The sequence below is a fragment of the Bacillus nakamurai genome, from assembly GCF_001584325.1.
Taxonomy (GTDB): domain Bacteria; phylum Bacillota; class Bacilli; order Bacillales; family Bacillaceae; genus Bacillus; species Bacillus nakamurai.
Map to the genome: position 1 here is coordinate 516,953 of NZ_LSAZ01000041.1, position 53,747 is coordinate 570,699.

Consider the following 53,747-nt stretch of genomic DNA (forward strand, 5'->3'; position numbering starts at 1 on the left):
GACCATTTCTCGCACCATCTGCTGTTCTTTTGTCAGTTGAAAATTCATTGACCTTCCTCCTTCTGCTGCTTTCTACATTTTATTAATGGGGGTCTTTATTCATTCCATCCAAATGAAGTCTGAATATTCGGTCTGGTCAAATAAAAAACTGACAGCGCGTGACTGTCAGTTTGAGAAAGGAGCTATTTTACGGATCGTTTGGCCGAGGGCTTGCTTTCATGATGAAGCCTGTCAACGGAGGTCACGATATAGGTGCAGGCGTTCCCTGCCTGTGTGTCAGTATCAGAAAATGTTTGCTTTCGTGAAGCCTTTTTTCTTACCGTCTCCACCAAATAAGGCGGTTTCCCTTTTTCCACACGATAAATGGCGTAATACGCAGTTTTTTTGCCATTTGATTTGGAGTCTTCAATATAGATCGTATGTCCTGAAGCGCTTTTTGACACCCGTTTGATCGCCGGCTGCTTTAAGGCAGAATGACCGAGCCAGGGCATCTCGGGAATTAACGCGGGACGGCTGTAAAAATCGCTGATCAAGCGGCTTTTCACTTCGAGCGGATTGCGGTTCAGATCTTTTAAGCTGAAGTGCATGCTGCCTTTAATCAGTTCAGATTGCCGGTTCAATCGGATTTGTCTTCCGTATTCTTCAGCATCTGACCAGGCTGGATCGGCATTGTTATTGATTTTATAAGTTGCCTGCCCGATATATAAATGTACTTGGCGATTCTTCACTTCCCTGCTCCACCAATCAGCCAGGACGTCGTATGCCGCTGCCTTAAATCCGATGCTCCAGTATATTTGCGGTGTAATGTAGTCGATATACCCCTTTTGAATCCATTCTCTTGTGTCCGCGTATAAGTCATCGTAATTTCGGACACCTGCGGAAGTGTTGGAGCCTGTCGGGTCATCAGCCGCGTTTCTCCATACGCCGAAAGGGCTGATCCCGAATTTGACATATGATTTTTCTTTTTTTATGGTTTGGTTTATTTGCTTGACGAGCCGGTTGACGTTGTCTCTCCGCCAATCATCAATGCTGGAAAAATGAGCTTTTCCGTATTGCTCGTACGCGGCACGATCGGGAAATTCCTGTCCGGCGATCTTATAAGGATAAAAATAATCATCCATGTGAACGGCGTCAATGTCATAACGGCTGACTACTTCTTTGATCCCATCGACTATAAACTGTCTCACTTCGGGAAGTCCCGGATTATAATACAGCTGTTTTCCGTAGGCAGCGACCCAGTCAGGGTGAGCCCGTGCCGGATGATCAGATGAAAGCGCATCCAAATTTGTGTGATTCATTGTGATCCGGTAAGGGTTAAACCAGGCGTGGAATTCCAGATTGCGTTTGTGGGTTTCTTCGACTAAAAAAGCGAGCGGATCATACCCGGGATTTTTCCCTTGTGTTCCTGTCAAGTATTCGGACCAAGGCCCGTAATCTGATGGATAAAATGCGTCGGCGGTGGGCTTAATTTGCACAACGACGGCATTCATCCCCATCGCTTGCACGTCATCAAGCAACTTCAGAAATTCCTTTTTTTGCTCATCTGGGGACAGCCCTTTTTTAGAAGGCCAATCGATATTGGTTACTGAGGCAATCCATACCGCCCTCATTTCCCTGTCTGGCTGAGTTTCGTTTAATGATTTTGCGGATGCTGAAGCGCTGAAGATGCCGGCTGTCAGTAAAACGGTGAAAAACCATATGATGATCGGACGGCAGCCTTTCATTTTTCTCCCCCTCCCTGCTTTACGGTATTCTAAAGCGGGCGGAGCGGTGAATAAGGAGGACTTCTTTGCTCCTCTCGGCCTATAGAAAGAGGAAAAAGTCCTAAAGAAATACAAACTGCTTTAGGACTTTTTATGTTTCATGGCAGCCAACACGTCTATCACTTTCGTTCCGACGCCGACAAACGTTTCGAGAATCGCCTGCGCACCGGCAATTGACAGAATAAAAATTACCGGAACGGCATAGCTTGGCCATACCAGATAGCAGATGCCGATCAATATGGCGCACCAGACGCCGGCACACCAATAGCACTGCAGCATGTAACCGAATGTAGAGGACGGTACGCGTTTTTGTCCGACATGCCCTGCTGTATCCATCGTTTTTTCTTGTTTTGTAAAGGGTTTTCGGATAAATTCTGTAATCTTATCGAACACAATTAAATGGGTCAGCCGGTAGCTCGCAAGGATAATCATCAAATACGTGAGCCAAGATAGGTTAGTCATGATAAGCCTCCAAAAACACTGGATTTTCCCTATCTTGCCCTCTGCCTCAGCGAACCATTCGGACGGATTTTACAGATGGCGCTCTAACCGTTTGCCGCTGTTTGCGGCGATATGCTGTATCACCTCTGCATTTTGCTGGACATAGGCCGCTTCAAACATATCCTTATGAGCGCCTGCCCCTTGATAGTAGGCGTCTGCGATAATGAGGTCACTGACCTCCAGTCCGCGGCTTTCCATCGCTTTTGCAGCCTCAAACGCCGTATTTCCGCCGGCCGAATACCCTAAAAGGATATAAGGGCCTTTTGGCTGGATTTCAATGATTTTATCAATGTATTGCTCCATTCTGCTGTCTTCTTCAATAAAGTTAAAGCCGTACACAGTGGATTGTCCATTTAATGCTGCCGCAAGCTCTTTGAAGAAAATGCCAAAACCTGAGATGGGCGGAAAACAGAAAAGATTCGGTCCCGCCGGCTGATTCAATCTGCTGATATGCTGTTCGGCTGCTGTGCTCAGCTGCCGGGAATACAGCTTTTCCGCTAATTGTTCGATTGTCGGAATTTCGAATAATAATTCGATCGGGACATCCAGCTGCTGGCTGCTCTTCAGCTGGTGGATGACTTGTAATGCTTTTAGCGAGTGGCCGCCAAGCTCGAAGAAGTCATCTTGAATGCCGAGCTCCGCTATACCGAGTACCGGCTTCCAGATCTCAATCAGCTCCCGTTCAACCCAGTTTCGCGGCGGAATGATATTTCTTACAGCTTCTTTCCGTTCAGGCTCAGGGAGAGCGCCGCGGTCGACTTTGCCGTTTGCGGTAAGCGGCATACGGTCAAGCTTTATCCAGTATTGCGGAATCATATAATCCGGAAGCGACCTTGCCAATATTGAACGTATGGTTCTTTCCTCCGTCTGGGCGCCTGTATAATACGCACAAAGGACCGCCTCTTCTCCTTCTGCTGAAATAGCAACCGCCGCTTCTTGAATCCCTTCAATCCCGTTCAGCCGCGCTTCGATTTCTGCCGGTTCAATTCGTTTGCCGCGAATCTTGAATTGACGGTCAAGCCGGCCGATATAGTCTATATTTCCATCAGGAAGACAGCGTGCCAGATCGCCGGTTTTGTACATTTTTTCTTCCGGATAAAAGGGATGCTCCACAAATACTTCGTTTGTTAATTCAGGCCTGTGTAAATAGCCTTTTGCACCCCCGTCACCGCCGACACAAAGCTCGCCGGGAACGCCGATCGGCGCAAGCCGTCCGTTCTTGTCAATGATAAAGGCGGTCGAATTACTAATCGGTTTGCCGATCGGGATCGGCTGTGAGAAATCCTGTTTGATTTCAAAAAAGGTTGAAAACGTCGTATTTTCCGTCGGCCCGTATATGTTATAAAGGCTGAGATTCGGGCATCGCTGTCTGACCGTATTCATGAGTGCGGGTGATAGAGCCTCTCCGCCGACATATAAGGTGTGCAAACCGGAAAACATGTCCGGCTCTGCTTGAGCGAAAAGTGTGAAAGAGTAAGTGTGTTTCTGGAAGCAGCTGTGCTTTGTCTTTGATGTGAGGCTTGTTCCGCCAGTGAAAAATGTTCCGGAACTGATTCATGATAGCGGGATAATAATTCGGATACTCCGCCCCGAAATATAAAAAAAGCCGCATCCTTTAGGGATCGGCCATTTTCACTTTCATCTTATTGATTCGCCAATAAAACGGCTATTTTATCTTCAATGTCTTTCCCATCATCTTCATCAAGCAGTCCGTTTTGAAGAACGGAAAAAATCAACATGTCTCCGGATTTTGTTTCTGCATAGCCTGCAATTGAACTGACACTCGTTAATGAACCGGTTTTCGCTTTAATTTTTCCTTCCGCCGGGGTATCTTTCAGCCGATTCCGCAGTGTGCCCCCCGTCATTCTGTCGCTTGATCCCGCCACAGGCAGCGAGTGAAGCAAAGCCGGGAACCATTTCTCTTTTTGAACCGCATATAAAAGCGCCCCGATTTGGTCCGCGGATACGCCGTCTATGTGGGATACGCCAGATCCGTCTCTCGCGATCAGCTCGTCTGGATTCAGTCCGAAAGCTGAAAGCTGGGAGGTCATAACCTCCAATCCTTTTTCCCAGCTGCCTTCCCCTTTTTTGACTTTCCCCATTTCCTTGATAAGGATTTCGGCGTGTCCGTTGTTGCTCAGTTTCATAAATGGAATCAGCAGTTTTGAAAGAGGCACGGATTTTCGGGATGTTATCAGATCTGTATGATGCGGCATTTTTCCGGATTTGACTTTTCCCTTTACGGTAATGCCTTGTTTTTTAAGTGCTTGTTTCCATAAATCTAAAGCATAGTTGGTCGGTCCCCACACAGCGGCCCATTCTTTTGTTTTTCCTGCGCCGGCCGGTATGGTTCCCTTTATGGTGATCAAATTGCCGCCGTGCTCACGCTCAATCGTCAAGTCTTTTTTCTCGCCGGCTGCAACGGTTTTTACTTCATTCTTAACATGCACGACACTCGTTTTTGGTGAAATCGTAACGCTTGCCTTTTTGCCGGGCTGTTCAGCCGGGCTGATTTCCGCAATAACGGTTCCGGCATCATAGTCCTCATTAGGGGAAGCGGTAAGGGCGGATACTTGTGCGCCATAATATTGACCTTCATCGCTCCATGGCAGGTCAGCGGAATACCGGATATGGTCATACCATGTGTCATCACCTACTACATCCCCTTTGATGACGTTTATTCCCGCTTTTTTTACCTGCTCTGCCATTTTGTCAAAATCAGATGTCAAAAGGGTCGGATCACCTTTTCCCGCAAGATAAAGATTTCCGTGTAATTGTTTTCCTTTGACTGCGCCGTCTGTCCGCACTTCTGTTTTAAATGTGTAGTCTTCACCGAGTACAGAAAGCGCCGCCGAAGCCGTCAGGAGCTTCATCAGGGACGCAGGTCTCAGCCGCACATCTTCCTGATGGCCGAACAGAACTTCCCCGGTTTTGGCAGAACGAATGCTGACTCCCGCTATGGCGCCTTTTAAGGCGGGTTCTTCCTCGAGAATTTTTGTAAGCTGCTCTGTTAAAGCGCCTTTTTTTTCAACCGCTTTGGCAGAATCATCAATATAAGGAACCGCGGCAATGACAAAAAGCAGCATCACGGCGGCCCAGCGTTTCACATGTTTTTTCACTTTCCATCCCGCCTCTCCCCTATTTTCCCTTGCGCTGAATAATGATATCACATGACGCCGATGCTTCCCCGCCAGGTTCCAGAATCTGCAGTCCGGTAAGCGATGACGGCAGATTAAGATTGAACGCATCTGTGACGGATGTATAAGGCTCAAGGCTCACAAATCCCTGCTTCCCGTCACCGTTGTAGACAACCCAATGTTTGAAAGCCCGGTCAGCCCGATACGTAACGGTTAATTGCTCACTCGGATGAAATATGACCGCCTCGTTTTTTTCGCCGTTTCGCCCAGAAGAAAGGAAAACATCATCAAACTGCTTGTTTTTTAAAGACATGCCTTCCTGAAACGCTTCTTTATCCGGCACATCCAACAAACTGCCCGTCGGCACGAAACGATCATTTAATTCCCACTTTCGGTCCGCCGTCAAAAAAAGCCGGGAGCTGTCTTCATGAAAGATAAAGGAGGTGTGATAGCCGAGTCCCCATGGGAGGGCTTCCGTTCCTTTATTGATAATCAGCGCCCGCTGAGAAAATACATTGTCTTTCAGTGTATACGACATTCGGACAATCACGTCATGCGGGAATTGCTCATACACATGGGGTATCTTTGAAAGATCGATTTCTGTTTCGGCCAGCAGATGGCCATCCTCTTCTTTCATCGTGACAACCTTCCAGTGCGCACTGTAAAGAAAACCGTGAATATGATTATGTTTATCCTTTTCGTTTATATCAAAATGATACGTGCGGCCGTGAAAATGAAATGTCCCATCCGTAATCCGGTTCGGCGGAAATAAAACAGGAATTCCGAAAAGCATCGGTGTATCGTGAAATTGCTCCGGCGTCTTCGGTTCTCTGAGAAGACGCATACCGGTTTTTTTATCCTGAAGAGAAATAACATTTGAGCCCCATTCCGGCACAATGATAAATTCAGCCTGATCATTGCCGGCTTTGATTGCGGGGACTCCTAAATAGGTCGTATGTTCAATCGTCATAAGCCACCTGCCCTTTCTTTGTTTTATAGCATGTATAGGAATTCCATTTTATAAACTCATTTTCCTTCTGCAAAAAACATCGCCTGCATGAACAGAGCGATGTATTGTAAAGCTTATTGAATCAGCCGGGTAATCTGTTTTTTCTTCCATACGAATCGGTAATAGCTGTATTGCAGCAGAAGGCTGATGACAAAGGCGGCCGGATAACCGACCCAAATGCCGAGAATGCCGAGATTCGTATAATGAGAAAGAATGAAGGCGACAGGCACTTCAACACCCCAAATTGTAAAAATACTGATGATTGTCGGCCATAATACGGTGCCGCTCGCCCGCATTGTCGCAGAGACGATCTGAGCATGGCCGAAAATCAAATAGCTCCATAATGTAATCATAATGAGGCTGTGGGCGATGTGCAGCGTATCTTGATCCGTTAAAAACAAAGCCAATATCTGCCGGGAAAAGGCATAAATCAAAATAATCAGCACGCCCCCGATCAGATAATTCAGACCGATGCCGACTTTGATCACTTGTTTCAAACGGCCGAATTGATTGGCCCCTATAGATTGGGCGGCAAAAATCGAAACGGCGATTCCGAGGCTGACGGCAGGCATCTGCACATAACTCGCGACTTGATTGACGACACCGTAAGCAGCCGTTGCGTTTGATCCGTAATGATTAACAAAGGAAATGACGGCTATTTCAGAAAGCGATACGAGAATCATGTTGATGCTTGACGGAATGCCGAGCCTAAGCAGCAGCGCAAGCAGCTTTCTATCCATTTTCAGGCTGCGGAGCGCTTCCCGGTCAAATGCGAGCGGGTGTTTCGTTTTCCGTAAATACACCATGAGGACGATAAATGTGATAATCGTTGAAATAACGGTTGCATACGCCGAGCCGTAAATGCCGAATTTCGGAAGCCCGAAAAGCCCGAGAATCAACAGCGGCAAAAGCCCGATGTTAATCACTGTACTTACTATTAATGTGTAAAACGGCGTCTTTGAATCTCCCGTTCCCCGTAAAAATGTCGTATAAGCAAAATATAAAAACATCAGCGGCATTGCGCAGAACAATATGCGTGCATATCGGACACTGACATCTATCACGTTTTCCGGCGTTCCCATCAGCCGCAAAATATCAAGCGTAAAAACACTTCCAATGACGGCCAGAACGACACCGAGCAAAAAGGTAAATGTCAGCGTTGTGCCGACAATGGCTTTCAGTCTTTCTTCGTTTCGCGCGCCGAAAGCCTGCCCGATCAGAATAGAGCTTCCTGAACCGATACCGATCGTAAACGAAATCAGCAGGAAAAACAGCGGAAAAAATGACGAAACTGCGGCGAGCGCATCGACGCCGAGCCACCTGCCCACAAATACCATTCCGACCAATTGGCCCACAGATTGCAATACATTGCTTAACAGCAGCGGCACTAGAAACAGTGACATCGACCGCCATACAGACTGGCTGTCGATGCCCTGCTCCCGATTATCTTGTACTTCCATATGTAAGGACTCCTTTTTTTGTTTTCTTTCATTTTATTATTCAGCATACAGCTTGTAAAAACCTTTTGTTCACACGAAACTCTCTATCTTTTATTTTCGCCGTTAATGGAAATTCATCATAAAAATAAAAAGTGCGGAAAATATTTCTGAAAAGGTATTGTAATCTTACCGTAATTATTGTAACATTTGTAACATAAGAGAAAGAGATTGATTGAAGGAGAGAAAAAATCATGAAAAAACTGCTATTATTTTTAACGACGATTACATTGATCCTGTCATTAGGCACAGTGGCAACGGCAAAAAATACATCTAATGACCTTACACAAAAGCAAGCACTGCAATTGGCCTTATCAGCTAGAGAACATTTCTGGAACACAATGAGCGGCGGCACTTACAAATCAAATACAAACTGCACATCTGAGCCTTTCGAATATCAAAACCTGCAATATGTATTTATGTGCAAGGAGCTCGGCACAAAAACAAAAGCTGTGAAATATTTGACACCTGTTTTTACAAAGCAAGCCATTGACAAAGGCTTTAAAAATTATCACTTCGCCGTGAAAGACGGCAAATTGGCTGTTCCGGTCGGCGACGGAGACAATCTTCTCAATTGGAAAAAAGCAAAAATGACCCTCCTTTCTAATAAAGGAAGCGCAAAAACATACCGATTCACAGTACCGACTCTTGACGGTTCTCCGTCAGCGAAACGTGATGTCACATTCGTAAAAGAAAACAATGTCTGGAAAGTAAATCAATTTGATGCTGTTATATAAGAAAGAGTCCGCTTTTAGCGGGCTTTTTTGCTATGACAAGGTTACAATCCTGTCTCAGGCGGGCACGAAATGACCGGAATGTAAATCCCGGCACTGTTAACATGACAGACAGAAAGGAGACGCGCCTTATGCTGGAGCTGCTATGTAAAAGCCTTGATTATATCGAAGCGAACCTTGATCAAGACATGACGATTGAAGACATCGCGCAATCCGCGCATTCTTCCAAATTTCATTACCAGCGATTATTTCTTATGCTGACGGGATCGACAGTCTCTGAATATATCAGAAAACGGAAATTGACAGTCGCCGCGCAGGAATTAGCCGTTCATCAAACAAAGGTGATCGACACCGCTTCAAGTGACGGGAGCAGAAGAAATGAACTACACAATGAAAGAAAAAGAAGCTTTCGAAGTCGTCGGCAAACCGCTTCATGTGTCTGTGGTCAATTCAGTAAATAAAAGAAGAATTCCGGAGTTTTGGGAAGAGCTGAATACAAATGGTTTTACGGACCGTCTTGCAGCGGCAGCTGACTCCTCTTCCCTTCTCGGTATTTGTACCGATTATGACGGAGATCTCCAAGAGTTTACGTATCTTATCGCCGCAGAAAAACATGGCGGACCGATTCCGGAAGGCTGCTGTGTGAAAACAATCCGGCGGGCGACATGGGCAGTTTTTGAAGCCATCGGGCCTGTTCCGGGCGCCGTGCAAAACACGTGGGAAAGGATTTTCTCAGAATGGTTTCCTTCTACCGGTTATGAACATGCCGGAGGCCCTGAAATTGAGGTATATGATGCAGCTGCTGACATTACTGATGAAAAGCACAGAACTGAAATTTGGATTCCGGTTAAGAAAAAGTAATCAAAAAAGACAATGGCCAGCAGTAAGCCATTGTCTTTTTTACGCTCTAGGAGAGATTCGAACTCCCGACCTGCAGTTTAGGAAACTGCTGCACTATCCGCTGTGCTACTAGAGCTTACTTCCATAATAGTACCGCTGATGCTCATTTTTTTCAAGCCTACAGTCCTCCGAATACTTTATACGCGGCTCTTGTCGTATCTTCATCAATGCCGATATAGCGCATTGTAATCGAAGGAGAAGAATGATTTAAAATCCGCTGAAGCTCGGCGATATCCTTCGTCCGCTGATAAAAATGGTAGCCGAACGTTTTTCTCAGCGTATGCGTGCCGATCTCCTCCAGTCCGCAGGCAGCTGCCGCCTCCTTTAAAATTCTGTACGCCTGAATGCGGGAAATGGGCTTATTTGTCCGTTTGGATTTAAATAAATAGTCATTCTCCTTCATATCTTTTGTATAGGCGTAAATGTCAGCTTTCAGTGATTCTAATATTAAAATTTTTCGTTTCTTTCTTGTTTTGCTTTCGGTTGCCCAAACATGATCTTTGTTCCTGACATCTTTCACCCGAAGCGGCAAAATATCAGAAATGCGCAGAGCGCTGTTCATGCCGAAAATAAATAAAAAATAATCCCTCTCGCTTTTGTTCATTAAATAACGTTTGACTTCCTGAATTTTCTCCAAGCTCCGGATCGGCTGTACGATATGCATCTGAAAACTCCTTAAAAATGGTAAAGTAACATATTGAGTCTTATGTTACTATTATAGTCGAAACCTGTTGAATGATAAAGGATAAAGCCCCTTATGTAACATAATATACATAGTGTTACATAAAGGGACAAAGAGTCTTATTTTTATTGCAACTCTCCATAAAGCCATTTAAACCCTCTTCATGGGTTTTTAATGATTCAGATACCCATGGTATTAAAAAAGAAAAACAACACCTTTAAAACAAAATCTGAGCACCCGTTTTTTTAACGAACAGCTGAAAAAATACAAAAAAAAGACACAATATGTAATTGTGTCCTAATCCTCGTCTTTTACATCAACATCCTCAGGAATCGGTTCATTTAAAATCTCTTGAATCATTTCCTTATATTTTTCCAGCTGCTCAAGGTGTGTGTGAAATTGTTCCTTGTTAATTAAATACTGATGTCCGTCATGGACGGCCCTTATTTTATTCTTCAGAACCAAGTTTTGTACATATTCTTCAGGAAGGCTGGTAAACTCCGCTGTTTCCTTGATCGTTAAATACATGGCTCACATCCCTTTCATTCATCATGCTTTTTATTGTAGCTTATTTTTCACAAATATGCTTGTATCGCATCCTCTTTTAAAGCAGTTTCCCCTTAAGCCTATTTCCGTTTGATTATATTCACACAGAAAGCAAATCTTTTTATATCCCTGACTATTCCCTTTGTCACTTGTGAAAACAGCACATTTTTCTTATTCTATAATTGTAAGAGGAAAATAAAGGAGGCAGACTATGAAAAAAGTGAAAAATCTCTGTTTTATCGTTCTGCTTAGTGCTTTGCTGACGGCCGGAAGCATCCCTTATCATGCTCAGGCTAAAAAACACTCATTTTCCTACGATGACTACAAACAGGTGGATGTCGGCAAGGACGGCATGGTAGCCACCGCCCATCCGCTCGCTTCAGAAATTGGAGCCGACGTGCTGAAAAAAGGCGGCAATGCAGTTGACGCCGCAGTCGCAATTCAATTTGCATTAAACGTGACTGAACCTATGATGTCAGGTATCGGCGGAGGCGGATTTATGATGGTTTATGACGCCAAAACAAAAGATACCACCATTATTGACAGCCGGGAACGGGCACCGGCAGGCGCAACTCCAGATATGTTTCTGGATGAGAACGGAAAAGCCATTCCTTTCTCCGAACGGGTTACAAAAGGCACCGCTGTCGGTGTTCCTGGAACATTAAAAGGCCTTGAAAAAGCGCTCGACAAATGGGGCACACGCTCCATGAAACAGCTCATCACTCCTTCCATTAAACTTGCCTCAAAAGGCTTTCCGATTGATTCGGTTTTAGCTGATGCCATCTCAGATTATCAAGACAAATTATCACACACTGCCGCCAAAGATGTCTTTCTTCCGAACGGAGAACCTCTGAAAGAAGGAGACAAACTCGTCCAAAAAGACTTAGCAAAAACGTTCACAGCCATAAAATACAAAGGCACTAAATCCTTCTATGACGGCGCGTTCACCAAAAAGCTTGCTGATACTGTACAGGAATTCGGCGGTTCGATGACGGAAAAAGATATTAAAAATTTCAATGTTACGATTGACAAACCGATTTGGGGAGATTACCAGGGTTATCATATTGCCACTACGCCCCCTCCAAGTTCCGGCGGTGTTTTCCTTTTACAAATGCTGAATATCTTGGATGATTTTAAGCTTTCTCAATATGATATCCGTTCATGGCAAAAATATCACCTTCTTGCAGAAACAATGCATTTGGCTTATGCTGACCGCGCTGCATACGCAGGTGATCCCGAATTTGTCAACGTTCCTCTGAAAGGGCTGCTTAATTCCGACTATATCAATGCCCGGAGGCAGCTGATAGACATCAATAAAGTAAACAAAAAACCGAAAGCCGGTGATCCTTGGGCCTATCAAGAAGGCTCTGCAAACTATAAGATAGTTGAGCAGCCGACCGACAAGCAAGAAGGCCAAACGACTCACTTCACAGTTGCGGACCGCTTTGGGAATGTAGTATCCTACACGACGACGATTGAGCAGTTGTTCGGCTCCGGTATTATGGTTCCCGGTTATGGCGTCGTCCTGAATAACGAATTAACGGATTTTGACGCGGTTCCAGGCGGAGCAAATGAAGTTCAGCCAAATAAACGGCCGCTGAGCAGCATGGATCCATCCATTTTATTTAAGGGTGACAAACCTGTATTAACCGTCGGTTCCCCTGGCGGAGCGACAATTATTTCTTCGGTCCTGCAAACGATCCTGAATAAAGTCGAGTACGGTATGGACCTGAAAGCAGCTGTCGAGGAGCCGAGAATTTACACAAACAGTATGACATCCTATCGGTATGAAGACGGAGTGCCGCAAGATGTCCTTACCAAGTTAAACGGAATGGGACATAAATTCGGCGCCAGCCCGGTTGATATCGGCAATGTGCAAAGTATACTAATCGACCGTGAAAACGGCACGTTCACGGGAGTTGCCGATTCAAGCCGAAACGGAGCCGCCATCGGCGTTAATTTAAAGAAATGCAATAAATAAGAAAAAGCCTAATTTCTCGAAAAGAGAAATTAGGCTTCTTCTATTCTGCACTGATTTCTGAACAATGCTTTTTAATCCGTAAGGGAGAAAGCGAGAGCACGGCACACATCGCAATCATCATCCCGCCTGCTCCAATCCAAGTAACCGAAGCAAGAGAAAGCTGAGTAACAGCAATGCCGCCGATCCCGGCGCCTGCGGCCATAGCCAATTGCATCATAGACTGGTTGAGGCCGAGTAAGACACCTGAGGATTCAGGCTCCATGGTTGCTAAATGATATTGCTGAGCGGGGCCTGATGACCAGGCGGCAAACGACCATAACGTAAGCACTGCCGCTACGCCGGCAACAGAATGTGTGACAAGTGACAATAAGATCAGCATCAGGGTATGGAGCGCCATCCCGCCGGTTAAAGTTACCCGTGCGCCCCACCTGTCAGCGCTGAAACCGCCTAATTTAGAACCGACAAGACTTGCAACTCCGAATATGAACAGCAGCGTACTGAGCATCCGGCTGCTTATATGGGACACGTTCAGCAAATACGGTGATAGATACGTGTACGCAACAGAATATCCCCCTAACCAAAAGAACGTAATAGCCAAGCCGACCGCTACCTTACGTTTCTTTAAAAGAGAAAATTGCTGAACGAGCGGTACCGGTTTATCTCCCTTTGTCTGCGGTAATGTGAAAAATAGAATGATGATGGCAATGATCCCCAAGGCGGCGATTCCTCCAAAAACAGATCTCCACCCAAAAGCTTCCGACACGACTCTGCCGATGGGCACGCCGATAATAAGTGCTGCCGTAAACCCCATGATGACCGTGGCAAGGGAACTTGCCTGTTTTCCGGGAGGAGCAATTTTTGCAGCGATATTGAGTGCGGTTACCACAACCATTCCCGCACCAATTGCCATGATAACCCGAGCCGCCACAAACAGTCCGTATCCCGGAAGGATAAAGGAACACAGATTACCGAAAATAAACACCCCGAGGGCGTACATGATAAGTTTTTTTCTGTCCAGTCTTGCAGTAAGAGCCATTATGACAGGCGTTCCGATCGCATAAACAAACGAGAAAATCGTAATGAGCTGCCCCGCCGCTGCCAGCGTGATGCCCAATGAATCAGCAATACGGTCGAGCACGCCGGATATGACGTATTCTGATGTTCCGACTAAAAAACTGATAATGGCCAAAATATAAACCTTCCATGTGTTTTTCATCTTACACACTCCTTAGATGTGATTTATATAAAGATATATTGGGATATATCGATATAAAAATTAGAAAGAAACAATTCGCAATATGTCGATATGTAGACTGAAAAAGAAACTGAACCCTTCTTAAGGATTCAGCCTTACATCTCGTGCTGAAAAAAATCGGCAATCGCCTTGATGGCTTCTTCATCTCTTTTATAATATGTGTACTTGCCGATACGTTTTGTCTGAATGAGGCCTGCCCGCTGAAGGATGGAAAGATATTGAGACGCCGTCGACTGCGTCATCTGCAGCTTATCGGTAATCTGACTGACACATACGCCGATATCATTCATATCGATTCCTTCATGAGGGGCAAAATGACGGTCCGGTTCTTTCAGCCATTGTAAAATTTGTAAGCGCGACTCATTGGACAATGCTTTAAAAATATCTATCGGTTTCATACGCTCATTATATCGTGAATTTACGATATGTCAATGTTATTTTTCCTGAAGCAGTGTTTTTCGATCAGTCTCATCCTTGATTTGTGAAATGAAATCTGCCAGCTTCACTTCAAATGACGATTCTTTTCCGTATTGTCTTACATGGACAGATTGATGGCCGCGCTCCCGATCCCCTACAACTGCAAGATACGGAATCTTCTTCATTTGTGCCTCTCTGATCTTATAGCCGAGTTTTTCATCGCGCACATCCAGCTCCGCCCGGATATTCCTTTTCTTTAAATGCAGCTGCACCTCTTCTGCATACTCTTGATGGACAGCGTGTGAGACAGGAATGATTTTCACTTGAACCGGCGCCAGCCATAACGGAAACGCACCTCCGAAATGTTCAATGATAATGCCGAGAAATCTGTCAAGAGAACCGAATACGGCGCGGTGAATCACGACAGGCCGTACTTTTTGGTTTTCTTCATCGATATATGTTAAATCAAATTTTTCCGGCATTTGAAAATCCAGCTGCACGGTTGCGCACTGATGGCTTCGATTCAGGGCATCTTTTATGTGAATGTCGATTTTCGGACCATAAAACGCTCCATCTCCCTGATTCACATGATAATCGTAACCTAGTTTTTTTAAGACATTTTCTAATGCGCCTTCAGCCTGATCCCATAGCTCTTCACTTCCCATATGGTGATCAGGTCTTGTTGACAGCTCGACATCATAGGAAAAATCAAACGTACTGTAGACTTCATCTATTATCTGCAGCGCTGATGCTATTTCTGCCTCAATTTGATTCGGCGTTACAAAAATGTGCGCGTCATCCTGGCAAAAAGATCTTACACGCAGCAAACCGTTCAGCGCTCCGCTGAATTCATGGCGATGCACCTGTCCGAACTCCGCTATCCGAATCGGAAGATCGCGATAGGAACGAAGCTTATCTTTAAACATCAGCATATGGCCGGGGCAGTTCATCGGTTTTAACGCAAAGCGCTGATGGTCGACATCAGAAAAATACATATTTTCCTTATAATGATCCCAATGACCCGATCGTTCCCAAAGCCGCTGATTCATCATCATAGGTGTCCGCACTTCCTGATAATGATAGGAGTCCTGTAAATTCCGCAAAAACGATTCAAGCGTATTCCGGATAAACTGCCCGTTTGGCAAATAAAAAGGCATGCCGGGCGCTTCTTCTGAAAACATAAAAAGGTCTAATTCCGCTCCCAATTTTCGATGATTTCTCTTTTCTGCCTCCTTTATGAGCTGAAAATGCTGTTTCAGTTCTTTTTTTGACGCAAATGCCGTTCCGTAGATGCGCTGCAGCACTTTACGATTGCTGTCGCCGCGCCAATAAGCGCCTGACACATGCGTAAGAGAAAAAGCTTTAATGAAACCGGCAGAGGGCAAGTGCGGACCGCGGCATAGATCGGTAAATTCGCCCTGACGGTAAATACTCACTGTCTCTTCATGCGGAATTTCTTCTAAAAGCTCAAGCTTAAGCGGATCATGAGCAAACATTTCTTTTGCTTTTTCCCGGGAGATTTCTTCACGGATCATGTCCGGCTGTTCTGAAATAATACGGTTCATCTCTTTCTCAATTGCCGCCAAGTCTTGCTCAGTTACGGTATCTTTCATATTGAAATCATAATAAAACCCATTGTCGATAACAGGGCCGATCCCTAAATGGACATCTTTATACAGCCGTTTTACGGCTTGCGCTAATACATGGGCGGCTGTATGTCTCATGACCTCCAGACCTGCTTCTGATTGTAAGCTGCACAGCTCAATCGCTGCGTCCTCACAAATACTCCGCTTAAGGTCATACAGTAATCCGTTTACCTTGCCTATTGCTGAAGTCTTTTTTACACTCAGGCTGATTGATTGCGCAATCTCCTCTAACGTTACGCCTTTAGGATACTCTTTTTGATTTCCGTCCGGAAATGTGATAACAATGTATTCCTGGTTCACGGTTCGACTCTCCTTTATTTATAATAAATAAAAAAACACACCCATCCCTAAAGAAGGGACGAGTGTGTGTCAGACCCGCGGTTCCACCCAAATTCCCGCCACACTGAAGTGACGGCTCATTTTTGCCGTAACGTGGCTGTACGGTATCGGCTACTGTCAGTTCACCAACACAGCTCAATAGGCGGTAAGTCAGTCTTCGTGCCGGGAAGGTCTCAGCCGTGCCCCCCCTCTCTGATGCCGGTTAGAATGACTCATGTCCTTATCATCGCAATTTTACATTTTATTTTCCCATTAAAAAGCATTTTCATTTGAAATCTTTATCTTATTATACATAATTATCCTTGAAAAGAAAGACTTCTCAAAAAAATACATCGGAATTTTCACCGACTCAAAACTACCTTTTAATACTGCACGACTTTTGAGGAATCTTATAAACTATTTAACTTTCTCTAAAGGAAAGATTTCTCGAAAAATATGAACTTAAAATCGCGTACCATAATTTGTAAAATAGGTTATAATGAACATGTTTGAAAATATTAGGGGGTGCTTAGGAAGTGAAAAAATATTAAAAAGTGTAACGTAACTACACAAATGAATATCAAAGCTACAATTTACAAAACTTCAATTTTTATCCTAATGGTTATAACTGTAATAACACAACAGAATCGATTCAGACAGGTAATTTATAACCAAGCCGCCTCATTATTTGAAACTGCGGGCATAGGCAGCTTTATATCTATTCCCGCATCTTTTCAAAAACACTTATTCCCTCCAATTCGACCCGCATTTTTTCAAATGCCGCTGTCAGAAATAAATCACGCCTGTATATAAACGATATATTCATATTTCGAAAGCCTGAAGGCAGCTCATGGAGATAAATGTTCTCTCTGTTTTTAAAATAACGGCATGCTGATGCAGGTAAAAAAGAAACGCCCATCCCTGCTGCCACAGCTCCTATAATGGCTTCTAACGTTCCGAATTCTATGATTTTATCAGTAGTAATTCCCTCTTCTTCAAGAAAGCTTTTTATTTTTTGGCGGTGTGAACAGCCTGCGGCCAAAAACAGAATCGGCTTCTGCAGCTTGTTCTGCAAAGCGCTTTCCCGTTCATTTGAGACCAAAACCAATTCCTCTTGAAAAACAGCGATTTGCTTAAGATCTTCATGAACAACCGGCCCATATACAAAAGCGCCGTCTAATTCATAGTGCAGAACGTTTTGCACCAAGGTGTGCGTATCACCTGTAGACAATGAAAGATTTACTTCCGGATAGCGCTCATAATAGGCTGCGAAAAACTTAGGGAGATGAACGGCTGCTGCCGTTTCAAGCGAACCGACCCGGAGCGGCCCCTTCGGAAGATCGGTTAACTGTGCAGATGTTTGTGCTTGGTGAAGCAACTGAAGTATCCGGTCTGCGTCTTTTAATAAACTTTCACCTGCGGCTGTAAGCTTTATTCCCCTGTTCGTCCTGTAAAAAAGCTGCGTGTTTAATTGCCGTTCCAGCTGCTGAATACGATTTGTTACATTTGTTTGAACATAGTGCAGGCTTTTCGCCGCTTTAGAAATGCTTCCTTCTCTAGCGACAGCCTGAAACACCTTTAAGTCTCCGCTTTCCATATAAGGGCACCTTCTTGCTATGATTTTTATTGATAACCAGCCATCAATATTAGATATTTCACTTAAATTGAAACAGCCTGTACAATTTTTCTCATCAATAATAAAGGAGAAAAGAATAATGAATGCCCTTATCATACACGAAAATGGATTTGATTTCAGACAGGTGCCTGACAGACAGCCCGGGCACGGAGAAGTAAAAGTGAAACTGAAAACAGCTGGATTAAATCACCGCGATTTGTTTTTACTGAAACAACATAAAAAAGGGGATCCTGAATTTATTCTCGGTTCAGACGGAGCGGGAATCATTACAGAAACAGGTGAAGGCGTTCCTTCATATCTGCTTCATAAAGAGGTCATCATAAATCCTGTGCTGAATTGGAAAACGATTCATGATGTACCGCAAGTTCCCGCCATTTTAGGAGGTCCTGCAGATGGAACTTTTTCTCCGTATGTGATCATTCCGGCGGAAAATACCGTCCAAAAGCCCGCCCGCCTTTCCTGGGAAGAAGCCGGCGTGCTGCCGTTATCAGCATTAACCGCTTATCGCGCGTTATTTACAAAGGGGCAGCTAAAAAAAGGGGAACACCTTCTTCTCCCCGGTATCGGAAGCGGTGTCGCAACGTACGCCTTGTTAATGGCAAAAGCGATCGGAGCGGCTGTCAGCGTCACATCCCGCAGTGAACAGAAAAAGCAATCCGCTCTGGCTTATGGAGCGGATTGCGCAATAGACAGTTATGGAGATTGGACAGGAGCGCTGAAAGGCAAAAAAGCTGATATCATTCTTGACAGTGTAGGCCCCGCCTTGTTTCAAAGTTATTTCGATGTCATAAAGCCGAATGGGCGAATTGTAACCTTCGGTGCCAGCTCAGGCGATCATATTGACTTTCCGGTCCGTTCATTGTTCTTCCCGCAAATCAACATCCTCGGCACGTCGATGGGGAGCAGTGAGGAGTTTGCGGAAATGATTGAATTTATAGAGCTTCATAAAATTCATCCCGTTATTGATCATATGTATCCTCTCGGGCAAGCTGCTGAAGCATTTTCCAAGATGAAGCAGGGACAGCAATTCGGAAACCTCGGATTTATCTTTGATGAATAGAATGAAGAGGAGTTTGACATCTTCCATTTACACTTTAAACCTTACATGACCAATAAGTGAGAAAGAGGTTTCGTTTTCACGCAAAAAACCGGCTGGTATCAGCCGGTTTTATAAATAAACCCCTTTATTTACGGTAAAACAGTGCTCCCCATTAAATAACTGTCCACTTCTCGCGCCGCTTCACGGCCTTCATTAATTGCCCATACAATTAAGCTTTGGCCTCTTCTTGCATCCCCTGCGGCAAAAACCCCGTCAACATTTGTTTTATATTCCCCATAAGCTGCATTAATTTTTTGATTTGCTGAATCAACGCCAAACTGTTTCAATAACGGTTGTTCGGTGCCTTCAAAACCGATGGCGATGAAGACAAGCTGTGCAAGCCATACCTTTTCGGTTCCAGGAATCTCGCGGAACTCATATTTTCCGTGCTCATTTCTGACTTTCTCCATTTGGATCGTATGAAGTTCTTTTAAGCGTCCTTGTTTATCAGTAACCATTTTTGTCGTTTGGATTGAATATTCTCTAGGGTCTTTTCCAAACTTCGCTTGCGCCTCTTCATATGCATATTCCAATGTGAAGACGTGCGGCTGTTCAGGCCACATATTTTCATTCGTGCGTGCCTGAGGAAGCTTAGGGTGCTTGCCGAACTGATGCACGCTGCGCGCTTTTTGACGCAACGCGGTAGCTACGCAGTCAGCCCCTGTGTCTCCGCCGCCGATAACGATGACGTCTTTACCTTTAGCGTCGATAAATTGTTTGTCTTTGAAATTAGAATCTAAATAGCTTTTGGTGGCTAATGTTAAGTAATCCATGGCATAGTGGACGCCTTTTGCTTCCCGGCCTTCAATCAAAAGGTTGCGCTGTTTTTGGGCGCCTGTGCAAAGAATAACGGCATCATAGCGTTCTTTCAGCTCATCGGCTGTAATGTCGACGCCGATTTCTGTGTTTGTCACAAAATCAATGCCTTCCTGCGTCAGCAGCTTAATGCGGCGTTCGACGATGTCCTTATCAAGTTTCATGCTCGGAATTCCGTACATTAACAGACCGCCTGCTCTGTCAGCGCGCTCGTACACCGTCACAGAATGACCCGCTTGGTTCAGCTGATCGGCGCTTGCAAGACCTGCGGGGCCTGAGCCGACAATAGCGATTCTTTTTCCTGTGCGCTTTGCGGGAATTCGCGGCTGAATCCATCCGTTTTCAAAGCCTTTATCAATGATTGTCCGTTCAATATTTTTGATGGAAACGGCTGGATCTGAAATAGCCAGCGTACAAGAGCCTTCACAAGGAGCGGGACAGACCCTCCCTGTGAATTCCGGGAAGTTATTCGTTTTAAGGAGACGCTCCAAGGCTTCTTTCCAGCGCCCCCGGTACACGAGATCATTCCATTCAGGTATTACGTTATAAATCGGGCACCCGGATGTATAGCCGTTTATATCTGCGCCGATTTGGCAAAACGGTGTGCCGCAATCCATACACCGCGCCCCCTGCCGTTTTGACGCTTCTTCTGAAAACGGAGCCGAATATTCTTTCCAATCCTTTAAGCGAGTGAGAGGGTCCCGCTCAGCCGGTTTTTCTCGTTTTTCTTCCATAAATCCAGTTGGTTTCCCCATGTTCTTCTCCCCTTTCTTACTGTACTACCGCTTGTTTTTGACCTTGGGACGGCGCTTGTTTTGCCTGTTTTGTGTTGGCTTCAAAGGCATACATAATCGCGTCTTCTTCTGATAAGCCCGCCGCTTTTTGTTCTTCGATGCTGAGGAGCATTTGTTTATAGTTTGTCGGAATGATTTTGATAAAGGTTTGGACGGTTTCATCCCAATGATCCAGCAGGCTTGCCGCTTTTTGACTGTTTGTCAGCGCCGCATGCTTTTCGACCATCGCTTTAACCTCTTGAATCTCTGTCTCATCCGTCAGTTTTTCAAATGAAATCATTTCAAGGTTGCATTTTCGTTTAAACGCTTTGGCGTCATCAGCCAATACGTATGCAATTCCGCCTGACATACCCGCTCCGAAGTTTTTGCCGACTTCTCCGAGAACGACAACCCGGCCGCCTGTCATGTATTCACAGCCGTGGTCTCCGATCCCTTCAACAACGACATTGACTCCGCTGTTGCGGACCGCAAAACGTTCTCCGGCACGCCCGTTAATATAGGCTTCTCCGCTTGTCGCACCATAAAAGGCTACGTTTCCGATAATGACATTATCCTGTGTTTCACAGTTAAACGCATCAGGTGCTTTGACGATGATTTTCCCGCCGGAAAGCCCTTTTCCTACGTAGTCATTTGAATCCCCGTTCAAATGAAGCGTCATTCCTTTAGGAACGAATGCCCCGAAGCTTTGCCCGGCTGATCCCGTGAAATGAAGTTTGATTGTATCATCAGGAAGTCCTTCCGCTCCGTAGCGTTTTGAAATTTCACTTCCTGTCATGGTTCCGGCTACACGGTTTGTATTATTAATCTTTATTTCAACTTCCGCTTCTTTACCGGCTTCAATCGCCTCTTTTACTGACGGTAAAATGGCCGTCATATCAAGGGACTGATCAATTTTATGATTTTGCGCCGTATGGAAAGTCCGGACGCCTTCAGGCTGATACAACAGCGTAGATAAATCAAGCTGACCGGCTTTCCAATGTGCTTTTGCCCGTTCGCTGACATGAAGAACATCAGTCCGTCCAATCATCTCATCAAATGTCTTAAAGCCTAACTGCGCCATATATTCACGCACTTCTTCAGCAACAAACAGCATGTAGTTCACGATGTGATCAGGGTCGCCCATGAATTTTTTGCGAAGCTCCGGATTTTGTGTAGCGACGCCTACCGGGCAAGTATCCAAATGGCACGCGCGCATCATGACACAGCCAAGAACAACGAGCGGCGCTGTTGCAAATCCGAATTCTTCTGCGCCAAGCAAGGCAGCCATAACCACGTCGCGCCCTGTCATCAGCTTACCGTCTGTTTCTAACACGACGCGTTCCCGCAAACCGTTTAACATCAGTGTTTGGTGAGCTTCTGCAAGGCCGAGCTCCCAGGGAAGGCCTGTATGCTTAATGCTCGTTTTCGGCGAAGCGCCCGTTCCCCCATCATAACCGCTGACGACAATGACATCTGCCGTACCTTTTGCGACTCCGGCGGCAATGGTGCCGACGCCTGCTTTCGATACCAGCTTGACACTGATTCGCGCATCCCGGTTCGCATTTTTCAAATCGTGGATGAGCTGAGCCAAATCCTCAATTGAATAAATGTCATGGTGAGGAGGCGGTGAAATCAGTCCGACTCCCGGTGTTGAACCGCGGACATCCGCTACCCAAGGGTATACTTTATTGCCCGGAAGCTGGCCGCCTTCTCCAGGCTTTGCCCCTTGCGCCATTTTAATTTGCAATTCATCCGCATTGACGAGGTAATGGCTTTTCACACCAAAACGGGCGGATGCGATTTGTTTAATCGCACTTCTTCTGTCATCACCGTTTTCATCAGGGACAAATCGTTTCGGATCTTCTCCGCCTTCCCCGCTGTTGCTTTTTCCGCCAAGGCGGTTCATCGCAATCGCCAATGCTTCGTGAGCTTCCTTGCTTAATGAACCAAATGACATGGCTCCTGTTTTGAAACGCTTAACGATTGATGCAGCAGACTCCACTTCCTCCACTCTTAAAGGCTTGCGATCTTCCTGGAAGGCGAACAGATTGCGTAAAAATCCGATCCGTTCTTCATCTGCTGCGTGAGAGTATTGTTTAAACAGGCTGTAATCATTTTTCCGGCACGCCCATTGTAAGGTATGAATGGTTTTCGGGTTGAAAGCGTGATGCTCTCCTCCGTTTCTCCATTGGAATTCACTTCCTGAATCAAGCGTTTTACTGTAATCACCCTTGTATGCCGCTTGATGGCGCTGCTTTGCTTCTTCTGCAATCGTTTCGATGCCGATACCGCCAAGCTGGGATGCCGTACCCGTGAAGTATTGGCCGATGACGTCCCGACTGATGCCGACGGCTTCAAAAATTTGGGCGCCTCTGTAGCTCTGAACTGTGGAAATTCCCATTTTTGACATAACTTTGACGACGCCTTCGGTAATACTTTTACCGTATTTGCTGACGGCTTCCTCATAATTAATGTCGAGCCGTCCTTCATCAATTTCCTGCTTGTATGTGGCATATGTCAAATATGGATTTACCGCATCTGCCCCATAACCGATGAGAGCGGCAAAGTGATGAACTTCACGCGCTTCGCCTGATTCAACGATAATGCTCGCTTTTGTCCGCAGGCCTTGGCGGATCAAGTGCTGATGCAGCGCGCTGACAGCCAGTAACGGAGGGATCGGCGTCAATTCCTCAGTCATTGCTTTGTCAGACAAAATTAAAAGGGACACACCTTGATTAATCGCTTTTTCCGCTTGATCAAACAAATCCTGTAAGCCTTTCTCAAGATCGTCAGAAAACAGCATATGAATGTTCTCGCTCTTTACGTCAGGGTGGACAATCGTTTTAAGTGCATAAAACTGCTCATTCGATAATACAGGAGTGTACAGCTTAATGCGGCGGGCATTCCTTTCACTAGGGTGAAGGAGATCGCCTTCCGCCCCGAGCCATGTCACCGTTGATGTCACAAGCTGCTCACGGATCGCGTCAATCGGCGGGTTTGTGACTTGCGCAAACAGCTGTTTAAAGTAATTAAACAATGATTGGGCGCGGTCTGATAACACGGCAAGCGGCGCGTCATTTCCCATTGAGCCGAGCGGGTCCTTTCCCTCTTTCATAACGGGAATCAAATATTTCTGGATGTCTTCATACGTATAGCCGAATGCTTTTTGGCGGACGAGAAGATCTGCGAACTGCTCTTCTTCCCGGATTTCCGGGTCAGGATTCACTTGAACCAATTCTTCCTCAAGCCATTTTTGATACGGGAATTCATTGGCGATTTCTGTTTTTACTTCCTCATCAGAAATAATCCGGCCTTCCTCGAGATCAATTAACAGCATTTTCCCAGGCTCAAGACGTTTTTTTTGCAGGATGTTCTCTTGCTCTGTTTCAATGACGCCGACCTCGGATGAGAAAATAATATGATCGTCTTTTGTCACATAGTAGCGCGCCGGCCGAAGGCCATTTCGATCAAGGATGGCGCCGATTTGTTTTCCGTCCGTAAATGAAATGGCGGTCGGTCCGTCCCACGGTTCCATTAAAGAGCTGTGATATTCGTAAAAAGCTCTTTTCGCTTTTGACATATGGGTGTTTTCCGTCCACGGTTCAGGGATCAGCATCATTGCCGTGTGCGCCGGCTTCCGTCCCGCCATGACGAAAAATTCAAAAGCGTTATCGAGTATGGATGAGTCACTGCCGTCGGCATTCAAAATCGGCAGAACTTTTTGAAGGTCATCTCCGAAGCTTTCCGATACGAACTGCTGCTCTCTTGCTTTCATCCAATTGATATTGCCTCGGAGCGTGTTGATTTCTCCATTATGAATGAGATAGCGGTTTGGATGCGCTCTTTCCCATGTAGGGAATGTATTCGTGCTGAATCGTGAATGCACGAGTGAAAATGCAGATACAAATGCTTCATCCTGCAAATCCAAATAAAACGCGTCGACCTGCTCAGGCGTTAACAAACCCTTATATACAATCGTCTGGCTTGACAGGCTTGCGAAGTAAAAATCGAGCTGCTCTGCTGCGCCCCAATTTTCCGCCTGTTTCCGGATGACGTACAGCTTTCGTTCAAAAGCAAGGCTGTCTTTTAAATCGACGCTGGCACCGATAAATATTTGACGGACATACGGGCAAGTGTTTTGTGCCACTGTTCCGATTTTTCCGACATTAACAGGCACGGTTCTCCATCCGAGAACGGTTTGCCCTTCTTGTTCAATTAATGTATTAACCTGTTTTTCGATTTTTTTTCTTTCCTCTTCATTTTGCGAGAAAAAGACCATTCCTACCCCGTAACGCCCTTTTTCCGGCAGTTTCATTTCTCCGCACTCTTTTTTTAAAAAAGCATCAGGGATTTGAACCATTAAGCCAGCGCCGTCACCCGTGTTCGGATCACTGCCCTGACCTCCTCTGTGGTCTAGCTGGCAAAGCATCTTCAGTCCTTTTTTGACAATGTCATGTGAAGGCTCCCCTTTTAGGTGGGCATACAAGCCGATTCCGCACGCATCATGCTCAAATTCCGGACGGTAGAGACCTTGAGCTTTTGGCATTTGATTGTAAGTCATAATTCCTCTCCCCCGATCAGTTTCCGTTAATTACCGATCATAAAATCTGACAACTCTAAATTCATTGTAAGTTTTCAAAACAATATAAACAATATATAATTTAGATCAAATACATCTCAAAATGAGATAGATAGGTGTGAAACGTAAATGGAATTGCGCCAGCTTCGGTATTTTATGGAGGTAGCCGAAAGAGAACATGTGTCAGAAGCGGCTGATCATCTGCATGTCGCTCAATCCGCCATCAGCAGGCAGATTGCAAATCTTGAAGAAGAACTGAAGGTTACTTTGTTTGAACGGGAAGGCAGAAATATTAAGCTGACGCCGATCGGCAAGCAATTTTTAGAGTACGTCAAAACGGCGATGAAAGCGATTGATTACGCGAAGGAACAAATTGATGAATATCTGGACCCAAACCGAGGAACCGTCAAAATCGGCTTTCCCACGAGCCTTGCCAGCCAGCTGTTGCCGACGGTGATATCCGCCTTCAAAGAGGAATATCCGAACGTTGAATTTTTACTGCGCCAAGGGTCTTATAAGTTTTTAATTGAAGCGGTAAGAAACAGAGATATCGACGCCGCGCTGCTCGGCCCTGTTCCGACGGATTTTCCGGACATAACAGGCAATATACTATTCACAGAAAAAATTTACGCGCTTGTTCCGATCAATCATCCGCTCGCCAAACAAAAAAATATTCATTTAATTGATCTGCGTAACGATCAATTCGTTTTGTTCCCTGACGGATTTATTCTCCGTAATATGGCGATTGATGCATGCAAACAGGCGGGCTTTGCACCGCTTGTGTCGACAGAGGGCGAGGATTTAGACGCAATTAAAGGATTAGTATCCGCAGGGATGGGGGTTACTTTATTACCCGAAAGCACCTTTGCAGAATCCACTCCCCGATTTACGGTCAAGATCCCGATTGAATTTCCCCAAGTGAAACGGACTGTAGGCATTATTAAACCAAAAAACAGAGAACTGGCTCCGTCTGCGAACGATTTTTATCATTTTGTCATTCAATTTTTCTCAACACTTGAGCAATATAAATAAAAAACGAACCCGAGCTTCCAAACGGAAGCTTCGGGTTTCTTTGTCTTTCTTTCTATATTGGGTCAGCAGATCGGTATAGACAGTTCAACGTGGCAGACAAACGCTTCAGGATCAATAATTGATTGCTCCGCTTGTTTGTGAGGCGTTTCTTTTAATGTCTGCAGCTGGGCTGAAGAATAATTGACAATGCCGAGTCCAAGCTCCTCGCCCTGTTGATCCAGCAGCCTGACAACCGCCCCGCTGCTGAATTTTCCTTTAATTTCATCAATGTCTTTCGGCGATAAAGCAACATTTCCATTTGTTACATGGCGGCTGCTTTCTTTTTCCATCACAATTTCGCCTTCCGGGCCGGAATTAAACGCGATCCATTGTTCTTTATGGTTTAACGGAAGTGTTCCTTCCGCTTCAAAGTAAGTTCCTTCAGCGGCTTCTTCGACCGCTTGAATTAAAATGTCAGGAGCGTTTGCCTGCCCGAGAAAGCCTTTAATTCCGGAGGCCATGACGATTTTAAAAGCGTCGAGCTTAGAACGCATGCCGCCCGTACCCATTTCACTCCCGGCTTCCTTCGCGCTTGCTTCAATCTCAGGCGTAATGTCACTCACATGTTTCACTCTTTTTGCTTTCGGATTGCTGCGCGGATTATCGTCATATAGTCCGTCAATGTCTGATAAAATCGCAAGCATGTCGGCATCAATTAAACCGGCCACTTTTGCAGCCAGCGTATCGTTATCGCCGAACTTCAAACGGTTGACGGTGACGGTGTCATTTTCGTTAATAATTGGAATGATGCCGCGTTCCAAAAGGACATTCATCGTATTGCGGACATTGTGGTAGCGATACTCATCGGAAAAGTCGCTTCTGGTGATTAAAATTTGAGAGGCTACATAACCGTGCGCTAAAAACAATTTTGAATAAGCCTCCATTAATAACCCTTGGCCGATTGAAGCCGACGCCTGCTTTTCAGGAAGGCTTTCCGGCTTTTGTATAAATCCTAGCTTGCGATAGCCTGCGGCAACCGCGCCGGAGGATACTAAAATCACTTCATAGCCGCTGTCTTTCAGCTGTGCAATTTGATCCACCAATGCTTCTAATTTCCTTCTGCTGATTTCTCCGTGCAGGCTCGTCAGTGAGCTGCTGCCGATTTTTACAACGACTCTTTTCATCTTGGGCCGAGGCGTCACTGTATCACTCCTGTTTTCTCTTATTGTAGTGTTGATGCTGTTTTTTCTATCGTTTTGCTGATTTCTGCAGAACGTTCGGCCGCGTGTTTAATGGCTTTGGCGATGGCTTCCCCGCCGCCTTCTGAACGGAGCGCATTGAGGCCTGCTGCCGTCGTGCCGTTTGGAGAGGTAATGTTTTCTCTTAACACATTTGGCTTTTCTCCCGTCTCCATCAGCATTTTAGCCGCGCCTAATAATGTTTGCGCTCCGATCTGCCGGGACAGCCGTTTGTCTAAACCGGCTTCTTCCCCCGCTTTTTCGATAAACTCCATTAAATAATAAAAGTAAGCCGGTCCGCTGCCGGCGATGCCGGTGAAAATATCCATTTGGTTTTCTTTGATCACATACACTTCACCCAGGCATTCAAGCAGGGATACAGCGATTTTCGCCGAGCTGTCAGGCACATGGTCTCCGAACGCCGCGGCTGTTGCCGATTCGCCGATCATGCTGGAGGTGTTTGGCATCACCCTGACAACCGGCTGTTGATCATGCAATGATTGTTGTATAAATGAGGTTGTTATGCCGGCCAGAACCGACAGGATTAATTGGTGGGGTTGAATACGCGTTTTCAGCGTTGCCAGAGCGTTTTCAGCATCTTTCGGCTTCATGGCTAAAATAAATACATCAATGTCTTCGGTTTTCATGCTGTCAAAAGTGACGCCTTGAATTCCGTATTGATGTTCAAGTTCAGCCAGACGCTCTGTATTACAGCGGTTTGTCACGCAGATGTTTTGATTGGGAATTTTTTTGGCACGGACCATGCCTGCTATCATTCCTTCAGCCATTGATCCTGCTCCGATAAAAGCAACTTTCTTTTGATCTAAGATCGGTAACATCTCCTTCGTTCGCATTTTTGTTCGTATTTTTCACACGTTTTACATGTTACCACTTCAGGAGGTGATGTCAAGTTTGAAGTTTTATTGATATGTATTGTCCCCTGCCTGCTATTATGTATAATGAATCACAGAACACACCGCACAATCCCGGTCCGGGTGTGTTCTGCGCTGATTAAAAATTATCGGATAGGGCTTTTTCAATCAGCTTTTTGCAGCGGTCAAGCTCAACCTTCAGCTGTTTTTTGTAGAGCTTCGCAGCTTCATAGTCTTTAAATTGATAGAGAACGACCTCCTGCAGCTTAGCTCCTTCTTTTTTGACTTTTATCTGCTTTAATATGCCGTCATCTAAAAGTTCATGGAGCGAGCGATAAACTTCGGTATGATTCGGCTTAAAACCGATTGCTTTAAATTCAGAACGCAGCACCTCCAGAAGCTTGAGCCCGTAAAGCCGTTCCTGCTCTGTCATTGTAATCATGTAGAGCTTTAAAAAGGCCCGTTGCTTGACTAAAAAACCGGTGGAGCTTCTTTTTTCTTCTTTCAAAATGTGCACCTCCTTCCGTCTAACAAATAATTCCATGTACTAAATATTCTCTATAGATGCCTGTTTCCCTTTTTAAAGGCTGTATCAGTTTTATTTAGATCTAGAGGTTTTTATGGATAGAAGGGAAAAAAACGAGATAATGAACATTTGGTACATGGTTTATTTAGTTTAATTATAACCTGATTGTGCCGATATTCAATCTTACATTTCGGATATTAAGAAAAATGAATCTTTTGATCTATTAACATTTTCTTCGCTCAGAAGTAAAAATGGAAAAATTCGATTCCAATAAAAAAAGACCTGTCATTAAGACAGGCCTCTTCTCATTAAGGATTTGTTGACCATAAACCTGCAGTTTTAATAAAGATGCGCGGATGTAATTTCAATTGAGCCACCATGTATTCTGCAAGGTCTTCCGGCTGCATTACTTTTTCAGGATTGCCGTCTGTCAGATTTAATTCAATTGACATGTCACTGGCAACAGTGCTTGGCGTCAGTGCGCTTACACGGATATTGTGCTTTCTGACCTCCTGCATGAGAGATTCAGTCAAGCCGAGAACGGCGAATTTTGAAGCGCTGTAAGCACTTGTAACAGGTGCGCCTTTTTGGCCTGCTGTAGAGGAAATATTAATAATATCTCCTGTTTTTCTCTCAATCATTTCAGGAAGAACGGCACGGGTCACATGATATACACCCATTAAGTTGACCTGAATGATCTCTTCCCACTCTTCAGGCGACAGATCTAAAAATCCGCCGAATTTGCTGATTCCCGCATTATTGATGAGAATATCAACAGCACCCAGTTCATTTTTTACAGCTGCGACAGCTTGCTCTGCCTCTTTTTGATTTTTCACGTCGGCAGCAGCAAAGGAAGCCTTCACTCCGAGAGCCTTCACTTCTTCTGCAACCTTTTCGACATTTGCCTCAGTCCGGCCGATTAAACCGATATTGACTCCTTCTTTTGCCAAAGCAATAGCGGCGGCGCGCCCGATTCCTCGTCCCGCACCCGTAATCAGAGCCGTTTTGTTCTGTAAGCTTTCCATGTCTATCACCCTTTCTGATTGTCCTTATGTACGATTTCACATTATAAGCAGAAAAAAAACAATTCGCAAATAAAACGATTCAAATCCTTTTGATAGGGTAAAAAGAGAAAAAAGGAGTGAGCAGATGATCATCATCTTATTATGCAAGTTTAACTGTGACAGCCGCTGCACTGATTTATTCAGGTGTATCCGCCATGCGCTGCAAGAAGAAAATGGACCCGGCTTTAAAAAAGATGAACAAAACAGCAGGCACCATGCAAACGGCCATTGAAGAGATCAAAACAGAGGCCGGCTTGTTATCGCAAAAGCAAAAAGAGCTGCAGGAGGATATTTTCATCAAAAAAACGGCCATTCAGCAGACTGCCGCTGAGGTAAAAGGAACGCCTCACGTCCTGAAAATGCTTTGGAATGCCGGAAAGAGCGGATCATAACCCTGCATGTGATCCGCCTTTTTGTTTACAATAGAAGGGATTGCTTTGTTTCGGGAGGGATAACATGATTTGCGACCGCAAGCGGCTTGCGCATTTTTTGATGCGGCTTAAAGCACTTTCATCTTCAGGGCCATTTACAAAGTCAGATTTGCTGACTCCGTCTTTCCATCTTTTCAGGGACGGAGAACTGGACATGTATTATTCCCCCCCATAATGAATATATTAATCCCCGTGCAGTGATTGTCATTGCCGGAATTACACCCGGTTTTTCACAGATGCAAAGAGCTTACGACACAGCAGCACGACTTTTAAAAAGCGGCGAGCCTCTGGAGACAATGGCAATAGAGACAAAAAAAGCGGCCGGGCTTTCCGGGTCAATGAGACAGCATATCATCGGAATGCTTGATGAATGCGGTCTGCCGGCCGTGCTTCACATTGAGGATTCATCCCAATTATTCAATACGAAACGGGAGCTGCTTCATACGACATCCGTCATTAAGCACCCCGTTTTTTATCAGCACAAAAACTATACAGGGCATCGGCCAGCTATCAGCCAATCAGCTCTTCTCAGCAGATATGCGTTTGAGTGCTTCCCCGCTGAAATTGAAACGCTTAAAAGGCATATCCTGCTCATCCCTCTCGGCAAAGCCGCCGAATCTGTTTGCCTTACACTAAAAGAACACAGCAGGCTGAAGCAGGCGATGCTCCTGCGCGGCTTTCCGCATCCGTCCGGCGCAAACGGACATCGCTTTAAGCAATTCAGAGAAAATAAACAATCGTTACAAGAACAAATACAGCACTTTGCGCAACTTATTCAATAGGGCCCTGCCGCATGCCCATCAAGCTATTATTTTGAATTACCTTCAAAACGAAATTTTTCTACAGTTATTTATGCGAATTCGGCTCGTTTTTTTCGTTTTGGGGTGGATTTTTTATATTCCTTCACCAGTGTTTATAGAAGTGTCGTCTTTTTAAAATTTGCTTCTTTCATCGCCTGTACAGCCGTAATCTCCTTATTTCTCCAACTTTTATAAGCTTCAATAAATTTCTTGACGTCCAAAAGATATACCGTTTTTTTCAGTCCGGTTGAACTTGGCGACTTTCATTTTGATCTCGACTACTTACTCGTATGTAAGATGTTGTACGATGTGCTTACTTCCTCTGCCAATGCTTTGATTTTAATCATGATTCGGAGCATTTCTTCTATTGTCGTCCTTGGGTTGATGGAACAAAGTCGAATAACCACTTCGGTTTGATATAGACAAAAATATCAATGGGATAAACTCCACCCGCACTGGCGTAATAGTAGTAGATTTTTTCTTCTTTCCTCTGTTTGAAAGCAGAAAACAGTTGCGAAAATTCGGAAAAAGGTACGGGATTTTTCATATCAATTTGGCGGCAAGATCTGCTCTCCCTGATCATGACAGGAAGCTCCTCTTTTGATTCAAGCTGGATTCCGGCTGACCGAGAAGATTCAGGCGGTTCGTGATAGAACACGTCAAGTATCGCCCCTCTGATTCGGCATTCTTTAAGCACATGCAAAAGATCTTCCCTGTTTGTCACTGCGGCTCTTGATGTATTGACAAAAATGGCGTCTTTTTCATCAAATCAAAATATCCGGCGTCTATAAGCCCGATGGTTTCTTCAGTGCGCGGCAGGTGAACAGACACAATATCACTTTCTGAAAATACCCGTTCGATCGATGTTTTCTCATACTGTAGATTTTCATGATCAACAAAAGGGTCGCAGTACAAAACCCTGCAGTCAAAAGCGGTCAAAAGCCCGGCGATTTTTTGGCCGACGGCTCCGAATCCAAGCAGACTCACCGTTTTTCCGCTCAGTTCATCCCCTCTGAATTTGACGTAAGCCTGTAAATAATCGCCGTTCCACTTTTCATCCTTCAGCCATTGATTTGACGGGTACGTGTGCCGCAAAAAAGAGATGACATTTCCGATAAACATTTCAGCCACTGCCTGAGCATTGCGGGCCGGGGTGAAAAAAACAGGGATTCCCCTTTTCGTCGCTGCCGCTGTATCGACATTGGACGGCATCCCTCTGCATACGCCGATGAAGGCAAGCTCTGGCGATGCGTTAATGACACGATCTGTTACGTCGTCAAGTTCGGTAATAAGCCCTGTCGCATTCGTCTCTGCCATCAGCCGGATTACTTCGTCTTCCCGATAGGCCCGGCGGTGCTTTTTCCAAGGGCGGTACACAGCCTTGCCAAACACTTCCTCCAGCTCCTTCAGCCCTTGTTTGTGATATGGTGCGGTAATTAAAACCGTCATGGTGCAAAACATCCTTTTCACATGAATTTTTTCATAAAAAAATCTCTTTCCCGAAGAAGGAAAGAGATTCGTATACTGTCTTTATCCGCTTTATGCGCACAAATATGTATAGACCATTCTTTCCTATCTTTCAAGCATACGCTTGCTGGAATTGGCACAATAATGTTGCCGAGGTTTCATAGGGCCAGTCCCTCCACCTCTCTTGATAGAAAATAAAATGATGAAATTGTCAGTCTGTTTAAAAGAATAAACTCATCATAGAAAAGTCTTACCTTTCTTTCTAAATTGACGTTCAATTTCGAAATGTTATAATGCTTACAATATACAAAAAGAGGAGAAATGGGCTATGAATTCTTTTGCCGAACAACCAAACGGGGTCTTTAAATCGGTATGCTCGTTAGACTGTCCGGACCAATGCGGCTTGCTCGTTACAAAAAAAGACGGCAAGATCATCAAAATACAGGGTGATCCCGATCACCCTGTCACATCAGGAAATATTTGCAACAAGGTCAGAAACATGGCCGAACGCATTTATGATAAAAAGCGCTTATCCACTCCGTTAAAGCGTGTCGGTGCGAAAGGGGAATCTGCATTTAAACCTATTTCATGGGACGAGGCCATCAGCACCATCAGTACACGCTGGAAAGAGCTGATGGACAAAGAAGGAGCAGAAAGCATTCTTCCATACAGCTTTTACGGCAACATGGGAAAACTTGCGGCAGAAGGAATGGACCGCCGTTTTTTCCACCGTCTCGGCGCAAGCAATCTGGAACGGACGATCTGCAGCAAAGCTGGATCTGAAGGCTACAACTATACGATGGGAGCCGGCATAGGAACAGATCCTGAGGAAACCATTCATGCAAAGCTGTTTATATTTTGGGGAATCAATGCCGTCAGCACGAATATGCATCAGGTGACAATTGCTCAAAAAGCCCGTAAAAATGGAGCGAAAATTGTTGTCATTGACGTACATAAGAACCAAACCGGGCGCCTTGCCGATTGGTTTATTCCCATTCGTCCCGGCACCGATGCCGCTCTCGCTCTCGGTATGATGCATGTTTTATTTAAAGAAAACATGCACGATGAAGCATTTCTTTCTGAATACACGGCCGGCAGTGAAGAATTGAAAGAACACGTCAAACAGTATGATCCGGAGACAGTCGCTTTCATTACAGGCGTCAAGTCAGACGATATCCGCCGGCTTGCGAGAATGTACGGAGAAACCTCCCCTTCCCTGATCAGAATCGGAAACGGCATTCAGCATCATGATAATGGCGGAATGATCGTCCGCACCGTTTCCTGCCTGCCGGCTGTTACCGGACAGTGGCTGCACGCCGGAGGGGGCGCAATCAAGCATAACAGTGCAGTATTAGGCTATAACAGAAAAGCGCTGCAGCGTCCTGACTTGCTTCAGGGCTGCACACCGCGATCGTTTAATATGAACAGGCTTGGGAGAGTTCTTTTAGAAACTGATCCGCCTGTACGCTCTCTGTTTATTTACGGAACAAATCCCGCAGTGGTCGCGCCCGAAGCAAATAAGGTCAGAAAAGCGCTGCTGCGTGAGGATTTATTTGTGGTCGTTCATGACCTGTTTTTAACAGAGACCGCTAAATATGCGGATATTGTACTCCCTGCGACATCCGCTTTTGAAAATACAGATTTCTACACTTCTTACTGGCATCATTTTATTCAGCTTCAAAAGCCGGTTATAGAACGATACGGAGACAGCAAATCAAATACGGAAGTGTTCCGTTTGTTGGCTGAAGCGATGGGCTTTACCGAACAAGAGCTGCGGGATTCTGACGAGGAGTTAATCAGACAGGCATTAGACTTTGCTGAAAACCCGTATATCGAGGACATTGATTATAATTCACTCTCTCATCATTCCTTCATGAGAGCAAATCGGGAAAACCCGCTTTTCCCGTGTAAACTTCCGACACCAAGCGGAAAAATTGAGTTATATTCTGAAAAAATGAAGCAAGATGGCTTTCCGGCCCTGCCGACGCATATTCCGCTGCACAAAGATGAAGATTTCCCGTTTCTGTTTGTGCCCGGGCCGAATCATAATTTCTTAAATTCGACATTCTCGAATAACGAAAAACACGTAAAACTTGAAAAAGCGCCGAAAATTTTTATTCATATTAAGGATGCTGCTTCACGGGGTATTGAAGATGGGGAAATCGTCCGGATTTGGAACAATCGCGGCGAGTGTGAATTGACAGCTTCTGTCGGAGAACAGGTCCTCCCCGGCGTAGTTGTCAGCCAAGGCCTTTGGGCCGACATGGATGATAAAAAACAGCTTGTCAATTCGCTGACCCCCGACCGATTATCTGATATGGGCGGAGGCGCTGTCTTTTTCTCAGGCAAAGTACAAGTGGAGAAGCTCGATGATAAAAACCGGCCGGATTAAATTTCCGGCGGTTTTGTTTGTATGAAACCTTTTTCCGTGCCTGACATCTCAAGGAGCAGAGCGGTCGGACAGAAGTCTGCATTGCGTAAATGGTTAACTTACGCTTTAGAAGAAAAAGAATAAATACAAACCATTAAAGCGGCACAATAATCGAAATTCCCGCTGACAAAACGAATCGATTCTCCGTCAAAGTTAAAGACGGCTGTTAAAACACCGGCCGTCAGCACCGCATATAAAATGCTTTTTGTTTTACTCATATTTGTCATCCTTCGACAATAAATGCCGGATTTCTTTTTCACTAATCGGCAGATTCCGCTCTTTTGATTTCAGATAAAACCCTTTTGAATATAACCGCTTTACTTCATCGTATGTCAGCTCATCTCGAATCAGAGCCATCACTTGCTGATCTTCTTTATGATCTTTATTGAACCAATCATAATGTTCTGACCAGTTAAAAGTGTGCATCGTAAACACCTTCCTTTTCAGTTATGATCACAATTTATGGACTTCAATGTCATAGACTAACAAATCATTTTAAAATCAATTAGACAAGCAGCCCTGTCAAAAAATATCGTTTTAGCATAACTTGTATTAATCCTCGCAGGGGAGGTTTGATAATATGGGATACTCAGGTGGTTATGGTAACTCCTTTGTATTCATTGTGGTGCTGTTCATCTTATTAATCATCATTGGGGCATCATATTTAGGCTAGTAAGACCTCCCCTCACCGCCATGTCAGCAATACCTCCTTGTTCGGATAGACGCTATAAGAAACTTTTATGGCGTTTTTTCATGTTAATCGCTGTTTTGCTGATTCACTGCTATCTTTCTTCTAACTAAAGAAATACTTTTATTTTTACTTTAATCGATTGTCACCTGAAAGAAGCCGCCCGTAAACAAATTCAGCGCATTTAAGGAATTTAAATTTTCATCTACTTTTATTTTTTAGTGACGATAATGGAAGCTTGAAGAGGTCAAACCGCGTAATTGTTTTATGTATCCCCCTTCTTTTCGGGGGTATTTTTTATTTTTATGTCCACCTGAATGCTGTGCCTCAAGGTGTATAAGATTCAGCTCGCCAAATAGCCTTTGAGCCGTATTTATTTCTTATTCCGTCCATAACAAACCCACGCTTTCTCTTCTTTTCATTATCCTTTTCAAACAGACTGAGCTGCTGATTACCATCCTCGTAAAGTAACTGTAATGCTGCGTTTGTAAAACTTACCAAACAGTATCATAAATATCCATGGCGATGCAGGTAATCAACTGTTTTTGCTCTGTAAAAGCCTGCCCAAACTCGTCTTTGCTGTTCCTAAACTGGCGGTTATCCCCACTTTTTTCCTGATTTGACATCTGAGGATTCGATTTGGTTTGCGGCTTAGTGATTCAGCCGTTACATTTCCTGGTTTCTTTTCGTATAACCGGTGCTACTTCTGTTGCCAATCGTTCTATGTTTTCGGCAACTTTTTCAAATGGCATACCGCCTATGTCTATTTGCGCGATAAATCGCTGGTGACCGAACAGCTCGTATTGGCGCATGATTTTTTCGATGATCTGCTGCGGGCTTCCAACAAAAAGGGCTGTTTCTTTACTAGACGCCCGTTCAAAACCTGCTCTTGTTATAGGCACAGAAACCCCGCGGTAACAATTGAGGTGGTACCAATAATTTGAATGATACGGGTAAAATTCTTCTATTGCCTGCTGATTAGTTTTTGAAATAAATGCGTGTCCGGTAACTGCAACTTTCAAATTTTCCAGAGGATGACCGGTTTGAGCAGCTGATTCTCGGTATCGGTCAACAAGCGGCTTATATAAGTTTGGATCTCCGTCAAGTATGGCTAATGCTAAGCCGGTCCCTAAGCTGCCGGCTCGTTCTGCACTTTCCGGAGTCCCTGATACACCTAACCATACCGGAATTTTTTGTTGAACAGGGCGGGGAGAAATTTCTACAGCCTTCAATGGCGGACGATAACGTCCATTCCAGGTAACCGATTCCTTATTATTTAGCTTTAGAAAAAGCTCAATGTGTTCTGCAAACAATTCCTTAGAATTATTTTCATCATATCCGAAAAGCGGGAATGAGTCTAAAAAAGCCCCGCGTCCCGCAATAATTTCAGCCCGCCCATTTGATATAAGATCAAGTGTTGCAAAATCCTCGAATAAACGAACAGGGTCTACGGTGGATAATACAGTCGTAGCACTTGTCAGCTTAATTTTTTTGGTGATTTGTGAAATGGCTGATAAGATGACCGGCGGCGAAGACACTGCGTAATCTAAACGGTGATGCTCACCTATACCAAACACATCCAGACCTGCTTCGTCAGCCAATTTTGCAGCCTTGATAATTTCTTCTGTCCGCTGCTTTGCGCCGATTGTTTTCCCTGTTAGAGGATCTGGGTATAAATCTGCTAATGAATAAATTCCAATTTCCATACCATTATGATTTTCAGGCAATTTTCTCTCCCCCTGCACTGATGTAAAAAGCTTTTCTTTCATACTATTCAATCCTTTTAAAAAAGGAATTAATCCCAAAACTCCCCAAAAATAAATGACGCTATAGGTTGGCTTTATTAAAACAAGGCAATTGGTTTTGAATAATTACACATGGGGGTTGATCCATTTTTCGGGAAGTTACATTGAAGCAAGCATCAATCACCAGCCATGTACGTACTTTCATGTCAATGGGGGTTAAAAAAAGGTCAAGCAGTTAATCATTTCTTGGCTTTAATCAGATTTTTATATACAGCTTAAGATTACTGGCGGTGTGAAAATGTTTCACAAGGAGCCAAACTATACTGAATTCGTAAAACCAGATGTATGTGCGATATAGAGAAAAAACCGCCTGGTTAATAAAGGACTCATTTTTTCAAGATTCTCTTGGGATAGTGTAATTGATCTGAGCACATGCCCCTCCTCCATTACCATTTCTGCCGCGGATTATACCTTCTACCCTCTTCCCCTCCGTTTTTCAGCATGAAGGATTTGTTTTTTCAACAGCGTGAACAACGACTAGGCGAGTTTCATATAATAGCAAAAATGAGTGAGGGGGTTTCGATGAATGAGCAATGAGCGAATGTATGCCCGATTCCATTCGCGGGACAGGCAAGTTTCTTCTCAGCGGCTTCCCGTCTCACATGACGAATGGGAGTACAGGGCGCGCCAGATTTTGACTGATGGACCATTTGGTTATATCTCGGGCGGAGCAGGTACAGAAGATACGATGCGCTCAAACAGGGAAGCATTTTTTGAATGGAACATCCGCCCCCGCAAACTCAGAGATGTATCGACACGGGATTTAACCGTATCCCTATTTGGTCAAACATTCCCTACCCCATTTCTTCTGGCTCCGATCGGTGTACAGGAGATTGCACATCCCGATGCGGATTTGGGATCGGCAAAAGCAGCTGCTGAATCAGGGATCCCATTTATATTAAGTACACACTCATCTTATTCAATTGAAGACGTTGCGGGCGTTTTAGGTAATACCCCTCGCTGGTTTCAGCTGTATTGGCCGAAAGACCGGGATATCATGGTCAGTTTTGTGCAGCGGGCAGAAAAAGCGGGGTATTCAGCCATCGTTGTCACCCTGGATCTCCCGGAACAAGGGTGGCGGGAGAGAGATATACGCAACGGCTACTCTCCGTCTAAAGCGGGTTTAGGAACAGCCAATTTCATGTCAGATCCTGTCTTTCGTTCTAAGCTGCGGCAATCTCCCGAATAGGATATGAAAGCTGCTATTGCTTTTTTCTTAGAAATTTTTAATGAACCGGCCTTAACTTGGAATGACCTTCCTTACTTACGAAAACATACAAACCTTCCAATCCTGCTAAAAGGAATTCTCGATCCTAGGGATGCTGAATTGGCCTTACAATGTGGCGCAAATGGCATTATTGTTTCCAACCATGGGGGAAGGCAGCTGAACGGGGAAATTGCTTCGCTCAAGGCTTTGCCAAAGATATCTGAAGCCGTTCAGGGGCGTATGCCCATCCTTTTGGACAGCGGAATCCGCAGCGGCAGCGATATCATTAAAGCACTCGCACTTGGGGCATCGGCGGTTTTTTTAGGACGCACCTATATATATGGCTTAGCTGTCGCAGGCGCTTCGGGCGTGAAACGGGTCATAAGCAATGTTATAAAGGATATTGATATAAGTATGATGAACGCCGGGGTCAAGTCCATTGCAGACATCGATCGTTCTCTGCTTCAGCATGTTTCCGAATGACTTTACATTGGGGGAAAAAGAATATGATGTATTGGCATCCGCAGGTTTTTTACAACTATTCAAGGCAGCTGGACCGCATGAATAAAAATAAAATAGAACAGCTGCGCCGGATCATGGAACAGCAATTGGCGGCCACGAATGAGATCTTAACGCATGTTCAGAGACATGATCAATTATTGACAATGTTATACTCACGTCAATTCGGCGCTTATCCGCCCAGCTACGGAGAAAAGAGAGACAATCAATAAAATGGTTCTCTCCTTTTCTTTTAAAACATGTTAAGATGGCGGAAACAAAAGCGCGGGAGTGTTTTCAAATCATGAATAAGAAAGATTTGTCCCGCAAAAAATCAAAACGTAAAACAAATGCAGATAGAAACTTCGGTTTCAGGCTGATTATTTTGGCAGCCTTATAACGGTGTTACATAGAACTTAAATGCTTTTTCTAAATACCCGCTCACATATTTTAACTATTTATTCCTTGCAATTAGATAGTCATTCGGTAATTCAACCCTAATTTCAACAGATTACGTCAAAATATGACGATTTTTCTTGCAATACTCCCCCCGGCATGCTATATTCATATAGCGATGAGCTGAATTGTGTAAGCCGATGCACATGCCCTCTGCGGCGCACACGAATGTGGCGTGTGGTGTATCGCCTCAATACGCAAAAGACGTTTGCTTCGGCAAACGTCTTTTTTTATTATCCGATTTTTGTTCCGTTCGGGACAGATTGTTCGGGCGCAAGCAGCACGACGTCTCCTTTTTCCGGCATCCCGCCGAGTACGAGGACTTCTGACTTAAACCCGGCTATGCGCCGAGGCGGAAAATTGACGATGGCGGTGACTTGTCTGCCGGTCAAATCACTCGGCTCATACCGCTTCGTAATTTGGGCGCTGGATTGCTTCATGCCGATTTCTTCGCCAAAATCTATTGTCATCTTAATGGCCGGAACTTTTGCTTCCGGAAATGTCTCCGCTTTTACGATGGTTCCGATTCTGAGATCAAGTTTGATAAAATCTTCAATGACTGCCATATCGATAAACTCCTTTTTCTATTATGATACAAAAAAAAGACACTCTTCGTTTAACCGATCTTCAGGTTTATTTATCCGTATAAAAGGTATTTCTATATACGCGCGGCGTCATTCCCATGTTTTTCACAAACCATCTGGTAAAGGAAGACAAATTTTGAAAACCGACTTCCTGACTTATGTCCGTCAGCGGGCCTTTTGTATCAGCTAGCAATTGTTCCGCTTTCTTCAGTCTCAGTTCGGCAATATACGTTTGCGGTGTTTTCCCCGTCTGCCTTTTAAACCAGCCCGAATAATAGGCAGGATGGTAATGTTCAATGGCTGCGAGCTCTTTAATTGAGAGAGGTTTTGATAAATTGCGGTGGATATAAGCGATCGAATCATACGTATGGCTCCGCATTTTCTCAGCTATATATTGAACGAGCAGGTTCAGTGAATGTGCCGATTGCTGCTTCGCTTCTTCTGTCAGCAAATACCGAATGGACGTCCAAAAAGGATCAAGATCAGCGGTAATACCTGATACAATTGATCGTCCCTCTGTTTTGATGAGATGTGCCGGAATATCAAGAACGAGACACTCATTTCTTCCGAGCGAACGAAACCGATGTTCGCACTCAGGCGGAATATACTGGAGCTGATCGGGTTTTAAATTGACCTCCCGCTCTTCTGTCTCGAGGTCAAGATCACCTTCGAGCGGGAAAAGAAATTGACAATATGTATGCGTGTGAGAGTGATAAAGGTGTGAATATGTACGCCGTTCACAAATAATGGTTTGTAATTGATCCATTTGCACCCTCCTCCCGTTTCATCAGTTTGATCGTCATAATGTTTTGAGATTGCTGTGAATCCACCTTTTTTTAAACAGTATACATTATTCACATGAGTTGATAAACCGTTAGTTTACATAATATATTTATTGTTAATTCGTTTTCAGGCCTTTTAAAAACGTACGGGTCGCAAAAATTCGGCTGTCCCTAATTGACTCAGAAAGTTCAAATGCAGTCTGTTTTCTCAATACGGCAAACCCGTGCAGAAGGCTTCTTAATCCCCTTGCGGCATGGATTGCAGTTTCCGGTGCGGAGTAACCGTTTGATGTCAGCTGATTGACGACCAGCCGGACGATCAGGCCGGACAGCTTCTCGAGCCTGCTGTCTTCTATTTTCTGAAGGGACGCTTCATATAAACCGGGGTTCGCTTCTGCAAAACCGATATAGGCATCAGCAAGGGAAAGCAAGGCTCATGGTAATTATTTAAACTAATATAAAACTGCTAAATTGATTTTTTAGTTCATTTATTTATTTATTGAATTCATTAATTGGAAGAAGTATTCGGGTTTTTGAGTCTTATTTAGGTTATACCATGAATGTAATGTATCTGGTGCAAATACATCTAATTTTTTCAGTACTTCCATCGCAAATTCCAGAGGAGCTACTCCTGATGCAGTAACCAAATTCTCACCAGATACCGCAGGTTCCATCTCATAAAATTTTTCTCCTTTATAATTAGGACAGACCATTTTAATATACTCTAAGTTATTGCTTGTATGCTTTCTAGAATCTAGGTATCCACAATTCGCGAGAGCCTCAGTTGCACCACAAATTGCAGCAACAATAGCGCCAAGCTTTAAAGCTTGGCCAATTTTTTTCAAGATAGGTTGATGAATATCTTCTCTCCAAGTATTCCCTCCAGGTAAAACTAAAAGATCTTTACTCTCAAGAGTACATTCATTGATGAGGATTTCTGGTTTTACGCTCAGTCCTCCCATCGTAGTAATTATTTCTTTACTAGCTCCTACTGTAACTACTTTAAATGGTGCTAAATATCTTCCTGAATTTAGTTCAGCAATTAAATATCCATATTCCCAGTCTGACATTGTATTAAATACATAAAGATAAACTTTTTTCGTTTGCATCTAATAACACTCCAATCACAATTGTTATAGACCATTACGTACTTATGTATCTTATTTTTTCAAGAAGAAATACTGCTTGATTTTATGATTGAACGGCAATAAATATTTGAATCTGCGCCTGAAGCGGCTGTGCGGCTGCCAAGCCGTATTGCTCAAAATCACCAGAATATGTGCGCAAATGACGTTTTTCCCACGACCAAATCTCCCGCCACGTTTCAATAACGATGTCCTCAATCGGGCCGACTCTTGAAGTAAATACGGCATAAGATGACGTTGGCAAAATTCTCTCTTTATATTTCGGCAATGTGCTGCCTCCGTCTGTAAAAGTTCCGATTGAGAACGTATACTGTCCGTGAGTCTCTTGTTCGTAATCGCTGTATAATGCGATGACATCTGATTGACTGCCGGACAGTATGAAGTGTGCATCCTGTTTCCAAAATTCATCCCATAACGCAGGGATTTTTCTTTCCTCCGTCATTTCCAGCTTATTGTTTGTTTTTTCAGAAATTCCGATAAAACGTTTTTTCTCAAGGTGTACAAAGTGTGAAAAGCTCATTTCATATCCTCCTTCAACAACATAGCTTTATGATACAAAAAGAAACCTGACAGCATAGTGTCAGGTTTCATATCTTTTTTTCATCTCCTGAATCGTTTCTTTTACCTGTTCGCGAATATGGAGAGGAGAAAGAATTTCAATCTCTTTTCCAAATTGGAGTAAAAAACCGATCAGCCACTGGTTTTCAGGAAATGAAATAACAGCACGGCAGCTCCCCTCTTTGTCAAAATGAAAAACATCATACCCGAACCATTCGCCGAGCCGCTGCTGTGCCCCGGAATGAACAAGAAGCTCCAGACTGACTGCTTTATCATTACGATACCACTCAGCATCCCACGGCAGCGTATCCAGCTGAACGTCTTTTCGTTCAAATGTTATCGTCTGTACGGACAATGATTTCATCCGGCTCAGCTTAAAAAAGCGAAAATCCTGTTTTGCTGAGCAAAAAGCGTACAAATACCATCGACCCGTTTTACAGACCAATGTATACGGCTCAGCCTGCCTTTCCATTGTTTCACCTTTTGCATTCGTATAAATAAATGAAACAGTTAGCGTATGGTCAATCGCCCCGCTGAGAAGCTCATGCAGCTTTTTTTGATCATTCGTATGCCCCCATGGCGTCATATCAAAAAACCATTTTTCCGTTTTGCGTTTAAATTCCGCTTCGTTTTTTACAGGCACAAGCTGCTGGATTTTTTTAATAGCCGAGCTGGAAGCGTGCGGCTCATATACGGAAGAAACGCTTTTGAGAGCGGAAGCAATCACGGCGAGCTCCTCTTCTTTCAGCCATTCCCGTTCCATTCGGTACGTTTCCGTCATTTGGATGCCGCCACCGAAGCCCTGAGACGTGATGATGGGAATCCCCGCTCTGCTGATGACATCTATATCGCGGTAAATCGTTCTCACTGAAACTTCGAACATCTCGGCTAATTCGGCGGCCTGAACTTGTTTTTTGCTGATTAAGAGCACAATGATCGCTAACAAACGTTCTAGTTTCATATAAGCACCTTCTGAATGTTTCAATTTACGTTTCTTTAGAGAGACACGGGCGCATCTATTATGCAAAAAAAATGAAAAAGCATATGGTGATAAGACGGGGGTTTCTGGCTGCAGCAGTTACAGCCTGCGTATAAATCAGACTACTAAAAACAGACGGATAAGCATACACTACTCAACGGAGGGGGATTCACACCATGCATATCACACTTCAAAGCATCTGCCCTGTCTTAATGATTGCCTTTTTTCTGTATAAAAAGGTGAAACGGTCCGTCGGATTTCAGCCATTGAAACCCCGCTGGCTTTATACGAGAATGATTCTTTTTTCTTTGCTTGCTGCTGCCATGGCCTTTTTCAGCATGAAGCACCCGTTTCTGTACGGCCATCTCCTATTCGGCACTTTCTGCGGCTGGCTTTTGGTTCTTTTTGCCAAACGAAATATTTCTTTTGAAGAGCGGCGCGGAAAAATGTATTTTCGCACGCATCTATGGATTGAACTTATTCTATTAACTTTATTCCTATCGAGGTTTGTGTATCGGGTTGTTGAAATTTATCATGTCACAGCGGATTTCACCCGTCCGGAAGCGTACAGCCAGACAGTCGGGGCCGATCCGCTTACAATCAGTATCTTTTGTTTCATTGCTGTGTATTATAGCGGATTCTCTTTTTATGTATTAAAAACAAGCAGAGATCAATCGAATAAAAACCAATACGGCTGACATCCCTGCCCAAAAGCAAGGATGTCTTTTTTAATCGTGCCGGGTGTGATGAATCATTTGCTGAAGCACATCTAAGACGTGTTCATCTTCCGGGGAATAATAAATTGATGTGCCTTCTCTCCGCGATTTGACAAGACGCAGATTTTTTAAAAAACGCAGCTGGTGAGAGACGGTGGATTGCAGTAAATTCAGCTTTTCTGCGATGCCGTTTACGGCGTGCTCTCCCTGTGACAGCAAATGAAGAATTCTGATTCTCGTCGGATCAGACAGAGCCTTAAAGGTCTGGGCAACTAAAAATAATGTCTCCTCATCTAAATCTTCAGCCGGGTCATTTATTTGATCGGATTCGTGAAATTCAGTCATATACCTCACCTTTCTCTTCTCACTAGCCCAATTATAACAGATGTCAAATGACACAGACAGACTGCATGCAGACCTATAGGCCAGTTATTTTAAATTTATGTTTCAAATACAGGTTTCCGCTTGGTTTCACGCATTGTTTTGTGTCATAATGAAAAAGTCATAACGCTCCTGAAATTGAGGGTGAAACACAGTGAAGAAAAAGAAAAAAGGCTGTTTCGCTGCCGCGGGTCTTATGATGATATGTGTTTTTGTCATGGTTTCCTTTTTTCTCATCCTGCTATTTTCAAATAATGAATTGCTCAAAAGCCTTCCGTTTGACGTCAAACCGATCGTGCTTGAACGATTAACTGACTACAAACCGCTGGTAGAAGATGAGCTGGATGAAAAGGGGCTCACCGAATATACATCGCTCGTTCTCGGCATGATATATCAAGAGTCAAAAGGAAGAGGAAATGATCCCATGCAGTCTTCAGAATCTCTGGGTTTAAAGCGAAATGAGATTAAAAACCCTCAAACCAGTATCAAACAAGGAATCAAACAATTCACTCTCATGTATAAAATAGGCAAGAAAAAAGGCGTGGATTTGGATACGATTATTCAAAGCTACAACATGGGAGCCGGCTATATTGATTTTGTGGCTGAACATGGAGGATCGCATACTGAGGAACTGGCAAAACAATACTCCGAGCAGCAGGTCAAAAAAAATCCTAAACTTTACACTTGCGGAGGAAACAAAAACAATTTCCGTTATCCCTACTGCTACGGTGATTACACGTACGCAGAAAAAGTAAAAGCTAAAACAAAAACCGTTGAACAATCTTTAAATGTTGCAGCATTTGAAACGCTGGAAGAGTAAAAGGCGCCCTGAACGAGAGGGAGCCTTTTTTCAATAGAAAAAAGCCGTAACGGTACGGCTTTTTAATAATACGGCGATATCATTAAATACACAATGACACCTGTCAGACTGACATACAGCCAAAGCGGCATCGTCCATCTAGCGATTTTTTTATGGCGCTCCACCTGCATGCTGAATCCTCTGATCAGTGTAAACAGCGCAAGCGGCACGATGATGGCAGAAAGACAAATATGCGTGATCAGAATAAAGAAATAAATTCCGCGAATAATGCCGTGGCCGCCGAATAATGTATTTTCCGCAATCGAATGATACACCACATAGCAGATCAAAAATAGTAAAGTCGTCGTAAACGCTGCCAGAATAAAGCGTTTATGCGCTTTAATATTTTTTTGCTTAATCATAAAAAGCGCTGCCAGCAAAAAGATAAAAGTAAAGCTGTTAAAAATCGCATTTAACATCGGCAAAATATGAATATTCGCAATGCTGTAATGATTCCCCTTCGGCATAAAAAACAGCACCGCAATTAATCCGTTAATCAAAACGGTCAATGTCAGCACGATTCCGGTATAATTTTTAGGTTTATTTTCTGTCTGGTTCATCTTATGACCTCTCCCATTTTACTGACTATCCAAATGGTATGGGAAATCGGGCTTGATGTCAACGGTTTCGCCTGCTTCGTCAGAAATTAGACAAACTTAAGCCCTAAAAGACCAGGTTCTTACAAACCCGGTCTTTTGTCACGTTTATGCTTCCTTTAATAAATCTTCGATCACCTTATGTTCATTTTCATTCAATAGATTTTTTTGAATTTTCATATCAATCGTTTTGTTCATATGCTGATCCAGAATATCGGCTGTTTCCTTATCGCCGGCGATGACGAGGCGTTCCCATTTGTTTGCCGCCGCCTTTTGATCAAGATTTGAAGCCAACCGTTTATACAGCCTGTTTTGATTTTCTTCAATATGGGCTTTTGCCGCATCCTCTTCCATTGATCCGGTGCTCCCGCTTGCCGCTTGCGGTTTCCACGATTCATTGATGACGTCATATTGATAATGCTCCACGCCTTCGATTTTCCCAGTACGGTTTCTATGATTTTGACTTTATTCTGCTGTGTGAGGATAAAAGCAGTGCTCGGATATTGTTCACGCAGCTGTTCTAATTGATCAAGCACGGCCATTTCTTCCCAATAAAATCTTGTTTCAACCGGAACCTGCAATTCAATCGTTTCCCATATGCCGCTTTGCCCCGATGCAAAAAATACAAGGCTGCGCGGCATCTCTTTGCCGAGCCCCTCGATATATTGATAGACGCTTTCCATCATATTGCTGAGGTATTTTTCTTCTTCCGTATCACTGGCTGATAAATACTCTTTTAATCTCCGAAAACCGCTTTTTAAAGCGATCTTCCACTCTCCCCCCTGCTGATCGGGGTTTCTCATATCTGTATTTACGTATAAGGAGAGTATTTTATCCGGCGATTCTAACCTTACATACTTCAACTTGCTGATGAGTGAATCAATTGCCATTGTTATTCCTCCTCTTTACGTTGTTCACTGTTCCTTTCCCTTTCTGTTACGCATTAAAAACGTCATTTGGCAAGGGAAGGGAAACTTTTCAAAAAAAGTTTTCTTAAAAGCCATTTACAAACCAATTCACCTTCTACTACAATGGATACTTGTGTTTGACAAAAAACCGCTTTGTTCTATGAAAGGAGTATGATTTTGTTTACTGCAGAAGAAAAAGGCCGAAAAGAATTAGAAGAAGAGCTTCATAAACTTGAATTTCAAATCTTCAGGATGCGGGAAAATCTGAAGGATGTATCCAAAGATGCGCGAGTGCTTGGTATTGATCAATCGAAAAATGACGATTGGATCATTGTTTCCTCGATTGATGATGGCCAAACATGTAAAATTATGCTGACAGATTGTGAATCAGCCTACAGAGGAAGAGGCTGCTTTTCGCTTGTCGCCTCCTATTATGAAAATGCCATTCATATTGGGGATATCAAGGGCCCGCCGAATTACGGCTATGGCTCGATTTGTATGAAATTTTTAAAACATATTGCAAGAGAACAGAATATCCCGAAAGTAACGGGCGACATTGCCAAGCGGGATTGGGATCACGTCGACAGGCTGGTTCATTTTTATGAAAAACATCAGTTTGATGTCTGGATTGACAGTGACACGCAATCAGGCGGCATTAAATGGGTCGACCTGTAAAAAACGATAGAAGAACTTTCCGAAATATGGTGTAATAGACAAAACCATGTAAGGAGGGTTCTTTCTTGTATGCAGAAAAGCTGCAAAAGGGAGATCAGATTCGGATCGTGTCTCCCGCTGTAAGCATGTCCGTTATGTCAGAAGAACAAATAAACGCCGCAAAAACGAAAATAGAACAGCTGGGTTTCCGCGTATCATTTTCAGAGCACGTGAAGGAAACAAATGAATTTAATTCATCTTCAATTGAATCACGCGTTCAGGATCTTCACGATGCTTTTTTCGATCCTGACGTCAAAGCTATTTTGACGACACTCGGCGGTTTCCAGTCCAATCAGCTGCTTCGCTATCTTAATTATGAAAAAATAAAACAGCATCCGAAAATTTTGTGCGGTTATTCCGATATTACCGCTCTCAGCCATGCCATTTATCAAAAAACCGGGCTAGTCACATATTCCGGCCCTCATTTTTCAACATTTGCCATGAAGAAAGGTTTGGACTATACGATTGATTATTTTTCGGCCTGCTGCGCGGCAGACAAATCGTATGAAGTGCTTCCTTCAACCACATGGAGTGACGATAAATGGTTTCTCGATCAAGATAATCGGCGCTTCCATCCCAATTCGGGCCCTCTCGTCATTCAGCCGGGTTGTGCGGAAGGGACTCTGTTCGGCGGCAATCACTGCACGCTGAATTTGCTTCAGGGCACTGAATACTTTCCGGAGATGCAACAAGCGGTGCTGTTTATAGAAGATGATCATATGTCTGATGTGAATATGTTTGACCGTGACCTCCAATCGCTGATACACCTTCCCGCCTTTTCCGCTGTGAAGGGAATCGTTATTGGCCGTTTCCAAAAGTCTGCAGAGGCTTTACGGGCCGTTATTATGACCAAAGAAGAGCTATCATCCATGCCGGTCATCGCAAACGCTGATTTTGGCCACACCTCACCGATCATGACATTTCCGATCGGCGGAACGTGCCGGATAGACGCGACTTCGGACGGCGCGCGGATTTGGATTGACAGGCATTAATACAAAAAAACGGGAAGTAATCCCGTCTTTTTTGTAAGCTAGCGTTCATGTTTAGGCTGATGTTTCCGTCAGGCGCTATAGACACTAAAATCAGCGCGCCTTCGAAAACAGCGGAGCTCCTCTTTACGTACAGCTTGTGTAATCTCTCTTTTATATTGTGTGCCGTCCCTTTTCGTGACGGTTACCATAATGGAAAACTCGGGATAGCCATCAATATATAAGCCGGTTTGCCTGACCGATTGAATGATGCCGGATGCCGGCTCACTGCTTCTCCTTCCCCTTTCAAGCACCTGAAACATTCTGACTGCCGGCATAGACAATCCGATCACCAGCAAAATGGCGGCTCCACCATACATGCCGGTTTTAAAGACTCCCGATTCAGTAAAACTGCTCCAGGAGAATAAAAGCTGTAAAACCATCCGCCCTATTGGTCCGGCAGCCGTTTCGATTCCCATTTCCTATTCCCCTCCGTTAAGATAAAGAACACTTTTTTCTTTTTTTAGTATATAACGATTACACCCAGACAAAAAAGGGAAGAAAAAAGGACACAAAGCATTTTGCTATGTGTCCCTTACTCTCTATATTAAACTAGTCTAATACTTTAACATTTACAGTTCTGACGCCCCAGTTATTAGCGTCACTTTTCTTTGCAATAAATACGTCAATTTTATTTCCTTTAATTGCGCCGCCGGTATCTGCTGCCGTTGCTACTCCGTAACCTTCAACATAAACCTTGGAGCCAAGCGGAATCACTTTAGGATCTACCGCAATGACTTTTGCGTCAGGGTTTTTGTTTAAGTCTATACCGGTTGCCGTTACACCGGAAATGCCGCCGTCGTTAGCGGAGTAAGCAGTTGCAGTCATTGTCAGCTGCTTTTTAGACTCTTGATTATTTGTATTTGATTGAACAGGCTGTTGCTCTGTTTGGGCAGCCTTCGCTTCTTGTTTAGGTTGTTGTTTTTGGACAGGCTCCTGTTTAGGCTGCTGCTTTTGAACAGCTTCTTGTTTTGGCTGTTCTGTCTGCACAGCTTGCTTTTGTTCAGCTTGAGGCTGGCTTGGTTGAGCCGGTTGTACAGCCTGCGCCTGGCCTTTTACTTTTAGTACTGTTCCTGCGTAAATGATATCTGATTGCAAGTTATTCAAGCTTTTCAGATTGTTTACTGACGTTCCGAATTTCTGAGCAATTTTCCAGAGGCTATCCCCCTCTTTCACTGTGTATTGCCCAGATGTGGTTGTTTCTACTGAAGAAATAGTCAGTTTTTCTCCTGCCAAGATTAAATCAGAAGATAACTGATTCCATTCTTTTAGGTCCTTTAGGTTCACTCCGTTTTTTTGTGAGATTCCCCAGAGCGTATCACCCTTTTGCACCGTGATTTCTTTTGCAGAAGCGTGAGCTCCGAATGCAGTTGTTGAAAGTGCGGCAACTGCGACAAAGGACATAATCGTCTTCTTCATAAGTAAATCCTCCCTTGTTAGCTTTTTATTGGCGGCTAACAGGTGATATCGTAACATATGAAAATGTCAGTTCAATAACAAAACGATTTGATTTAGATTACAGTTCCTTTACATGAAACATTTCTCTTGCTTGGTAAGACGTGCTTAACCCTTGATATAACAAGGGTTTTTAAGCCTGTTATGTTTTTGGCCCGAGAAGAAAACACAATGTGCAAATCTCTAAAAAAATCTTTTTTTATTCTGTTTCCCTTGCATAATTTCGAATTTCTTCTAAAAAAAGCGCTCCGTATTTTAATCTTTTTTGTTCTCCTACTCCTTTTACAGAAAGAAGATCATTTTCCGTTTCCGGCTGTTTTGCCGACATTTCTTTTAACGTCTGGTCCGAGAAAACAACAAACGGAGGCACTCCTTGCTCTGCCGCGATGTCTTTACGGAGACGGCGCAGACGCTCAAATAATTCATCATTTTCTGTAATGGCGACAGCCTGCAGGGCTTCTTTTCGGGAAACCGCTGTTTTTCCAAGCAGAACGTGTCTCCCTTTTTCCGTTACGAGAAGTGTCGGAAAGGTGCCGTCCGCCATTCTGATATACTCATCAGAAATGAGAAATTCAATAAAATCACTGATTTCCGATACGGATTGATGCTTCATAATGCCGTAAGTTGACAGGGTGTTGAAGCCATTCTCCAGCACTTTTTTATTTTTTGACCCGGCAAGCACTTGGGCAACCATCGTTTTACCGAAGCGTTCATTCATTCTGATGATGCATGACAGCACCATTTGCGCTTCTTTTGTGACGTCATGCGCGGCCCTTGTGTCGGTGCAATTGCCGCAGGCGCCGCAAGCTTCTGCCTCATTCTCGCCGAAATACTTCAGGATAAACCGCTGCAGGCAATCTTCCGTATGGCAGTAATCCACCATCTGTCTCAGTTTTTTGAGATCTTGTTTTTGTTTCTCTTCTCCGGCTGTTGATTGGTCGATTAAAAACCGCTGCACCATAATGTCCTGGGGCGAAAACAGAAGGACACACTCACTGTCAAGTCCGTCGCGGCCCGCTCTTCCCGCTTCTTGATAGTAGCTTTCCATGTCTTTTGGAATTTGGCCGTGCAGGACGAATCTGATGTTAGACTTGTCAATTCCCATTCCGAATGCCGACGTTGCCACCATCACTTGGATCTGGTCGTTAAGAAATTGCTCCTGCTGCTCTTTTCTGACATCATCCGCCAATCCTCCGTGATAACGGCCGGCATTGATTCCGGTTCGTTTTAATTTTTCATATATACGGTCAGCTTCTTTTCTTGTGGCTGTATAAATAATCCCGGCTTCGCGTTTATTTCGCTCCAGATATTGCTCGATAAAACGGTCTTTATTTTCGCCCTTTACTACTTTGAAGGTTAAATTCTCCCTGGAAAAACCGGTATATATGGTATGCGCCTTATCAATATGAAGCTGTTTGCAAATGTCTTCATGCACTTCCGGTGTAGCCGTCGCCGTTAACGCTATGATAACGGGGGGCTCTTTTAATTCTCTGAAAAGAATTTCTATATTTCGATAGCTCGGCCTGAAGTCATGGCCCCATTGCGAAATACAGTGGGCTTCGTCAATGGCGACGAGCGGAACTGTGATATTCTGCAGAATGTGAATGAATTCAGGGGAGGTTAAGCGCTCCGGTGTTATATAAAAAAGCTGATAAGCCCCTTCTCTCAGGCCGTTTAAACGGTCATGAATGTCGCGGTTCGTTTGCGTGCTGTTAATATAAGCTGCTGCAATCCCCGCTTCTTCAAGCGCATCAACTTGGTCTTTCATTAAGGATATAAGAGGAGAAATAACGATAGTGGTGCCTTCAAACAGCAATGCGGGAATCTGATAGCAAATTGATTTTCCGCCGCCCGTCGGCATGATGCAGACCGTATTTTGTTTATCCTCTGTCACTGATTGTATCGCCTGCTTTTGGCCCGCCCGCAAACTTTCGTAGCCGAAATAGTGTGCCAGAAGGGATTCGGCTTTATCCAGCATATCTTGTAAAACCTCGCTTTATCTTCGTTTTCTCTCATCTTAACATAAATAGAGAGGTCAGTTGCTCAGTTTGGTAAAATCATATTTTGATAAAAATAAAAGGCCATCTCCTAAAGGAAATGGCCTTCGCTACGTATTGCCGTACGTAAGTAAGAAAGTTTTAAACCACCACTCCTCAAAGTGGGTGTTTGCAGAAACGTTCCTGTCGTCCTCTCGCAATGGAGGCATGACATTCCGGCTTCGATATAAAACTCCCTATTACAGCTTAAAGGTTAAAACTTAATTAACAATACGAACAATGTAGCTTCTTTTATATCCTACACCATCAGTCGTATTTTAGCAAGGGGGCTGATCTTTGCACAGAAAAACTTTTTTCTGAGTAAATAACACTTTTTCCACTATAAAAACTGATTTTTCGACAAAAGATCAATATATCGATATAAGATTAGATCAAATCTTGTCACCAGTTTCTTCTATAATATATGCGAAAAAGCTCTTACACCCGTATGAAGGGTGCAAGAGCTTTACACATTAAAATTTAGCAGCAAGATCTTTCGCTTCTTGCAATCCTTTTTCAATGATCGCTTGAGCGTTGTCTGGTGCTGCGTTATGACCTTCGATGACAACAGTCTGCAGATCTTGGATTCCCCAGAAGCCGAGAACGGTTTTCATGAAGTTTAATGACATTTCAAGAGATGCCATCGGGCCTTCTGAATATACGCCTCCGCGTGCGTTTAAGAGCACTGCTTTTTTATCTCCCATCAAACCTTTAGGTCCTTCCGGTGTGTATGTGAATGTAACGCCTGCGCGAGACAGGTAATCAACATAAGTATGAAGCACAGCCGGTACTGTGAAGTTCCAAAGCGGGAATGCAAATACGACTTTATCAGCTTTAACAAATTGGTTTAAATAAACGTCAGCTGTTGACGCTTGTTTTTTCTCTTCGTCTGTCATTTCCATTCCTTGCGCCGCTTTATATGTTCCGTTAATCATATCTCTTCCAAGGTAAGGAAGGTTTTCTTTATGAAGATCAAGTTCAATCACTTCATCATTCGGATTGTTTTCTTTATAAGCAGCTAAAAACGCTTCATATAATTTTACTGATACACCCTCTTCAGCTGTACGGTCACTTGATTTAACAAATAATACTTGAGACATTCTCAATTCCTCCCGGTAATCTTTTTATATTCACTTACAAATAGTATGTTACTTTCTTTTTTATATAAAGTCAATTAATTTATTTTGAATATGAGATTTTTTTACAAAAAAAAAAAAAAAAAAC

45 protein-coding genes, 1 tRNA gene, 1 other RNA gene, 9 pseudogenes and 1 riboswitch (1 of these 57 cut by a window edge) are annotated in these 53,747 nt (G+C 44.0%); of the genes and pseudogenes, 16 read left to right on the forward strand and 40 right to left on the reverse strand.

The window, feature by feature from the left end; all coding sequences use genetic code 11:
* From AXI59_RS17315 to AXI59_RS17345, 7 genes and pseudogenes are all read right to left on the reverse strand, one after another.
* Window positions 1-48, reverse strand: partial view of an acyl-CoA dehydrogenase family protein gene (locus tag AXI59_RS17315; protein ID WP_061528831.1) — the 5' portion only. Its footprint begins 1,095 nt before the window's first position; the window shows 48 of its 1,143 coding nt (coding positions 1-48); it begins with the start codon at window positions 46-48; the stop codon falls past the left edge of the window.
* Between the two features lie 134 nt (window positions 49-182).
* A complete protein-coding gene (locus tag AXI59_RS17320) occupies window positions 183-1,724 on the reverse strand; it encodes a glycoside hydrolase family 10-like protein (protein WP_061528832.1) in 1,542 nt (513 codons plus the stop codon).
* A gap of 120 nt (window positions 1,725-1,844) precedes the next feature.
* Complete coding sequence (locus AXI59_RS17325; RefSeq protein WP_061521183.1) at window positions 1,845-2,225, reverse strand: DUF1360 domain-containing protein; 381 nt, start codon at window positions 2,223-2,225, stop codon at window positions 1,845-1,847.
* 69 nt (window positions 2,226-2,294) lie between these two features.
* Window positions 2,295-3,743 (reverse strand): annotated as a pseudogene (locus AXI59_RS17330) (thioesterase domain-containing protein); the annotation flags it as partial.
* Window positions 3,744-3,907: 164 nt separating this feature from the next.
* The gene (gene dacB / locus AXI59_RS17335) at window positions 3,908-5,383 is read right to left on the reverse strand and encodes a D-alanyl-D-alanine carboxypeptidase/D-alanyl-D-alanine endopeptidase (protein WP_061528833.1); all 1,476 of its coding nucleotides are present in this window, start codon (window positions 5,381-5,383) and stop codon (window positions 3,908-3,910) included.
* A gap of 19 nt (window positions 5,384-5,402) precedes the next feature.
* Window positions 5,403-6,371 carry an aldose 1-epimerase gene (locus AXI59_RS17340; protein WP_061528834.1) on the reverse strand — a complete coding sequence of 323 codons (969 nt, stop codon included), beginning with the start codon at window positions 6,369-6,371 and terminating at the stop codon, window positions 5,403-5,405.
* A 113-nt stretch (window positions 6,372-6,484) separates the two neighbouring features.
* Window positions 6,485-7,870 (reverse strand): MATE family efflux transporter, encoded by a 1,386-nt coding sequence (locus tag AXI59_RS17345; protein WP_061528835.1) that lies wholly within the window; start codon window positions 7,868-7,870, stop codon window positions 6,485-6,487.
* A 230-nt stretch (window positions 7,871-8,100) separates the two neighbouring features.
* Between AXI59_RS17345 and AXI59_RS17350 the strand changes: the two genes are divergently transcribed.
* The 3 genes from AXI59_RS17350 to AXI59_RS17355 all read left to right on the forward strand — a co-directional run bounded on the left by AXI59_RS17350 (window position 8,101) and on the right by AXI59_RS17355 (window position 9,501).
* Window positions 8,101-8,643, forward strand: a complete 543-nt coding sequence (locus AXI59_RS17350; protein ID WP_061528836.1) for an IseA DL-endopeptidase inhibitor family protein — start codon at window positions 8,101-8,103, stop codon at window positions 8,641-8,643.
* Between the two features lie 128 nt (window positions 8,644-8,771).
* Window positions 8,772-9,101 (forward strand): AraC family transcriptional regulator, encoded by a 330-nt coding sequence (locus AXI59_RS19870; protein ID WP_156476316.1) that lies wholly within the window; start codon window positions 8,772-8,774, stop codon window positions 9,099-9,101.
* Window positions 9,019-9,501, forward strand: a complete 483-nt coding sequence (locus tag AXI59_RS17355; RefSeq protein WP_061528837.1) for a GyrI-like domain-containing protein — start codon at window positions 9,019-9,021, stop codon at window positions 9,499-9,501. Before AXI59_RS19870 ends, AXI59_RS17355 begins: the two co-directional genes overlap by 83 nt.
* Window positions 9,502-9,543: 42 nt before the next feature.
* Here the strand turns inward: AXI59_RS17355 and AXI59_RS17360 are convergent.
* The 3 genes from AXI59_RS17360 to AXI59_RS17370 form a co-directional block, all read right to left on the reverse strand.
* Window positions 9,544-9,616, reverse strand: a tRNA-Arg gene (locus AXI59_RS17360).
* A 42-nt stretch (window positions 9,617-9,658) separates the two neighbouring features.
* Window positions 9,659-10,204: a site-specific integrase gene (locus AXI59_RS17365; protein ID WP_061521137.1), complete on the reverse strand. Its 546-nt coding sequence runs from the start codon at window positions 10,202-10,204 to the stop codon at window positions 9,659-9,661.
* A gap of 315 nt (window positions 10,205-10,519) precedes the next feature.
* Window positions 10,520-10,750, reverse strand: coding sequence for an excisionase family DNA-binding protein (locus AXI59_RS17370; protein ID WP_061521136.1), 231 nt, complete (start codon window positions 10,748-10,750; stop codon window positions 10,520-10,522).
* Window positions 10,751-10,979: 229 nt separating this feature from the next.
* Here AXI59_RS17370 and ggt point away from each other — a divergent pair, with 229 nt between their 5' ends.
* Window positions 10,980-12,749 carry a gamma-glutamyltransferase gene (gene ggt / locus AXI59_RS17375; protein ID WP_061528838.1) on the forward strand — a complete coding sequence of 590 codons (1,770 nt, stop codon included), beginning with the start codon at window positions 10,980-10,982 and terminating at the stop codon, window positions 12,747-12,749.
* A gap of 40 nt (window positions 12,750-12,789) precedes the next feature.
* On the opposite strand, the gene AXI59_RS17380 is transcribed toward ggt, so the two are convergent.
* The 4 genes from AXI59_RS17380 to AXI59_RS17395 all read right to left on the reverse strand — a co-directional run bounded on the left by AXI59_RS17380 (window position 12,790) and on the right by AXI59_RS17395 (window position 17,982).
* Entirely contained in the window at window positions 12,790-13,965 is a 1,176-nt protein-coding gene (locus tag AXI59_RS17380) for an MFS transporter (RefSeq protein ID WP_061528839.1), read from the reverse strand.
* Window positions 13,966-14,099: 134 nt separating this feature from the next.
* On the reverse strand, window positions 14,100-14,402 hold the full coding sequence (locus AXI59_RS17385) for an ArsR/SmtB family transcription factor (RefSeq protein ID WP_061521133.1): 303 nt from the start codon (window positions 14,400-14,402) through the stop codon (window positions 14,100-14,102).
* 36 nt (window positions 14,403-14,438) lie between these two features.
* A complete protein-coding gene (gene thrS / locus AXI59_RS17390; protein WP_061528840.1) occupies window positions 14,439-16,367 on the reverse strand; it encodes a threonine--tRNA ligase in 1,929 nt (642 codons plus the stop codon).
* Window positions 16,368-17,103: 736 nt separating this feature from the next.
* Complete coding sequence (locus tag AXI59_RS17395; RefSeq protein WP_061521130.1) at window positions 17,104-17,982, reverse strand: LysR family transcriptional regulator; 879 nt, start codon at window positions 17,980-17,982, stop codon at window positions 17,104-17,106.
* 118 nt (window positions 17,983-18,100) lie between these two features.
* On the opposite strand from AXI59_RS17395, the gene AXI59_RS17400 reads away from it, so the two are divergent.
* Entirely contained in the window at window positions 18,101-19,081 is a 981-nt protein-coding gene (locus tag AXI59_RS17400; RefSeq protein WP_061528841.1) for a zinc-binding dehydrogenase, read from the forward strand.
* Between the two features lie 128 nt (window positions 19,082-19,209).
* Here AXI59_RS17400 and gltD read toward each other — a convergent pair whose 3' ends face one another.
* Together gltD and gltB are read right to left on the reverse strand one after the other, a co-directional pair.
* Window positions 19,210-20,691 (reverse strand): glutamate synthase small subunit, encoded by a 1,482-nt coding sequence (gene gltD / locus AXI59_RS17405; RefSeq protein ID WP_061528842.1) that lies wholly within the window; start codon window positions 20,689-20,691, stop codon window positions 19,210-19,212.
* A 16-nt stretch (window positions 20,692-20,707) separates the two neighbouring features.
* Window positions 20,708-25,270, reverse strand: a complete 4,563-nt coding sequence (gene gltB / locus AXI59_RS17410) for a glutamate synthase large subunit (protein WP_061528843.1) — start codon at window positions 25,268-25,270, stop codon at window positions 20,708-20,710.
* A 147-nt stretch (window positions 25,271-25,417) separates the two neighbouring features.
* Here gltB and gltC point away from each other — a divergent pair, with 147 nt between their 5' ends.
* A complete protein-coding gene (gene gltC, locus AXI59_RS17415) occupies window positions 25,418-26,320 on the forward strand; it encodes a glutamate biosynthesis transcriptional regulator GltC (RefSeq protein ID WP_061528844.1) in 903 nt (300 codons plus the stop codon).
* Window positions 26,321-26,382: 62 nt separating this feature from the next.
* Here gltC and proB read toward each other — a convergent pair whose 3' ends face one another.
* The 4 genes from proB to AXI59_RS17435 form a co-directional block, all read right to left on the reverse strand.
* Window positions 26,383-27,501 (reverse strand): glutamate 5-kinase, encoded by a 1,119-nt coding sequence (gene proB, locus AXI59_RS17420; RefSeq protein WP_061528845.1) that lies wholly within the window; start codon window positions 27,499-27,501, stop codon window positions 26,383-26,385.
* A 20-nt stretch (window positions 27,502-27,521) separates the two neighbouring features.
* Entirely contained in the window at window positions 27,522-28,403 is an 882-nt protein-coding gene (gene proC / locus AXI59_RS17425) for a pyrroline-5-carboxylate reductase (protein WP_156476317.1), read from the reverse strand.
* A 145-nt stretch (window positions 28,404-28,548) separates the two neighbouring features.
* Entirely contained in the window at window positions 28,549-28,917 is a 369-nt protein-coding gene (rtp, locus tag AXI59_RS17430) for a replication termination protein (protein WP_082791803.1), read from the reverse strand.
* 326 nt (window positions 28,918-29,243) lie between these two features.
* Entirely contained in the window at window positions 29,244-29,960 is a 717-nt protein-coding gene (locus AXI59_RS17435; protein ID WP_061521123.1) for a 3-ketoacyl-ACP reductase, read from the reverse strand.
* Window positions 29,961-30,084: 124 nt separating this feature from the next.
* Here AXI59_RS17435 and AXI59_RS17440 point away from each other — a divergent pair.
* Both AXI59_RS17440 and AXI59_RS17445 read left to right on the forward strand, forming a co-directional pair.
* Window positions 30,085-30,391 (forward strand): annotated as a pseudogene (locus AXI59_RS17440) (hypothetical protein).
* 64 nt (window positions 30,392-30,455) lie between these two features.
* A pseudogene (locus tag AXI59_RS17445) lies at window positions 30,456-31,212 on the forward strand (hypothetical protein).
* A gap of 412 nt (window positions 31,213-31,624) precedes the next feature.
* Here AXI59_RS17445 and AXI59_RS20095 read toward each other — a convergent pair.
* Both AXI59_RS20095 and AXI59_RS17450 read right to left on the reverse strand, forming a co-directional pair.
* Window positions 31,625-31,864 (reverse strand): annotated as a pseudogene (locus AXI59_RS20095) (SagB/ThcOx family dehydrogenase); the annotation flags it as partial.
* Window positions 31,859-32,679, reverse strand: a pseudogene (locus AXI59_RS17450) (NAD(P)-dependent oxidoreductase); the annotation flags it as partial. The pseudogenes AXI59_RS17450 and AXI59_RS20095, both read right to left, overlap by 6 nt.
* Window positions 32,680-32,799: 120 nt before the next feature.
* Window positions 32,800-32,891: riboswitch (SAM riboswitch) on the reverse strand.
* A gap of 134 nt (window positions 32,892-33,025) precedes the next feature.
* Between AXI59_RS17450 and AXI59_RS17455 the strand changes: the two are divergent.
* Window positions 33,026-35,089 carry a molybdopterin oxidoreductase family protein gene (locus AXI59_RS17455; protein ID WP_061528847.1) on the forward strand — a complete coding sequence of 688 codons (2,064 nt, stop codon included), beginning with the start codon at window positions 33,026-33,028 and terminating at the stop codon, window positions 35,087-35,089.
* Window positions 35,090-35,187: 98 nt separating this feature from the next.
* Here the strand turns inward: AXI59_RS17455 and AXI59_RS19875 are convergent, their stop codons facing one another.
* Entirely contained in the window at window positions 35,188-35,346 is a 159-nt protein-coding gene (locus tag AXI59_RS19875) for a hypothetical protein (RefSeq protein WP_156476318.1), read from the reverse strand.
* Window positions 35,339-35,554 (reverse strand): hypothetical protein, encoded by a 216-nt coding sequence (locus AXI59_RS17460; RefSeq protein WP_061528848.1) that lies wholly within the window; start codon window positions 35,552-35,554, stop codon window positions 35,339-35,341. Before AXI59_RS17460 ends, AXI59_RS19875 begins: the two co-directional genes overlap by 8 nt.
* Window positions 35,555-35,708: 154 nt before the next feature.
* On the opposite strand from AXI59_RS17460, the gene AXI59_RS19565 reads away from it, so the two are divergent.
* The gene (locus AXI59_RS19565; protein WP_082791804.1) at window positions 35,709-35,801 is read left to right on the forward strand and encodes a YjcZ family sporulation protein; all 93 of its coding nucleotides are present in this window, start codon (window positions 35,709-35,711) and stop codon (window positions 35,799-35,801) included.
* A 342-nt stretch (window positions 35,802-36,143) separates the two neighbouring features.
* Here the strand turns inward: AXI59_RS19565 and AXI59_RS20935 are convergent.
* Window positions 36,144-36,275: pseudogene (locus tag AXI59_RS20935) on the reverse strand (hypothetical protein); the annotation flags it as partial.
* Window positions 36,276-36,475: 200 nt separating this feature from the next.
* Window positions 36,476-37,585, reverse strand: coding sequence for an LLM class flavin-dependent oxidoreductase (locus AXI59_RS17465; protein WP_061521118.1), 1,110 nt, complete (start codon window positions 37,583-37,585; stop codon window positions 36,476-36,478).
* Window positions 37,586-38,162: 577 nt separating this feature from the next.
* Between AXI59_RS17465 and AXI59_RS17470 the strand changes: the two are divergent.
* Window positions 38,163-39,311 (forward strand): annotated as a pseudogene (locus AXI59_RS17470) (alpha-hydroxy-acid oxidizing protein).
* Between the two features lie 23 nt (window positions 39,312-39,334).
* The gene (locus AXI59_RS17475) at window positions 39,335-39,559 is read left to right on the forward strand and encodes a hypothetical protein (RefSeq protein WP_229976871.1); all 225 of its coding nucleotides are present in this window, start codon (window positions 39,335-39,337) and stop codon (window positions 39,557-39,559) included.
* Between the two features lie 456 nt (window positions 39,560-40,015).
* Here the strand turns inward: AXI59_RS17475 and csaA are convergent, their stop codons facing one another.
* From csaA to AXI59_RS17505, 6 genes and pseudogenes are all read right to left on the reverse strand, one after another.
* Window positions 40,016-40,348 (reverse strand): chaperone CsaA, encoded by a 333-nt coding sequence (gene csaA / locus AXI59_RS17480; RefSeq protein ID WP_061521116.1) that lies wholly within the window; start codon window positions 40,346-40,348, stop codon window positions 40,016-40,018.
* 67 nt (window positions 40,349-40,415) lie between these two features.
* On the reverse strand, window positions 40,416-41,132 hold the full coding sequence (locus AXI59_RS17485) for an AraC family transcriptional regulator (protein ID WP_061528849.1): 717 nt from the start codon (window positions 41,130-41,132) through the stop codon (window positions 40,416-40,418).
* 132 nt (window positions 41,133-41,264) lie between these two features.
* A pseudogene (locus AXI59_RS17490) lies at window positions 41,265-41,582 on the reverse strand (TetR-like C-terminal domain-containing protein); the annotation flags it as partial.
* A 54-nt stretch (window positions 41,583-41,636) separates the two neighbouring features.
* Window positions 41,637-42,257, reverse strand: a complete 621-nt coding sequence (locus AXI59_RS17495; protein ID WP_061528850.1) for a type 1 glutamine amidotransferase family protein — start codon at window positions 42,255-42,257, stop codon at window positions 41,637-41,639.
* Between the two features lie 82 nt (window positions 42,258-42,339).
* Window positions 42,340-42,813 (reverse strand): GyrI-like domain-containing protein, encoded by a 474-nt coding sequence (locus tag AXI59_RS17500; RefSeq protein WP_061528851.1) that lies wholly within the window; start codon window positions 42,811-42,813, stop codon window positions 42,340-42,342.
* 60 nt (window positions 42,814-42,873) lie between these two features.
* Window positions 42,874-43,812 (reverse strand): helix-turn-helix transcriptional regulator, encoded by a 939-nt coding sequence (locus tag AXI59_RS17505; protein WP_061528852.1) that lies wholly within the window; start codon window positions 43,810-43,812, stop codon window positions 42,874-42,876.
* Between the two features lie 194 nt (window positions 43,813-44,006).
* Here AXI59_RS17505 and AXI59_RS17510 point away from each other — a divergent pair, with 194 nt between their 5' ends.
* A complete protein-coding gene (locus tag AXI59_RS17510) occupies window positions 44,007-44,528 on the forward strand; it encodes a CcdC protein domain-containing protein (RefSeq protein ID WP_061528853.1) in 522 nt (173 codons plus the stop codon).
* A 30-nt stretch (window positions 44,529-44,558) separates the two neighbouring features.
* On the opposite strand, the gene czrA is transcribed toward AXI59_RS17510, so the two are convergent.
* Window positions 44,559-44,891: a Zn(II)-responsive metalloregulatory transcriptional repressor CzrA gene (gene czrA, locus AXI59_RS17515; protein WP_061521111.1), complete on the reverse strand. Its 333-nt coding sequence runs from the start codon at window positions 44,889-44,891 to the stop codon at window positions 44,559-44,561.
* A 190-nt stretch (window positions 44,892-45,081) separates the two neighbouring features.
* Between czrA and AXI59_RS17520 the strand changes: the two genes are divergently transcribed.
* Window positions 45,082-45,747: a lysozyme family protein gene (locus tag AXI59_RS17520; RefSeq protein ID WP_061521110.1), complete on the forward strand. Its 666-nt coding sequence runs from the start codon at window positions 45,082-45,084 to the stop codon at window positions 45,745-45,747.
* 62 nt (window positions 45,748-45,809) lie between these two features.
* Here the strand turns inward: AXI59_RS17520 and AXI59_RS17525 are convergent, their stop codons facing one another.
* Entirely contained in the window at window positions 45,810-46,346 is a 537-nt protein-coding gene (locus tag AXI59_RS17525) for a DUF420 domain-containing protein (protein ID WP_061521109.1), read from the reverse strand.
* Between the two features lie 144 nt (window positions 46,347-46,490).
* Window positions 46,491-47,272: pseudogene (locus tag AXI59_RS17530) on the reverse strand (VLRF1 family aeRF1-type release factor).
* Between the two features lie 195 nt (window positions 47,273-47,467).
* Between AXI59_RS17530 and AXI59_RS17535 the strand changes: the two are divergent.
* Together AXI59_RS17535 and AXI59_RS17540 are read left to right on the forward strand one after the other, a co-directional pair.
* Complete coding sequence (locus AXI59_RS17535) at window positions 47,468-47,965, forward strand: hypothetical protein (RefSeq protein ID WP_061521107.1); 498 nt, start codon at window positions 47,468-47,470, stop codon at window positions 47,963-47,965.
* A gap of 65 nt (window positions 47,966-48,030) precedes the next feature.
* On the forward strand, window positions 48,031-48,996 hold the full coding sequence (locus AXI59_RS17540) for a S66 family peptidase (RefSeq protein WP_061528854.1): 966 nt from the start codon (window positions 48,031-48,033) through the stop codon (window positions 48,994-48,996).
* A 68-nt stretch (window positions 48,997-49,064) separates the two neighbouring features.
* On the opposite strand, the gene AXI59_RS17545 is transcribed toward AXI59_RS17540, so the two are convergent.
* The 5 genes from AXI59_RS17545 to AXI59_RS17565 all read right to left on the reverse strand — a co-directional run bounded on the left by AXI59_RS17545 (window position 49,065) and on the right by AXI59_RS17565 (window position 53,623).
* Entirely contained in the window at window positions 49,065-49,451 is a 387-nt protein-coding gene (locus AXI59_RS17545) for a hypothetical protein (RefSeq protein ID WP_061528855.1), read from the reverse strand.
* A gap of 133 nt (window positions 49,452-49,584) precedes the next feature.
* Window positions 49,585-50,451, reverse strand: coding sequence for a 3D domain-containing protein (locus tag AXI59_RS17550; protein WP_061528856.1), 867 nt, complete (start codon window positions 50,449-50,451; stop codon window positions 49,585-49,587).
* Window positions 50,452-50,686: 235 nt separating this feature from the next.
* Complete coding sequence (recQ, locus tag AXI59_RS17555; protein WP_061528857.1) at window positions 50,687-52,465, reverse strand: DNA helicase RecQ; 1,779 nt, start codon at window positions 52,463-52,465, stop codon at window positions 50,687-50,689.
* A 122-nt stretch (window positions 52,466-52,587) separates the two neighbouring features.
* A non-coding RNA gene (ssrS, locus tag AXI59_RS17560) (6S RNA) lies at window positions 52,588-52,775 on the reverse strand.
* Between the two features lie 221 nt (window positions 52,776-52,996).
* Entirely contained in the window at window positions 52,997-53,623 is a 627-nt protein-coding gene (locus tag AXI59_RS17565) for an FMN-dependent NADH-azoreductase (RefSeq protein WP_061521103.1), read from the reverse strand.
* Window positions 53,624-53,747: the final 124 nt, after the last annotated feature.

Excerpts from the sequence above, each read along its gene's own strand:
- AXI59_RS17320 (WP_061528832.1), bottom strand. The coding sequence starts at position 1,724 with ATGAAAGGCTGCCGTCCGATCATCATATGGTTTTTCACCGTTTTACTG.
- AXI59_RS17325 (WP_061521183.1), bottom strand. The coding sequence starts at position 2,225 with ATGACTAACCTATCTTGGCTCACGTATTTGATGATTATCCTTGCGAGC.
- AXI59_RS17340 (WP_061528834.1), bottom strand. The coding sequence starts at position 6,371 with ATGACGATTGAACATACGACCTATTTAGGAGTCCCCGCAATCAAAGCC.
- AXI59_RS17345 (WP_061528835.1), bottom strand. The coding sequence starts at position 7,870 with ATGGAAGTACAAGATAATCGGGAGCAGGGCATCGACAGCCAGTCTGTA.
- AXI59_RS17350 (WP_061528836.1), top strand. The coding sequence starts at position 8,101 with ATGAAAAAACTGCTATTATTTTTAACGACGATTACATTGATCCTGTCA.
- AXI59_RS19870 (WP_156476316.1), top strand. The coding sequence starts at position 8,772 with ATGCTGGAGCTGCTATGTAAAAGCCTTGATTATATCGAAGCGAACCTT.
- AXI59_RS17355 (WP_061528837.1), top strand. The coding sequence starts at position 9,019 with ATGAACTACACAATGAAAGAAAAAGAAGCTTTCGAAGTCGTCGGCAAA.
- AXI59_RS17365 (WP_061521137.1), bottom strand. The coding sequence starts at position 10,204 with ATGCATATCGTACAGCCGATCCGGAGCTTGGAGAAAATTCAGGAAGTC.
- AXI59_RS17370 (WP_061521136.1), bottom strand. The coding sequence starts at position 10,750 with ATGTATTTAACGATCAAGGAAACAGCGGAGTTTACCAGCCTTCCTGAA.
- ggt (WP_061528838.1), top strand. The coding sequence starts at position 10,980 with ATGAAAAAAGTGAAAAATCTCTGTTTTATCGTTCTGCTTAGTGCTTTG.
- AXI59_RS17380 (WP_061528839.1), bottom strand. The coding sequence starts at position 13,965 with ATGAAAAACACATGGAAGGTTTATATTTTGGCCATTATCAGTTTTTTA.
- AXI59_RS17385 (WP_061521133.1), bottom strand. The coding sequence starts at position 14,402 with ATGAAACCGATAGATATTTTTAAAGCATTGTCCAATGAGTCGCGCTTA.
- AXI59_RS17395 (WP_061521130.1), bottom strand. The coding sequence starts at position 17,982 with ATGGAAAGCGGAGACTTAAAGGTGTTTCAGGCTGTCGCTAGAGAAGGA.
- AXI59_RS17400 (WP_061528841.1), top strand. The coding sequence starts at position 18,101 with ATGAATGCCCTTATCATACACGAAAATGGATTTGATTTCAGACAGGTG.
- gltD (WP_061528842.1), bottom strand. The coding sequence starts at position 20,691 with ATGGGGAAACCAACTGGATTTATGGAAGAAAAACGAGAAAAACCGGCT.
- gltB (WP_061528843.1), bottom strand. The coding sequence starts at position 25,270 with ATGACTTACAATCAAATGCCAAAAGCTCAAGGTCTCTACCGTCCGGAA.
- gltC (WP_061528844.1), top strand. The coding sequence starts at position 25,418 with ATGGAATTGCGCCAGCTTCGGTATTTTATGGAGGTAGCCGAAAGAGAA.
- AXI59_RS17435 (WP_061521123.1), bottom strand. The coding sequence starts at position 29,960 with ATGGAAAGCTTACAGAACAAAACGGCTCTGATTACGGGTGCGGGACGA.
- AXI59_RS17455 (WP_061528847.1), top strand. The coding sequence starts at position 33,026 with ATGAATTCTTTTGCCGAACAACCAAACGGGGTCTTTAAATCGGTATGC.
- AXI59_RS19875 (WP_156476318.1), bottom strand. The coding sequence starts at position 35,346 with ATGAGTAAAACAAAAAGCATTTTATATGCGGTGCTGACGGCCGGTGTT.
- AXI59_RS17460 (WP_061528848.1), bottom strand. The coding sequence starts at position 35,554 with ATGCACACTTTTAACTGGTCAGAACATTATGATTGGTTCAATAAAGAT.
- AXI59_RS19565 (WP_082791804.1), top strand. The coding sequence starts at position 35,709 with ATGGGATACTCAGGTGGTTATGGTAACTCCTTTGTATTCATTGTGGTG.
- AXI59_RS17465 (WP_061521118.1), bottom strand. The coding sequence starts at position 37,585 with ATGAAAGAAAAGCTTTTTACATCAGTGCAGGGGGAGAGAAAATTGCCT.
- AXI59_RS17475 (WP_229976871.1), top strand. The coding sequence starts at position 39,335 with ATGATGTATTGGCATCCGCAGGTTTTTTACAACTATTCAAGGCAGCTG.
- csaA (WP_061521116.1), bottom strand. The coding sequence starts at position 40,348 with ATGGCAGTCATTGAAGATTTTATCAAACTTGATCTCAGAATCGGAACC.
- AXI59_RS17485 (WP_061528849.1), bottom strand. The coding sequence starts at position 41,132 with ATGGATCAATTACAAACCATTATTTGTGAACGGCGTACATATTCACAC.
- AXI59_RS17495 (WP_061528850.1), bottom strand. The coding sequence starts at position 42,257 with ATGCAAACGAAAAAAGTTTATCTTTATGTATTTAATACAATGTCAGAC.
- AXI59_RS17500 (WP_061528851.1), bottom strand. The coding sequence starts at position 42,813 with ATGAGCTTTTCACACTTTGTACACCTTGAGAAAAAACGTTTTATCGGA.
- AXI59_RS17505 (WP_061528852.1), bottom strand. The coding sequence starts at position 43,812 with ATGAAACTAGAACGTTTGTTAGCGATCATTGTGCTCTTAATCAGCAAA.
- AXI59_RS17510 (WP_061528853.1), top strand. The coding sequence starts at position 44,007 with ATGCATATCACACTTCAAAGCATCTGCCCTGTCTTAATGATTGCCTTT.
- czrA (WP_061521111.1), bottom strand. The coding sequence starts at position 44,891 with ATGACTGAATTTCACGAATCCGATCAAATAAATGACCCGGCTGAAGAT.
- AXI59_RS17525 (WP_061521109.1), bottom strand. The coding sequence starts at position 46,346 with ATGAACCAGACAGAAAATAAACCTAAAAATTATACCGGAATCGTGCTG.
- AXI59_RS17545 (WP_061528855.1), bottom strand. The coding sequence starts at position 49,451 with ATGGGAATCGAAACGGCTGCCGGACCAATAGGGCGGATGGTTTTACAG.
- AXI59_RS17550 (WP_061528856.1), bottom strand. The coding sequence starts at position 50,451 with ATGAAGAAGACGATTATGTCCTTTGTCGCAGTTGCCGCACTTTCAACA.
- recQ (WP_061528857.1), bottom strand. The coding sequence starts at position 52,465 with ATGCTGGATAAAGCCGAATCCCTTCTGGCACACTATTTCGGCTACGAA.
- AXI59_RS17565 (WP_061521103.1), bottom strand. The coding sequence starts at position 53,623 with ATGTCTCAAGTATTATTTGTTAAATCAAGTGACCGTACAGCTGAAGAG.